Source organism: Algoriphagus sp. (assembly GCF_024305035.1).
In the GTDB taxonomy this organism is placed as follows: domain Bacteria; phylum Bacteroidota; class Bacteroidia; order Cytophagales; family Cyclobacteriaceae; genus Algoriphagus.
This window is the reverse complement of record NZ_JAMWZB010000031.1, coordinates 1-57,671: the sequence shown is the minus strand read 5'-3', so window position 1 is coordinate 57,671 and position 57,671 is coordinate 1. Positions and strand designations below refer to the sequence as shown.

At 40.8% G+C, this 57,671-nt stretch carries 47 protein-coding genes and 1 pseudogene; 10 read left to right on the top strand and 38 right to left on the bottom strand.

Annotation, left to right across the window (positions count from 1 at the left end; genetic code table 11):
• Positions 1-23: 23 nt before the first annotated feature.
• Positions 24-3,176: a DEAD/DEAH box helicase gene (locus Q0L00_RS16280; protein ID WP_297337949.1), complete on the top strand. Its 3,153-nt coding sequence runs from the start codon at positions 24-26 to the stop codon at positions 3,174-3,176.
• 77 nt (positions 3,177-3,253) lie between these two features.
• On the top strand, positions 3,254-3,823 hold the full coding sequence (locus tag Q0L00_RS16275; RefSeq protein WP_297337948.1) for an NUMOD1 domain-containing DNA-binding protein: 570 nt from the start codon (positions 3,254-3,256) through the stop codon (positions 3,821-3,823).
• A gap of 609 nt (positions 3,824-4,432) precedes the next feature.
• Here Q0L00_RS16275 and Q0L00_RS16270 read toward each other — a convergent pair.
• The 5 genes from Q0L00_RS16270 to Q0L00_RS16250 all read right to left on the bottom strand — a co-directional run bounded on the left by Q0L00_RS16270 (position 4,433) and on the right by Q0L00_RS16250 (position 10,474).
• The gene (locus Q0L00_RS16270; protein ID WP_297337947.1) at positions 4,433-4,963 is read right to left on the bottom strand and encodes a hypothetical protein; all 531 of its coding nucleotides are present in this window, start codon (positions 4,961-4,963) and stop codon (positions 4,433-4,435) included.
• The gene (locus Q0L00_RS16265) at positions 4,960-5,535 is read right to left on the bottom strand and encodes a hypothetical protein (RefSeq protein WP_297337946.1); all 576 of its coding nucleotides are present in this window, start codon (positions 5,533-5,535) and stop codon (positions 4,960-4,962) included. The genes Q0L00_RS16270 and Q0L00_RS16265 overlap by 4 nt, the downstream gene beginning before the upstream one ends.
• Before the next feature lie 101 nt (positions 5,536-5,636).
• Complete coding sequence (locus tag Q0L00_RS16260; protein WP_297337945.1) at positions 5,637-6,053, bottom strand: hypothetical protein; 417 nt, start codon at positions 6,051-6,053, stop codon at positions 5,637-5,639.
• A 683-nt stretch (positions 6,054-6,736) separates the two neighbouring features.
• Positions 6,737-8,044, bottom strand: coding sequence for an ATP-binding protein (locus Q0L00_RS16255; RefSeq protein ID WP_297337944.1), 1,308 nt, complete (start codon positions 8,042-8,044; stop codon positions 6,737-6,739).
• A 633-nt stretch (positions 8,045-8,677) separates the two neighbouring features.
• Positions 8,678-10,474: a DUF4157 domain-containing protein gene (locus tag Q0L00_RS16250; protein WP_297337943.1), complete on the bottom strand. Its 1,797-nt coding sequence runs from the start codon at positions 10,472-10,474 to the stop codon at positions 8,678-8,680.
• Positions 10,475-10,991: 517 nt separating this feature from the next.
• Between Q0L00_RS16250 and Q0L00_RS16245 the strand changes: the two genes are divergently transcribed.
• The 3 genes and pseudogenes from Q0L00_RS16245 to Q0L00_RS16235 all read left to right on the top strand — a co-directional run.
• Positions 10,992-11,312, top strand: a complete 321-nt coding sequence (locus Q0L00_RS16245) for a transposase (RefSeq protein ID WP_297337942.1) — start codon at positions 10,992-10,994, stop codon at positions 11,310-11,312.
• Positions 11,309-11,587 (top strand): IS3 family transposase, encoded by a 279-nt coding sequence (locus Q0L00_RS16240; protein ID WP_297337941.1) that lies wholly within the window; start codon positions 11,309-11,311, stop codon positions 11,585-11,587. Before Q0L00_RS16245 ends, Q0L00_RS16240 begins: the two co-directional genes overlap by 4 nt.
• Positions 11,588-11,716: 129 nt before the next feature.
• Positions 11,717-12,172, top strand: a pseudogene (locus tag Q0L00_RS16235) (IS3 family transposase); the annotation flags it as partial.
• A 92-nt stretch (positions 12,173-12,264) separates the two neighbouring features.
• Here the strand turns inward: Q0L00_RS16235 and Q0L00_RS16230 are convergent.
• From Q0L00_RS16230 to Q0L00_RS16180, 11 genes are all read right to left on the bottom strand, one after another.
• Complete coding sequence (locus tag Q0L00_RS16230) at positions 12,265-12,792, bottom strand: hypothetical protein (protein WP_297337940.1); 528 nt, start codon at positions 12,790-12,792, stop codon at positions 12,265-12,267.
• 118 nt (positions 12,793-12,910) lie between these two features.
• Complete coding sequence (locus Q0L00_RS16225) at positions 12,911-13,555, bottom strand: DUF4276 family protein (protein WP_297337939.1); 645 nt, start codon at positions 13,553-13,555, stop codon at positions 12,911-12,913.
• Complete coding sequence (locus Q0L00_RS16220; RefSeq protein ID WP_297337938.1) at positions 13,555-14,643, bottom strand: AAA family ATPase; 1,089 nt, start codon at positions 14,641-14,643, stop codon at positions 13,555-13,557. Before Q0L00_RS16220 ends, Q0L00_RS16225 begins: the two co-directional genes overlap by 1 nt.
• A gap of 480 nt (positions 14,644-15,123) precedes the next feature.
• Positions 15,124-15,336 carry a hypothetical protein gene (locus tag Q0L00_RS16215; RefSeq protein ID WP_297337937.1) on the bottom strand — a complete coding sequence of 71 codons (213 nt, stop codon included), beginning with the start codon at positions 15,334-15,336 and terminating at the stop codon, positions 15,124-15,126.
• Between the two features lie 402 nt (positions 15,337-15,738).
• Positions 15,739-16,227, bottom strand: coding sequence for a pyridoxamine 5'-phosphate oxidase family protein (locus Q0L00_RS16210; RefSeq protein WP_297337936.1), 489 nt, complete (start codon positions 16,225-16,227; stop codon positions 15,739-15,741).
• Between the two features lie 52 nt (positions 16,228-16,279).
• Entirely contained in the window at positions 16,280-16,804 is a 525-nt protein-coding gene (locus Q0L00_RS16205; RefSeq protein WP_297337935.1) for a hypothetical protein, read from the bottom strand.
• A gap of 61 nt (positions 16,805-16,865) precedes the next feature.
• On the bottom strand, positions 16,866-17,609 hold the full coding sequence (locus Q0L00_RS16200; RefSeq protein ID WP_297337934.1) for an SDR family oxidoreductase: 744 nt from the start codon (positions 17,607-17,609) through the stop codon (positions 16,866-16,868).
• A gap of 147 nt (positions 17,610-17,756) precedes the next feature.
• Positions 17,757-18,731: a GNAT family N-acetyltransferase gene (locus Q0L00_RS16195; protein WP_297337933.1), complete on the bottom strand. Its 975-nt coding sequence runs from the start codon at positions 18,729-18,731 to the stop codon at positions 17,757-17,759.
• An 81-nt stretch (positions 18,732-18,812) separates the two neighbouring features.
• Positions 18,813-19,403: a TetR/AcrR family transcriptional regulator gene (locus Q0L00_RS16190; RefSeq protein ID WP_297337932.1), complete on the bottom strand. Its 591-nt coding sequence runs from the start codon at positions 19,401-19,403 to the stop codon at positions 18,813-18,815.
• Positions 19,404-19,500: 97 nt separating this feature from the next.
• Positions 19,501-20,418, bottom strand: a complete 918-nt coding sequence (locus Q0L00_RS16185) for an IS1595 family transposase (RefSeq protein ID WP_297337931.1) — start codon at positions 20,416-20,418, stop codon at positions 19,501-19,503.
• 122 nt (positions 20,419-20,540) lie between these two features.
• On the bottom strand, positions 20,541-22,988 hold the full coding sequence (locus Q0L00_RS16180) for a DUF4157 domain-containing protein (RefSeq protein WP_297337930.1): 2,448 nt from the start codon (positions 22,986-22,988) through the stop codon (positions 20,541-20,543).
• A gap of 176 nt (positions 22,989-23,164) precedes the next feature.
• Here Q0L00_RS16180 and Q0L00_RS16175 point away from each other — a divergent pair, with 176 nt between their 5' ends.
• The gene (locus Q0L00_RS16175; protein WP_297337929.1) at positions 23,165-23,863 is read left to right on the top strand and encodes an FtsX-like permease family protein; all 699 of its coding nucleotides are present in this window, start codon (positions 23,165-23,167) and stop codon (positions 23,861-23,863) included.
• Positions 23,864-24,427: 564 nt separating this feature from the next.
• Here the strand turns inward: Q0L00_RS16175 and Q0L00_RS16170 are convergent.
• Entirely contained in the window at positions 24,428-24,751 is a 324-nt protein-coding gene (locus Q0L00_RS16170) for a VOC family protein (protein ID WP_297337928.1), read from the bottom strand.
• Between the two features lie 140 nt (positions 24,752-24,891).
• Between Q0L00_RS16170 and Q0L00_RS19735 the strand changes: the two genes are divergently transcribed.
• The 4 genes from Q0L00_RS19735 to Q0L00_RS16155 all read left to right on the top strand — a co-directional run bounded on the left by Q0L00_RS19735 (position 24,892) and on the right by Q0L00_RS16155 (position 30,964).
• Positions 24,892-25,236: a DUF4372 domain-containing protein gene (locus Q0L00_RS19735; RefSeq protein WP_363318557.1), complete on the top strand. Its 345-nt coding sequence runs from the start codon at positions 24,892-24,894 to the stop codon at positions 25,234-25,236.
• Positions 25,237-26,541: 1,305 nt separating this feature from the next.
• The gene (locus Q0L00_RS16165; protein WP_297337927.1) at positions 26,542-28,860 is read left to right on the top strand and encodes a PAS domain S-box protein; all 2,319 of its coding nucleotides are present in this window, start codon (positions 26,542-26,544) and stop codon (positions 28,858-28,860) included.
• Positions 28,850-29,248, top strand: coding sequence for a response regulator (locus Q0L00_RS16160; RefSeq protein WP_297337926.1), 399 nt, complete (start codon positions 28,850-28,852; stop codon positions 29,246-29,248). The genes Q0L00_RS16165 and Q0L00_RS16160 overlap by 11 nt, the downstream gene beginning before the upstream one ends.
• Positions 29,249-30,283: 1,035 nt before the next feature.
• Complete coding sequence (locus Q0L00_RS16155; RefSeq protein ID WP_297337925.1) at positions 30,284-30,964, top strand: YiiX/YebB-like N1pC/P60 family cysteine hydrolase; 681 nt, start codon at positions 30,284-30,286, stop codon at positions 30,962-30,964.
• Positions 30,965-31,499: 535 nt separating this feature from the next.
• Here the strand turns inward: Q0L00_RS16155 and Q0L00_RS16150 are convergent.
• The 21 genes from Q0L00_RS16150 to Q0L00_RS16050 form a co-directional block, all read right to left on the bottom strand.
• Positions 31,500-32,345, bottom strand: coding sequence for an endonuclease/exonuclease/phosphatase family protein (locus Q0L00_RS16150; RefSeq protein WP_297337924.1), 846 nt, complete (start codon positions 32,343-32,345; stop codon positions 31,500-31,502).
• A gap of 781 nt (positions 32,346-33,126) precedes the next feature.
• On the bottom strand, positions 33,127-37,329 hold the full coding sequence (locus Q0L00_RS16145; RefSeq protein ID WP_297337923.1) for a DUF6443 domain-containing protein: 4,203 nt from the start codon (positions 37,327-37,329) through the stop codon (positions 33,127-33,129).
• Positions 37,326-37,787, bottom strand: coding sequence for a hypothetical protein (locus Q0L00_RS16140; RefSeq protein WP_297337922.1), 462 nt, complete (start codon positions 37,785-37,787; stop codon positions 37,326-37,328). The genes Q0L00_RS16145 and Q0L00_RS16140 overlap by 4 nt, the downstream gene beginning before the upstream one ends.
• Before the next feature lie 142 nt (positions 37,788-37,929).
• The gene (locus Q0L00_RS16135) at positions 37,930-41,148 is read right to left on the bottom strand and encodes a hypothetical protein (protein WP_297337921.1); all 3,219 of its coding nucleotides are present in this window, start codon (positions 41,146-41,148) and stop codon (positions 37,930-37,932) included.
• Positions 41,149-41,643: 495 nt separating this feature from the next.
• Positions 41,644-42,474, bottom strand: a complete 831-nt coding sequence (locus Q0L00_RS16130) for a hypothetical protein (RefSeq protein ID WP_297337920.1) — start codon at positions 42,472-42,474, stop codon at positions 41,644-41,646.
• 2 nt (positions 42,475-42,476) lie between these two features.
• Positions 42,477-43,313 (bottom strand): DUF4138 domain-containing protein, encoded by an 837-nt coding sequence (locus tag Q0L00_RS16125; protein ID WP_297337919.1) that lies wholly within the window; start codon positions 43,311-43,313, stop codon positions 42,477-42,479.
• Positions 43,314-43,316: 3 nt separating this feature from the next.
• Positions 43,317-44,639: a conjugative transposon protein TraM gene (gene traM / locus Q0L00_RS16120; RefSeq protein ID WP_297337918.1), complete on the bottom strand. Its 1,323-nt coding sequence runs from the start codon at positions 44,637-44,639 to the stop codon at positions 43,317-43,319.
• On the bottom strand, positions 44,629-45,012 hold the full coding sequence (locus Q0L00_RS16115; RefSeq protein ID WP_297337917.1) for a hypothetical protein: 384 nt from the start codon (positions 45,010-45,012) through the stop codon (positions 44,629-44,631). Before Q0L00_RS16115 ends, traM begins: the two co-directional genes overlap by 11 nt.
• A complete protein-coding gene (gene traK, locus Q0L00_RS16110; protein WP_297337916.1) occupies positions 45,009-45,626 on the bottom strand; it encodes a conjugative transposon protein TraK in 618 nt (205 codons plus the stop codon). Before traK ends, Q0L00_RS16115 begins: the two co-directional genes overlap by 4 nt.
• Before the next feature lie 28 nt (positions 45,627-45,654).
• Complete coding sequence (locus Q0L00_RS16105; protein WP_297337915.1) at positions 45,655-46,707, bottom strand: conjugative transposon protein TraJ; 1,053 nt, start codon at positions 46,705-46,707, stop codon at positions 45,655-45,657.
• Complete coding sequence (locus Q0L00_RS16100; protein ID WP_297337914.1) at positions 46,700-47,356, bottom strand: TerB family tellurite resistance protein; 657 nt, start codon at positions 47,354-47,356, stop codon at positions 46,700-46,702. Before Q0L00_RS16100 ends, Q0L00_RS16105 begins: the two co-directional genes overlap by 8 nt.
• Positions 47,353-47,994 (bottom strand): hypothetical protein, encoded by a 642-nt coding sequence (locus tag Q0L00_RS16095; protein WP_297337913.1) that lies wholly within the window; start codon positions 47,992-47,994, stop codon positions 47,353-47,355. The genes Q0L00_RS16100 and Q0L00_RS16095 overlap by 4 nt, the downstream gene beginning before the upstream one ends.
• A gap of 52 nt (positions 47,995-48,046) precedes the next feature.
• The gene (locus Q0L00_RS16090) at positions 48,047-48,739 is read right to left on the bottom strand and encodes a conjugal transfer protein TraI (RefSeq protein WP_297337912.1); all 693 of its coding nucleotides are present in this window, start codon (positions 48,737-48,739) and stop codon (positions 48,047-48,049) included.
• Entirely contained in the window at positions 48,732-51,206 is a 2,475-nt protein-coding gene (locus tag Q0L00_RS16085; RefSeq protein ID WP_297337911.1) for a TraG family conjugative transposon ATPase, read from the bottom strand. Before Q0L00_RS16085 ends, Q0L00_RS16090 begins: the two co-directional genes overlap by 8 nt.
• 62 nt (positions 51,207-51,268) lie before the next feature.
• Entirely contained in the window at positions 51,269-51,652 is a 384-nt protein-coding gene (locus tag Q0L00_RS16080) for a DUF4133 domain-containing protein (RefSeq protein WP_297337910.1), read from the bottom strand.
• Between the two features lie 6 nt (positions 51,653-51,658).
• Positions 51,659-51,982, bottom strand: a complete 324-nt coding sequence (locus tag Q0L00_RS16075; RefSeq protein WP_297337909.1) for a DUF4134 domain-containing protein — start codon at positions 51,980-51,982, stop codon at positions 51,659-51,661.
• Positions 51,983-52,045: 63 nt separating this feature from the next.
• Positions 52,046-52,357 carry a hypothetical protein gene (locus Q0L00_RS16070; RefSeq protein WP_297337908.1) on the bottom strand — a complete coding sequence of 104 codons (312 nt, stop codon included), beginning with the start codon at positions 52,355-52,357 and terminating at the stop codon, positions 52,046-52,048.
• Between the two features lie 1,657 nt (positions 52,358-54,014).
• Positions 54,015-54,533 carry a hypothetical protein gene (locus Q0L00_RS16065; RefSeq protein WP_297337907.1) on the bottom strand — a complete coding sequence of 173 codons (519 nt, stop codon included), beginning with the start codon at positions 54,531-54,533 and terminating at the stop codon, positions 54,015-54,017.
• The gene (locus Q0L00_RS16060) at positions 54,523-55,671 is read right to left on the bottom strand and encodes a 6-bladed beta-propeller (RefSeq protein WP_297337906.1); all 1,149 of its coding nucleotides are present in this window, start codon (positions 55,669-55,671) and stop codon (positions 54,523-54,525) included. Before Q0L00_RS16060 ends, Q0L00_RS16065 begins: the two co-directional genes overlap by 11 nt.
• Before the next feature lie 88 nt (positions 55,672-55,759).
• Positions 55,760-56,011: a hypothetical protein gene (locus tag Q0L00_RS16055; RefSeq protein ID WP_297337905.1), complete on the bottom strand. Its 252-nt coding sequence runs from the start codon at positions 56,009-56,011 to the stop codon at positions 55,760-55,762.
• Between the two features lie 871 nt (positions 56,012-56,882).
• Positions 56,883-57,194, bottom strand: coding sequence for a hypothetical protein (locus Q0L00_RS16050; RefSeq protein ID WP_297337904.1), 312 nt, complete (start codon positions 57,192-57,194; stop codon positions 56,883-56,885).
• Positions 57,195-57,671: the final 477 nt, after the last annotated feature.

Genomic DNA, 57,671 nt, shown 5'->3' with positions numbered 1-57,671 from the left:
TACCTCCTTTTTTAAAATCACCTATGCAGCAAGGCATTTACGAATCATTGATCTCCAAGCTGATCCAAACCAAACTCGATGACCTGGATCAAGAGGTATTCTTTGTGGATCAAAAACCGATCGATAAAACCGAGGCAAAAGATGTTTTATCTCAGTATTTCACCATCATCCTTAAAAGAGCTCTAGCCTACTTTGCAAAAGAAGATCAAATCATCCAGCAAATTCAACTCGTGAATCAATTAATTCTTCTTTTGAAAGAAGAGCTAAAGGATGAAGATTTTGAACAGGATCTATTAGCGCTTAATACCACTTTCCTGACTGCTATTTTCTCCAAAACAGATCTCGGTGTGGCTGATGTCCACTCTTTTCTCAAAAGCATTACACCCGAATCACGATTGATATTCAGTTCCCTGATCACCGGAGGCGGAGGAAATAAAAAAATCCAACTTGAAGGGGAACTTCAAAAGGAAATTAGTTCCTCTGATCGAATTGATTTCTTAGTCTCCTTTATCAAATGGGCAGGTCTTCGACTCTTGATGCCTCAGTTGGAATCCTTTACTCAAAAAGGTGGAAAACTCCGATTAATCACGACCACTTATGTAGGTGCCACCGATGCTAAATGCATTGAATACCTCGCCAAGCTGCCCAATACGGAAGTAAAAGTTTCCTACAATACCAAAAATGAACGAGTACATGTCAAAGCCTACCTTTTTCATAGAAATACTGGTTTTCATACGGCCTATATTGGATCCTCCAATATTTCAAAAACTGCCTTAACGAAAGGCCTAGAATGGAATGTAAAGCTTAACAATACGGAGATTCCTCATGTGATTCATACCGCTCAGCAAACTTTCGAAACCTACTGGAATAGCCGGGATTTTGAAAGTTATGATCCGGAAAAGCATTCAGAGAAGCTCAGAATCGCGCTCAAGGAGGGGCGTTTTGGAGCAGGGGATGAAAAGGAACTTAACTTGGGGTATTTTGATCTTAAACCCTATAATTTCCAAGAGGAAATTCTGGAAAAGCTTGAAGTGGAAAGATCTGTTCATGGTCGATATAGAAACTTAATCGTGGCTGCCACTGGAACTGGAAAAACGGTGATCTCTGCTTTTGATTTTCGGAGATTTTACGAGAAAAACCCAGGTACGAAGTTACTTTTTGTGGCCCATCGAAAAGAAATATTACAGCAGTCTTTAGGCACTTTCAGAGGAATATTAAAAGATCATAATTTTGGCGAACTCTGGGTAGATGGAGAAGAACCAAGCGAGTATCATCATCTTTTCGCTTCTGTTCAGACCCTCAATAATCGATTGGAGAGATTGGACCTATCTGCCAATTATTTTGATTTTATAATCATCGATGAGGTTCACCATATTGCAGCCGATAGTTACCGCCCGATTATCCATCGATTTTCTCCCCAAATCCTAATAGGACTTACAGCAACTCCAGAGCGGATGGATGGGTCTGATATACTTGTTGATTTTTGTGAGCATATTGCTGCCGAAATTAGACTTCCTGAGGCGCTAAATCAAAAGCTACTTTGTCCCTTTAATTATTTTGGGGTTTCTGATTCGGTTGATATTTCTCAGGTTTCTTGGTCCAGAGGAAGATATCTACCGTCTGAATTGAGTAAAGTCTACACGGGCAATGATCAGCGTGTAGGAACGGTCATCGCTTCCCTTGAAAAGTATGTTACCGATATCCAAGATGTTCGGGCGCTCGGTTTCTGTGTCACTCAGGATCATGCCCAATATATGGCAGAGAAATTCATATTAGCGGGATTGAAGGCTGACTATTTGGTCAGTGGCCGAAATGAAAACCGAAAAGAAATCCGCAAGCGACTTCGAAATAAAGAGATTAATTACCTCTTTGTTGTTGATATTTTTAATGAAGGGGTGGATATTCCAGAAATCGATACCGTACTTTTTTTACGGCCTACCGAAAGCTTGACGGTATTTTTGCAACAATTGGGTCGTGGACTTCGATTGGCAGATGGTAAAGAATGTCTGACGGTCTTAGATTTTGTCGGAAATGCCCGATCGGAATATGATTTTGAGGGAAAATTTCGCGCCATGATCGGAAAAACCAATACCTCTATCACAAGCGAATTAGAAAGTAATTTTCAGCATGTTCCTTTGGGATGTGCAATTATCTTAGAAAAACAAGCAAGAGAAACTATCCTTAAAAATATTAAGGCATCGATTAGCCCGAATAGAAATCAACTGATTCAGAAGATTCGGAATTTCAGGCATCAAAGCGATTTACCTTTAACGCTTAAAAATTTTGTTACCCTGTACCATTATCCTTTGGAGGTCATTTATAAGCGAAGCACTTGGTCTAGATTGACTTTTGAGGCGGGGGTATCGAAAGAACCTGATTCCACTTATGAAAAGGAATTGCTCAGCTGCATTTCTAAAAAATGGCTTTCCACAGAATCCTATCCTTATTTCTCCTTTATACTCCAGTTGGCAAAGGAAAATTTTCAAGTTCCAATTGAATCACTGACAAGAAAGGAACAGCAAATGTGCCTCATGCTACACTATGACTTTTGGCAAAATGCAGGAGGGTTTAAGTCCTTAGAAGCAAGTATCAAAGCGATAGGAAAAAATCAGGATTTGGTACAAGAGATAATCGAGGTTTTGGAGTATCGAATGGATCAAATTGGCTTTAAGGAGTTAGAAATAGAATTGCCATACGATCAACCACTGAAAGTGCATGGTCGATATACGAGAGATCAGATTTTTGCTGCATTTGGATTTAGCGACTTTAAGACAAAATGGATAAATTTTGAGGGAGCTGCTGAAAATAAAAAGCTTAATACGGAGCTTCTTTTTATCGATTTAAACAAATCTGACGAACATTACTCCCCTACAACCATGTATGAGGATTATGCACTCAATGAAACCCTTTTCCACTGGCAATCTCAGAATTCTGCCCGCCCTGATACTGGCAAGGGCCTAAGTTATATCAACCATAAGGATAGCGGTAAGCGCATTCTTCTATTTGTCCGGGAAGAAAAGCAAAATCAGTTCAAGAATACTATGGGATATGTATTTATTGGAGAAGGTAAATTTAGAGAATATTATGGCTCCAAGCCCATGAGTATCAACTGGGAATTGAATGAACCCATTCCACCATTTTTGTATCAGGCATCAGCTAAACTTTCCATGGGATAAACGATTTTACCGACATGAGTTGACATTTTAAATTTTCAGGTTTAAAGGGAAACGGGCTGGATCGATTAATTTTAACCATGAACCAATTCATCACCCTTGCCACCGAATACCTTACCCCTTCGAGCACGCTCGAAATTTTGAGCGTGGGGCGGCTTGGGGAAAGTAAGCCGGTGTATGTGTACAATTATGAAGGAAAGCATTTCCGGGTTTTTGAAAGTTTGGTGGACTTAATCCGGTTTTTTGAACTGGGGAAAGAACCGCTTTATTCGTTTGATTCCGAAGCGGATTTGGATGCGTTTTTGGAGCAGTTGCCATTCAACGCGGGCAAGCGGCCTTTGAATCTAAAACTCAATTACATGTATCGGGACGGGACCAATTACAAGCAGTTTGGCTGGGTGATTTTTTCTAATCCCGGCTTCCTGTCCCCACGAAGAGCGGCCGAACAATTCAAGGAAAAGCTGATTTCCGGGGAATATTTTGTACCTCAGGATTGGGGATTAGCCCGGCTACAAAAGTATGCCTATGATCCTGAAATTGATCATGAGTGGCATGAGTTTGAGGATTTTGAGTGGACGGAGGAAGATGCGACCGATGAGCGGGAGATTTCCGAGTTTTTAAATGAGATCAAAAAAGGGTATGAGGTTTAGTCTGGATGGTTTCCCGCTGCTTTGAGCGGATTTTAATTTTCAATGATCTTGAATCGGCAGGGATCGGCGTTTTTTTCTGCGTGGATACTTTATGCTCTTTGGAAGCGGTCAGGGAAAAAGCTAGGAAATGGATGGAGGATTTAATGCAGGAAAGACCCCATGAATCATTCGATTACAAAACTCCTTTGGACTTATTAGAACAATTATAACATGAACTTATCTTTTGCTTTTCAACCGTTAAGCAGCGCAAAAGTGAATACAGAGAGCGGCTCAAAACCGGTTGGCCTAAGGCTACCGCTCGCCTTAGTCTTGAACCGAGTGGAGTATTCACTTCCCTTCGTCTATCGGGTGAAAAGTAAACTTTTGAATGGCCCAATTTTCAAGGAAGCTTACAATGGGATACTACCCTACGGACATCCGAAATCGAATTTTTGTAACCCTTCTAGTTAGCTATTCCAAATCTATTGGAGTGATTTCGGATTTCAACCCTCGAACAATTCGTACCGTGCGATATCTACGAGCCGTACGAGGTGTACGATTGAATAGTCCTATTTCAATCATTTCTATTTTGTCGTGCTACTGACATCAATAGGCTATTTCACAACAAACCTAATCAGCCCCTTCATCAAAGTCCTCTTTGACAATTGGGATAATAATTAGATTTTCTTTAAACTTATTTCCATTTCTTTTCATTAGTTCCTGCCAAGAAGGGTTATCATTTTCAAAATCATAACGGAACACTTTCTTGCCATTATAAAAAACGTCGAAATAATCAAGATTATCAAAGTTACTACTAGGGTCTACATTCGGACCCCATTGATAGCTTAAAGTATCAATATCACCATTTCCAAAATCCAGATATCTATCACCTTTTTTCCCTACACCAATTACTTTGAAGGCATCTTTTTCGGTATAATAAAGTGTATCTGAAGTTACTAGAGTACAAAATGGTTCACTTCGATTTGTACATAATTTCAAATCTGAAATTCTATAGTTTTCGTTTACGGTGAAATAATCTTTCCCTTCTGATGTTTCCAGTCTGATAAAATGACTCCATACCGGTGGTTCACCGGGTGATTCTTGCGGTTGGCATGAAAAGGAAAACAAAGTGCCTGCCAAAATTAACGGGAAATTTCTCATTGAATTATAAGTTTAGCGTTACGGATTTTTCCATCTAAAACATAATTTACGATGTAAACTCCTGACTTAAGCGTGCTGACATCAATTGGTTCTGATGATCTCCAGCACTCCAGAAACATCACAGGAATAGCATCAGCACTATTCATAATCGTCACATTTAAGATGTCAGTGTCTGCCGTTTCTGGGATTCGAAAATTCACCTGATTGGAAATCAACGGATTAAGATAAAATAATGCCTCTGCGCCCGATGACACCCTCGCAATTGGACCGCCGCCATCACCGGAAACTGTAATATATTTACTTGCATTGGCTGGAATACCGCAAAGATTAGGCGTTGAGACATTCAGATAAAATGAAGGAGCCCCACTACTGGCACTAACTGTTACCAAATGGGAGTTCTGACCAGAACATATGGTAATCCCGGAACCAGCCGGCGCAGAAGTATACCAATAATAGCTTAGACCAGGGAGATTGTCAACAAAAAATGATCTATAATATCCATCTTTTCTGCCGGCTTCATGCGATTGAATCGCTTTAACAATTTGGGTCACTGTAAATCGTGACTTCTTCATAATATCCATTTAAAGTTGATCATTTCATTCTCAACTTTCAAATGGCCGAAGTTTGGGGAAGCCGTCACTTCCTCAAGAATATACTCCTCATTTCTTTTTTCCTATTGGAGATAGCCGTACTTTTTTTCTACTAAAAATAGCTGAATCAAATAATCTTTGGTCTGCTCAAAAGTGGACTTTTCTGAAAGCGGAATTTCTTCGATCGCATCAAAGGTTAACCCCGCTGCATCCGAAAATAAAAGTTCTTTTGAAACAAATTTCCCCGAGTTTGATGAATCGACCTGATAGGTAAAATCCCCATTGACTTTTTTAATATTTCGCTCTAATACTCCAATATTGTTTTTGAGAAAATTCAACTGCAAATCCGGATAAGCGGCAGCAAGCCTCTTTAAATCCCCCCTCTCAAAGGAGAATTGCCGGCTCTTGGGATCAAGAAATAAAATACCAGCACTCAGCGTTTCACCCAGAATGAGCCCATGCCTATATCTTAAAATGGAATAAAAAAGTTGATTTTTCATTGCAGTGTTCTTTTCAATGCGGAATCAAAGGAAGAAGGATTACTTTAAATCTAAGGCTAATCATCAAACCTTAAGCTATTCCCATTAACTCAAAAAGCTGGTGCATTTCAGAAAATCCTCTAGCTGGATTCTCCAAATCAAACTCATTGAGTCTTTTTGAATTTTCGATAGCAACAGGCAGTTTTTCCCTCAACCGCAAGTAGATGTCATTCCCCCCCTTTGGTAAAATACTTTTGGGATTTTGAGTAATCCTTTAAATCTCTTCTAAGGCGATCCTCGGCCCCTCCACAATCTTCAAACGGAGGTTGGGTAAATTCAAAATGAAGCAAAAACCAATATCAATACAAGGCCGATTGATAATTATTTTCCCATTCGAGCTTGTAGCCAGCTGTCTTTTGTATTTCAGAAATTCATCAAGAGGTCTTGCTTGACCACTTTTTGCCTCTCTTGTTTCTTTTAAAATCACATCCATATCGACGATCCAAACCACTTGATCCTAATCGTCTGCAAGGCGATTTACTTGCTCAAATTGATTGACCAAAGATTTCCGTTGAGGGATCTCGGGTTTGATCTGAAACCTGGCATCAGACTCATTTCAATAAAGCATGGCGAAATACCAGGCCTCTGTTTCTCCATCTACGACAATGGCTATCTTGGGCTTCCCTCTTGAAAGTATGTTCTTTTTATTTCTCATTCTTCAGATCGATATAGAAGTCCCCTGTATTTGGAACACCTCCTAGCTTTCCGATTTTATAAGCATTGTACACATTACTGGTATTGCGGATCACAGACGAATCAAAATCAGCCAAAGAATAAAGTTCAGTGGCACTTTCTTTATTCTTGTCTGTAAACCAGATCGCATCATTCCTATAGAGATCTCTATTGTCCAAAATCTCCCGGTTATGGGTTGTGGCAATCAACTGGGAATTTTTGGAATTCATCAAAAATGATAGAATAAAATGACTATACAAGTCTGGATGCAGTGAACTTTCGAGTTCGTCTATGGGGAAAATCACAGGCCCTTTGATCATCATAATCAAAAGTCCGGCAAAGCCAAAATACCGCTGAGTCCCTTGAGATTCAGAAAAGAAAGGTAAAGAATACTTCGAGCCTTTTACAGTATGTTCAAATTCTAAATTTACAGCCTTTATTTTTCCTTTATTGATGAAATCATTAATTCTTTCTGGATGAGTTTCAAATCTAGCTTTCAAATAGTCCAAAAATCCTTCTGGCATATCTTGTTCATTCTCCTCCATGAAGATATCCGAAATATTGAAATCAGCTTTTCTGAGAATCCTGGATATATCCTGCTTCTCTATTTCACCAGAGCCAATTTTACCCAGCACATAAGTATCCAGCTCTGTTTTGGTTAAAACAAGTGGTTTAAGCTGCTTTTCAAACCAATCCCCTACCTGCTTTAACTCATCGATCTGAATATTCGTCTTGAGGTAACCACCCAGGACCGTATTGTTCCATAGGGTATTGGACTCCAAAGTCTTTTTGTAGACCTTATCTACCGAAATCTTACTTCCAAACTTGATCTCAGTAAAGCGGTTTTGCACATCAGTCGTCCTTCTGAAAATATTGGCCTTGTTCGGATGGAAGTAAGTTAATTCCTCGGATAAAATCGCATTCTTATTGAATTCGACCCTGTAGGCATACTTTGTCTCATCTTGGATAAATTCAATGGCAAGTAAGGAGGGTTGACTTGGCGTTTCCTGATCAAAAAGAAAAGGTGAAAAATTAAGCTGGCTTGTTTTCTTGTCCTCTGGCTCTAACACTAAATCCCGAAGGAAGTCAAGTGCTTGAAGAATAGTAGTTTTTCCGGATGCATTTGCTCCGTAAATGAGACCAAGCTTTAAAATTCGATGCCCACTTCCTGTAGAAATGAGGTACTTATCCTCTAAATGAGTGGAACTATCCGCCTCAAAGGAAAGGGTTTGCCTTTCTTTAACGGGTCCGAAATTCTGTACACTGAAGTTAAGAATCATTGGCGTAGTAAATTAGAGTAAATAGTAAACCTAAAATCATCAAAAAATACCCAGTACAGGGTATTTTGATAAGAAATGGGTGGTTTTTAAGAAGTTCTCGAAAAATTTTGAGAAGAATTCTCTAAAAATGGATCCAACTCAAACTTGGAGTTCCGATTCCCCATCCGAAACCCAGAGTTTTGTAAACAAATAATCCCAAGTATTGACCTGCTGCCAAAAGAAAAGCATTCGTAGCATCAAGGGACTTCTCAAACGTGACCTACATAAGGCAGTGTTTTCTACTAAACACACCCAATTTTGAATCCTGATTTTTATCGAGCAACCTTTCCTGCCGCTGGGGGGCGAAGCTATGTCCACCCTATAAAAAAGCCCCTCAAAAACAAGACTAGAGTGGCTGAAAAGACAATCGAAGGATTACTTTTTTGATCTGCTTAGCGATCTTAAGAAGATTCTTGAGTTGTCTGGCCCTACAAATTCACCTAAAATTCCGACTCAATCCCCTTAAGATCCATACCGGTCTCCTGGATCCCGATAAATCGAGACGGGGCAGGCACTACCTTTCATCGCTTCCCGAATATAATCGGATCAAGCTGTACTACGCAATAGACGAAATTATAGTTGTTATGGGTTTTATTACTTTTTCTTTGGTATTGGGATGGGCAGAGACTGGTCATGAAGTGTGATTATATATTTCAAAAAATCAACAGCAAATTTTTTCCATTGAGATAATGGAATTTTTTGAGCTTGGGCTCCTCTAAATTCAAAGATTCCTGCCTCTATCATTCCCTCTCCGGAAAACGATCCTGCCCCAACACCCTCTGTTTTATCTCCAAACTCGCCCATACTCTCACTGTCCTTCATTTTAGTTAAAGCATCAGATCCTTCTATAATACCCAATATCCATTCATCTCTTCTAGGCCCTACCTCTTTCACATTTAAATTTGAATCACCTAATTCATCTTCCTGTATTCCTCTTTCGATCACTGGCTTAAGTGGGTGGTATAATTTATAACCTCCAGCCGATTCAATCACTAAATCTAGCCATGCTTTCGGGTTTTTTTTATAGAAAATTTGTTCCCTTTCTGGAATCAAAGAAAATAGCTTTCCAAACTGCGTTCTTGATAAGAGTGGTTCTGCAATTCGTTTTGGGTAATTTAAAGCCATTCCATGCCGAGTAGGAGGATCGTCCATATACTCCTTAACATGAGCTTCGCCCATCTGTCCTCGACCAACCCTAAGGTAGTTTGTAATTAAGGTTAATAACCCTAATAGCTGAGGACTAACCTCTTTCCCTTTGTCAGTTTTTGCAATTTCGTCAGCAGAGTGTTCAATTGAATTAATAGAGCTTTTTAATTCTTTTGGAGCCAAGTCAATTGCATTTCTATGACTGGCCAATTTTGAAATTTTTGCAAGATCAATTCCTGAAGTAATTTGTGGACCTGCTTTAAGTTCAGAATCTCTGGGAGTTACAACATAGGCATAATCATAAACTTCTCCAGTAACTTTATCAAGAGTAAATTTACCAGCTGATTTTGAAATAAGGGCATTTCCGAGTTTTTCAACTTCGACCATAATTGAGGACAATACTTCAATATTTGAAGCATGTTCTTCAATTGGAGGGTAAGTAATAAACTCTATTTCAGATTGCCCGCCTTCAGCTTCATCAGCTTCTAGCTTAAACCCTTCGTAAGAACTTACGCCAATCTTTTCTTTCTTTTTTAGTGGTTCTAATTTTTGCGAAACCTCCACATCATCATGAGCTGCTTCCGTTCGACCTTTTTGAACCAACCATCCTGTCTCAAATTCGAAGCCAACTGCACGTTGTACCGTATTGGAGTTCGAAATGTTGGGGTCTGTTTTTCGAGATTCGCTATATGCCTGAAGAGGTTTCATTCCAATAGCCTTTGCCCCCATAAAATCAGCCTCTCTCTCCAGCCCCTCATCATCATTCACATTCACCCCACCTTTCATCTGCAAAGTTGGCTTTACCCTCCCCTGCTTTTGCTGCACCACATGCCAAGCTTCGTGGGGTAAATGTTTTTCCTCACCGGCAGCTAAATGAATATCCGTACCCTGAGCGAAGGCATGGGCTTGGAGTTGGGCTGGTATTCCTGAATTGTAATGCACTTTGACATCATCCATAGAATAGCCCGAAAGGTTTTCTATTCCCGTTTTGAGTTGATCAGGTAATCCGGTATCATTGGGCTCTTTTGGCAAATCAGATGATTCTACCTTCTCTCCTACTGACTTTTTGAACTGGGAAATGCTATCCCCTTCTTCGGTTTTTTGGACCGGGTTAAACAATTGACTATCCAATCCTCCCTGATTTTGATCAGCCAATTGCTGAATATTTTTTTGAATCAAGGTCTCAGGTCGGTTATCCGCAAATTGAAAAGGTGTGCTCGCCTGGGCTTGAGGGTTTGTATTCACTTGGGATTTTGAGGCACCTGTAACCTTCCCCTTTTTCTCGGTATGTGAATGCATAAAATTGGTAGTTGCGTCAAAACCTTATCATCGAAATTACCCTCATAAAAGCAAGTTCCTTCAGAAAAAGATTTGACCGTAAATAATTCAATGATTTTCAAAAACTTAGCTTAAATAAAACAAAAATCTGAAGAAATAAAAGGGACAATCATTCAATCCCATATTTGATAATGAAAAGAACCCGAAATACGTTCTATTCCAATCAGCCCAGACAACATCAAATCAATTCAAAAACAGTCTAAAAAAAGAAGAAGAGCGAGAAAATGAACTATTGCTTATTCAGGAAGCCGATGTCTCCAGCCGTGTTTTAACTCCCTAATTTACTAATATTTAGAATTACCCCCCCCTTGTCCTAGTTGGCTTTACTCATTCTCTAATTTCTGCCCACCATTGAGAAGCAATTCCCTACTGGACTGTATACACTCGATTGGACAGTAAGTTAAGCGTCCTTAACTTAGAATCAATGAAAGAGACAAGAACAAGAAGAAGCTATGACAAAGCTTTTAAACTTATGGTAGTTGAACTTCACAAAACTGGCAAAACCTTCACTGAGGTTGGTCGGGAGTTGGGTATTTCTGGCGACCTGGTTAGACGCTGGGTCCGAGAGTTTGAAGCCACAGGCGACCATAGTTTTACAGGCAATGGCAAGCCAGTACTCACACCCGAAGAACGAGAAATTACTGAATTAAAAAAGGCCTTAAAGGAAGCACAGATTGAACGGGACATCCTAAAAAAGGCTGTAAGCATCTTCTCCAAGAGCGACAACAACTATTCCGGTTCATGAAAGAGCACCAAGGAGAATTTGCGGTTGAGAAGATGTGCCGGGTTTTTGAGGTTTCCAGAAGTGGTTTCTATGCTTGGCTTATTAGAAAACCTTCAAAAAGAGCCTTAGAAAATCAAGCTTTTAAAGCAACAATTCTAGAATTGCATCAGCTGTCCAAGTTTCGATTGGACAGCCCAAAGCTTACCTCCGAACTCAGAGACCGGAGCATGTTTGTTTCCAGACCCCGAGTAGCCAGACTGATGAAGCAGCTAGGTATCCGGAGCATTTTCTGCTAGAAATTTAGGGTCGCCACCACTGACTCAAATCATAAACACCGTCCTTCTGAGAACCTATTAAACAGGGATTTTACAGCCCCTAAACCGGGTGAAAAGTGGGTGTCGGACGTCACTTAGGTAAAGACCAGCCAAGGCTGGCTTTACCTAACCCTTAATATGGATCTATTTGATAGAAAAATTATCGGATGGTCCATGAGTACGACCATGGAGGCAGAAAGAACCGTAATAGCGGCATTTAAGATGGCTATCCTCAATAGACCGGTTACCCCATTAGAGCTGATTTTTCACTCAGATCGGGGAGTACAGTTTGCCTGTGGGGAGTTTCGCAGCCAACTTAAAACCTACCAAATCCGGCAAAGTATGAGTAGAAAAGGAAATTGTTGGGATAATGCTGTGGCGGAAAGCTTCTTTAAAATCATCAAATCAGAATTGATTTATCATATACCTGAACTAACGATCGATCAAACGAGAGTAGAAATCTTCGAATTCATAGAAATCTGGTACAATAAAAAAAGAAAGCACTCCTTCTTGAAGTACCTCACCCCTGAACAATTCGGAAAAACAAAATCAAAAATTGCGGCATAACAGCAGTCAAACTCGAAATTATCTGGGGGATTTTTCCTTCAAAATCCACCAGGTAATTTGAGTAGCCCCGCGGCAGGCGGATTTAAATCAAATCAATTCACAACTGACCTTAAAATATTGTCCATCTTTTTGTAGCAAATCCAATCCGGGAGGTAGATAAAATTATGAATGATATCCAGCAAGCGGCGTTTATCCAGCATGCCTTTTACCAAGGTGTACATCGCATTGATTCCATGCACTTGGGTAGATTTTCCGGTTTTGGGGTCGATCTCTTTGTCAAAACCTTCGATCTTTCTCCAGGAATAAAAAAACTCATAGGGAGCAAAAAAACTTCCTGCCTTGGTATTCACCCCATCCGGAATTCGCTTCTTAAAGCCCTGAATCCCCAGCTTGAAGATATTGTTTTCAGGATGGACGTAATCGATTAGGGTGATGTAAAGATCCTTCTGCTTCCGGTTTTCCCGCTTGAGCAAAAAGCCATCACGAACCCCATGCATAATCGTCTTTTTCGTCTCATAGAGATCCGAGGCAGGCAACTTCTCCAAATCCCGGACAATCCCAAAGATCTCATTGGGCGTAATCCGTTCCTTGGCATAAGACTTTTTCAGAAATTCCTCCAAATCGGCCCAAATCAGTACTTCTTCCTTCCCACGCAGATCTCCTCTCCCTGCACATGGGGATAGCCCTGCGCTTGCAAAAGCGAGATAAAAGCCTGTTCGAGTTGGGATTCGGTGAATTTCATTCTGATAGTTTTTGAATCAGTTTTTCAATCCACTCTTTGAACCTTGGGCATTTTTCAAGCATTTGGTCGATCCCAATCATTTCCAGAATCAACTCTCCGTCACCTGTTTTATCGTATCCGAAAATCTTGATCAGCCGCTTTGACGGAGCAGTTTCAGGATTGTTATTGATATCCTCTGGATTAGGATAGGTTTTAAGAATTTCATCGATTTTAGCTAGCTGATCACTTTTATCTATCACCAACTCAAAACCATCTCTACCTGAGAACATCAATGCCTCCAATTCATGGCGTTGGATATATGGAATGAAATCCGGGTTTCTTCCAAAATCCTCGTGAATAGAATCCTCTATTTGATGGATGAGTAGAGAGTCTGTGGTGTATCCTGGGAAGTCGTTTGGCAATCTAAAAAAATCTATCAGGGTAGTTATGATCACATTTCCTTGGGCCAAAGTCCGGGTTACCTCACTTTTGAATTTGGCATAATCGGTAACCCCGCCTTTTTTGTATTGCTTTCGATTGGTGATGATTGTCTGAGCATGCATTGAAATGGTAAAGCCTAATCTAATCAGATATGGAACGATGTGCTTTTGGACCAAAATTATTTCCGTGTCCCCTTCAACTATGAAAACTAATCGCTTCATCAAATACTGTAGGGTTGTGCTCCAAGTTTATTCTGTCCCCATAGATCGCCAAGCGTGTAATCATTCATCCAAGTAGAAAGGTCTTCGCTCCTTAACCTCCTAAAAACAGATTCACTTCCTTCCCGATCAGTAACAATAACATCCTCTGGGCTAAAATTGTCAATTAGATTAGTAGATTGAGTAGATAAAATAATCTGGACATTTTCTGATGCTTTCCTAATCATTGCTGCCAATTTGTTGATTGCAACAGGGTGAAGTCCAAGCTCCGGTTCATCGACAATAATGGTTTCGGGAGGATTGGGCTGCATGAATAGGGTGGCAAGACAAATAAATCTCAAAGTACCATCAGAAAGGTGATAGGCATTAAAATAGCTATCAGGGTAACCTACTTCTTTCCATTCAAGCTCTATTTTATTTTCATTAAGGAAATTGGGTTCAAGATCGAATCGATCAAAAAATGGAGCTATAGACTTCACCATCATCTCAATCCGTTTGAAGTGTTTAGGTTCCTTTAATTTAAGGTAATAAAGAAATGCAGCTAGGTTGGATCCGTCTCGCTTTAAATAATGGTTGTCATTTAGATCCGCCAAGCCTTTGATCGGGGAAGTATCACTGGTATCATGAAAATGGTATACATCGAATTCCTGAAGCCTCCCATTTACCCAAAATGCTTGCCCAGTGTTATTCTCTGAAAACTCAGATTCATTTACATTTCTTTCGTATTCAACTTCTCTCCAGTTGTTATTCCATTTGAATGCTGTCCTGATTGATTTAATAAAAAGCCTGTTTTGACCCAATTCTAAATCAATCATGAATTTATTCTCGTAATCTTGAGAACTTTTGAAAAACACAGAAAAGGATATTTGATCGGTTTCCTTTCTACCAAAATGTAACAGACTATCTGGACCTCCCTTTTTCTGGATATAATTCTGAAGATTTTGATTGTAAATATTCCGTATCAGTCCAAAAATCGAAATTAAATTGCTTTTTCCGACCCCATTTCCCCCAAGAAGGATATTAATAGGGCGAAGATCGATTTCAAGCGATTTGATGCTTTTATAGCCCTTAATTTCAATTCGTGTGATCATAGAGACAAGATACGATACTTTGGGAAATGACGGTAAAAATGAGCTTTAAAACTTGGTTTTGGAAACCTTTTTCGTTCTGGCACCCTTTTTCTTAAGTAAGGATTCTTTCTCCTGAATAATCTCCTCTACTTGCAAAAGCGAGATAAAAGCCTGTTCGTTTGGGATTCGGTGAATTTCATTTACTTCAAAAACTTTATTTTCCAGCTTCCTTCCTTTTTTCCCCCTTCTCTATCAATCATTCCTTCAGATTTTAATTTCTGGATATACGTTTCCACTGATCGGTCTGATGCTCAGAGAATTTTCCCAATTTGACTAGCAGTAGCTTCAGGAAATATTGCGATAATAAACAGGGTATTTATCGGATTGGGTAGTTTCTTTTCCGAAGCTTTCCCGAAGATATTCCGAAGTTCTCCTCAAGGCAGTGTGATAAGGATTTATAATGACTTTGCAAAAATGCTTTGTTCTTAGATAGTTCAGATTCTATACGTCCAGAAATTGAACCGAATTCTTTCCGAAATCATTCCGAACTTCTGCCGAAGGAGTTTCATCTTTTCGCATGTAAAGTGAGACAACAATACCATTGTTGGTTTCTAGAATGTCAGGTTCTGGAAGACCTGCTTTTTTGCACGCATCTAGTATTTTTAATGTACCTCGTCCCCAGGCATTTATATACCCAGCCATAAAACTGAGCATCCCCCAATAGTTAGGACAGAATTCATTTGACTTCAAGTATATTGAGGCCGGTCGAGTTTCCATTTTCATTCTCAAGAAACCTAAAAAATACTCTGAAAGCACCCCACTCTCCTGCGTAAAAACTTCCGAAATTAATTGTGCCGTTATTTTCAATCTTATCTATTCCAAGAAATTTCTTTTTTTGTTGAAGACGTTGTCAAAAAAATTACCTAAAATCTAAGGTTCTTGTGTCATCTGTAAAAATTACCATATCCGTAAAATGACCGTACCATTCTTCGATGTTGTTGTCATGAAGTGATTGGATTGCACTTAGTACGTTTACATTTGGGATTGGAGATTAGTCAATCGAATTATTCTTAAAAGTCAAATCCGGCTGCTTGAAGGCAACCCAACTCCAACCTATTAGGAAAAATAATCTATTGCCTTAACACCATAGGCTAGATAAGCAGATTCTATTTGGTCTTGTTCTGTTATATGGGGAAATAATAAATAACTTGGCGCTTTTATCATTTCAATCCTATGTACTGTAACCTCTATTACTGATTTAATTGGAAAATCAGTAGTCAGTAAAGATTTAAGAAGATTTACTTTTCGGTCAAAACCGGAGTCCCCCCTTTTTATCAATCTTGCCGAACCATGAATCTTAAATCCTTTCTGCACAAAAACATCCACAAAACTTACACAAACTTTCGGATTTTCTCGAATATTTCTACTGCTTCCTAGAGAGGCAATATTGGCGATAAGCAGCGTACGCTCTCCTTCATGGGTAAAAATTTCTTTGGGTGAAACATTCGGTTCATTTGCACTATTTGATGTCGCTAGCCAGCATAAAACACATTTGTCAATGTATTGCATGACCATTTTATCCATCTTTTCCATAGTAAAACTCATCAGTTTTTTGATATCAAAGGTTCACCAGTTAATAAAATATCCCCTAAATAATTCATTCAGTTACCCTCTTGAAATTTCCCGAAAACGCAACTACCAGTTTGAAGGCCAACAGCAACAAAAGGGAAATTACAGGTATGGGAAGGCTAAAATACGAAGTGGATAGTAGGACCAAAACTCCATAAAAGAACCCAGCCCACTGCATCTGGAACGATGGTGTCCTTAGTAATACTATTAAACTGGAAGATAGTATTGACGCTCCAGAAATCACCAGGATCGGAATCAAACATTCCGGGTAAACCAAAATTAACCCCAGGGATTGAATCGAATGAAACCAAATAAAAATATGGGGAGACCTTCTTGACTCAGCATAAAACTTTCTTGTTCCTAGGGTGAAATTACTCACCACGCCTCCTCCGATGTCGAAAGATAAAAATACCATCAAGGCTGTTTTCCAATATGCTGAATCCAGAAGATAAACTACTTGAAAGGCGGTTAACACTCCAGCAAAAAAATAGGTCAACACCAAATCCCATATGTAGGCCTCTTTCCCATGCAACTTCCACAAAAATTGCGGCATTGCTACTCTATTTTCACTTAGGTTCATTACAAATTTATTTTGAAAATTAATTTTGATAAGCTCACCTTCCCCCGGTTACGTCGAGAAAAATTCCCGTGGAATAAGCTGATTTTTCGGAAGCAAGCCAAAGCACTGCCTCTGCCACTTCGCTTGCCAGCCCTCCTCTTTTAAGAGGAATTGAATCCTTAATCCGGTTTATTCTGTTCGGCTCTCCTCCCGATGTATGGATCTGGGTATGGATAAATGCAGGGCGGACGGCATTAACTCTTATGTTTTCCTCGGCAAGTTCTTTGGCCAGCCCAATGGTAAGGGTATCCAATGCTCCTTTTGAAACCGCGTAATCAATGTACTCGAAGGGTGCACCCGTCCTGGAAGCAATAGAGGAAACATTGACTATCGTACCTCCCTTCCCACCGTATTTGGGAGACATCAATTTGATTGCTTCTCTGCAACAAAGTATTGGACCAATCGTATTGGTTTCCAATACATGCCGAACCCTGCCTAATTCCAAATTTTCAAGCTTACACTGGTTTTCCAAAATACCGGCATTGTTGACCAGAGAATCCAGTGTACCGAATTCGGAGCTAACATTCCTAAACAGTTGGATAATTTCCTTTTCCTTGGAGATATCCGCTTGAAAAAGCTTCGCTGATCCACCCAAGGACCTGATTTTTTCCACCGTTTTTTGTGCAGCTTCTCGATTGCTTTTAAAATTCACCCCAACTACAAAGTCGGATTTTGCAGCCAATAAGGCAGTTGCAGCACCGATTCCCCGGCTTGCCCCAGTAATTAAAATGGTCTTCATTTTAGGCTTCTATTTATGGTCTGAATAGTATGTGCAAAGGAATTATGCACTAGCTCCTTGGAAAATTTGAGAAGAGTCAGCTCCACTGATCCATCTCTGGGAAAGAATACCCTTTTCTTAGCCATTTTGATATGAATAAACAACTTTCTAACCATGGGTGCTGTTTCTTATTTTCAGGATAGAAGCCAGATGGTGTGCATCATGTTCAGCTACAAAAAACATCAGGTCAAAAACCCCCATGGGTCTTTTCAATCTGGGATGTTGAATGCGCGCTTGAAAATCACTGCCGCTAAAGCCTTTTAACAGCTTCAATGTTTTGATTCTTTCTTCCCTAAAAGCCGATAAAATTTTTCCAAACTGCTGAAGGTTAAAAAAAGATTTGTCTGTGGCCGAATTGGAAAGATCAGCAGGGGACATGGCAGACTTGGCTTCACTTATTTCAAAAAAACGTTTCTGCCAGAGGGGTTCAAGAAGGAATAAATGACCCGTATGCTCTTTTATAGACCACTTGCCATTTTGCCTAATTGACAAAACAGACTCTGCTAATTCCGAGGTTGCCGTCTCAATCTGCGAAAAAAAACTTTCAAGGCGCATCAACAATCCCTCAAAATCGTTTTCCCCCAAATTCATGTCAAATGTTCTATCAAACCATTTTATTCCTGTTTTAGAATTAAGGATCAATTCCATTTTGATATCTGCACGCTTATATTGCTGACCTTCTAAAGGTACCTTCTGAAAGCCATGTTTTTCATAAATACCTATTGCGGGTTTCAGGTTGGAGTTGGTATAAAGAACCATTTTTTCTGCCTTCATTCGTTTGGCTTCCTCTATTGCGGAATGGCAAAGGAATTTCCCAGCTCCCAATCCTTGAAATGCTTCATCAACTGCCATTTTTGACAATTCGATTGCTCCCTGACCTGGAGGCTTTAGTGCAACAGTACCGATAATCTGGCCCTGATATTCCACAAAAAGAATCTGCCCTCCTTTGCTGAGAATTGTTCCTTCAGGGTTTTGTAAGAGTGCTTCATCCATGGGCTCTATGTCAAAGTATTTTACAACCCAAGCGTGGTTTAATTGGCTAAAATATTTTTCTAGCCCCTTTTTATACCGTATTAGTTTCATAGCATTCTATTTTTTTAAACATATGGTTCCAGTTCTCCAATCAGTTAAAAAACCGATCGGTCTTTTTTTATTTAAAAAAAATCACATAGCTAATTTCAATATCATTTTTTCAAGGTAATCCATTGCCAAGGTCAGCTCTTTAGTTCGTTTCAGAACTTTGGCCTGCATAAAGGCTCCTTCAATCATTGAAATCATCACCACAGCTGTTTCGGTGGGATCAGTATCTGGACCGATTTCTTTTCTTGCTATACCGCGTTTAATTTGATTTTCGATTGATGTTCTCCAAAAGTCCAATGCACTTTCTGCCTTTTTCCTCAGTGCGGGATGGGTATCATCGGCTTCTGTAGCCGTATTCAAAATTGGACAGCCTGCCTGTAAATAGGGATACCTGAAAAAATTCCTGTAAGTATGTGGGTAAACTAGCAGTCTTTCAATGGAATTCTCTGTGGCCAAAATTCTTGACTTCATGTGTTCATTCACTTTGTTGTGATTATAGTCAAACGCAGCAAGCGCCACTTCGTCCTTGTTCTCAAAATTCCCATAAATACAACCCTTTGAGAATCCGGTTACCCCCATAATATCCTGTATGGAAGTACCCGCATAGCCTTTCGTGTTAAAAATCGGTGAAGTTTTTTCTATGATTAATCTTCTTGTGTTTTCTGCCTTTGACATTCTTTGTAGGATTTCACTTGTAACAAAGATATTTTTATTTTTAAACCAATCGGTCTTTTTTTAAAAAAATCCAAAAAATAATTTATGTGTATCCGGTCTATTGCACGTATGGGTAAATCGAGGCGAGAACTAATCGGTCGAAGAGTTTTTCGCCAAAGTATCTTCTGTTAAGCTTATAGACAAACTCGTTGAGATAGTTCTGCAGGTACTTATATGTAATCATATGATTGATTCCCAGGAGTTTTCGCTTTAGGTTGCTGATCGCTTTGTGAACCCATCTGAGCGTATCGTTGGTACTTTCTTTTCCTGAAACTACTGTGAAATGTGCCGACACAATGTCTTTCAAGTCTACATAGGCGGTATTTCTATCGGTGAATAAGACGATATCGCCTTCGGTGTTTTTCTTGATAAACCCATTTACGTGCTCCCGGTCGACACTTTCGATCACTTCCATTTTGAAATATCCACACACTTTACTCTGATGGCCGCTTTCTGGATTTTCTACGGGTACCGATTCGGCAGCCACAGCAACCGAGGCCTTGCGCTGGCTCCCTTTCCCTCTTTTTAGCGGGCCAACCTCCGATTTATTCGTTGCCACCGTGACATAGCAATCATCATATTCGATCATGTCGGTCAAGTTATACAGTGCATCTCTCTTTCCCATAAATACCCTGATCTTATGCATCAGATTAAAAGCTGTTTCATACCTACTCAAACCCAATTGACGCTGAAACTCAAGACAGGAAAATCCCTTCTTGGTAGCCGAAAAAAGCATAAATGCCGTCAGCCAGGTGTGCAGCGACAATTTGCTCTTTTCCATGACGGTCCCGCTTTTCAAGGAAGTTCTTCTCCTGCAAATGCTACACTCAAAGAATTTCCTCCCACTGAACCAATAATGTTTGGTGGTATCCTTACAGGTTTTACACCGGACTCCGGTTTTCTCTCGGAAGGATTTGATAAATGTTTCGCAGCTTTCTTCATCGGGGAAATGTTGGATAAAATCGATTAGATTCATGATTTTGAGTATTTTCCAGAAAGAAAACCTATCTTTAACTATCCTACAAGTTATTGACACAAATTGTCTTTATTTGGCTACGTGCAGTTAAACGGATACACATAAAAAATTTTTAAATCGCCTCACCACACTCCCTTTCTCCATAAGAATTTAAACGTCTGAGGAAATGTTTTTTCAACTAACTCTTTATGCACCTCTCGATAGATGTTTTTATTTTTCAGACCTTTCAGATCAAGTAAGCCCTCAATAGCTATCCCTACCTCATTAGTTTTATTTTCTTCCTGAATTGCTTCAAACTTCTCGTCTCTTCTGCTTTCATAGGGATCTGTTAGATACGACTTCTTTTTCTTCTTCCTTTTAGACTTTAAAGAACTTCCTCCTCGGTTTCTTCTTGATTCCTCTTTTCGCTCTTTTTCTTTTCTTGTAGCGTACTCCTCAAATTCCCTAAGCACTTTAATATAGGTTCCTTCTCCATGACCAGTGGTGTCTACAGCGTCTCTTGTCACTCCGGGTATGAAATTAACATAGCTTAAAAAATCATTGATAAATTGTTGTAATTGAAAAGCCAGATCAGCCGGTGAAGAAAAATCTCCAATATTCTTTTGAGATTGATTTTCAACGACACGTAAGGCCTCCTCCTTTAAATCATCTTGTCCCTCAGTTTTGGGAGGATTGGCCTTATTTAAATTTCTTTCCATATTTTTTGCCTCTGGAAGTAATTCGGCACCGATTATCCCCCAAGCCTCAATCAGACTTTTTTGCATTAGCGCTTTTTTTACCCGTTCTACATGTAAAATCCACGCAGAACTGTGAGCCCCCATGCTATTTAAAATTGGAGAAATTGGCCTTCCCGCTATCTCTAATGATCTTATTATAAAAGTTGAGTCCTTTTCCATGACTTTGATCTGGGTGGCAATGGGAGATTTCTTGAGCTCCTCATTTACCAATTCTTCTTCTCTTTCTTTCGCTTTAGCTTGTTCTTGATAACCATTAGGTTCCTCAGAAACCTCCTCCATACTGTCAGGTAGTTCAAGTTTTTCTTCTAATAGTTCATCTATTTGACGAAGACGGGCCACATAATCTTTAACCTCCTTTTTTACTTTATAATAATTTTTTTCATCGCTCTTTAAAAAACGTTCACCAGACCTTTTGTTAGCCCGTAAGCGAGTAAACTCTTCTTTCCTTTGGGTATATTGCTTTAATAGAATCAATCGGATTTTCTTCATTTCCTCTTTGGCCCGATTTCTTATGAGGTTTCCCAAATATTCTCTTGAAATAGTTGATTTGGCGTAACTATTCGGAAACCCGGTACGAATACTTCCTAGATGCTGCTCTATATATAGACCAATTCGATCAATAGGCTTCGTCTCTGGAGCAATTCCCGGAGCAATTCTTTGGAGTACAGCTGGATCAGTTTCAGCTACCACGATCGCAGCGGCATCTACATCCATTAACCCTAGGATTGCTTTTTGTAATTCTTCTGCTGAGGCAGTATCTTTTTTTTCATTGGTTGCCAAAACAGCCGCATGTTTTGACTCACCCTTTCCTTTCCCTGCCAATCCAGGAGCCACTTCCATCACATTAACCGCTGAAAGTGGAATCAATTCTCTAAACTCAAGATAAGCGTTTACACATTCTTGAAGTTTGAGTGCCAAAGCCGTTTGATTGAGCTTGCTAAACGATTCTTCATTATCTGGGATTTCTGAAAAAAGATCATTGAGCTCCTTCTCAGCCTTGGTTAATCGATCCCCTTGGGTTTGCAAAGAAAAAATAGAGTCAGAAGGAGTCAACGCTAGATTACCTTTCAGTTTATAGCCTGGTAAACTTTTCGTCGACTGGAATAGTCCCCAGAGCCCATTAAATCCACTCCAAAGGCTTTTATTTTCCATTTTAAGCTTTACTGCTTCCACATGTGAAGCAAATGCTGTCGTATGATCTCCCATGCTGCTTCCAAACAACTTTTCAGGTCTTCCTACTATATTTATCCTTCCTATTGTATCGGAAGGCCCTGGCAATATTTGGGTAACCATTCTCTGAACGGGATCATCTGTAAAATTTTGCTTTTCAAAATGATCCGGTTTTAATTGGAGATCAGAATTTAAGGAGAGAGAATGGTTAGCATTCTGCACTATTTGCCCCGTGGGCTTTACCTTCCCTTGCCTTTGCTGAACCACATGCCAAGCCTCATGCGGCAAATGCTTTTCCTGACCCGGAGCAAGGTGAATCTGATTTCCTTGAGCAAAAGCATGGGCTTGAAGCTGGGCAGGTTTAGTTGAATTGTAATGTACTTTTACCTCATTGAGACCATACCCGGAAAGATGTTCTATTCCGGCTTTGAGATCATCAGGAAGACCCGTTTTATTTTCTTTCTTCTTTGGCTGAATACTTCCAAGCGATTGCCCAGAACTGAAAGACTGGGCCAAAAATCCAAACTGTTTTTGAACCGCAGTCTCTGCTCTGTTATCCTCAAACACCAAAGACTGTTTCTTATTTTCTTGACTAGATTTCCCCGATTGGGGTTCCACTTTTCTTGATTCTGATAAAAAAGATTTGGAGAATCCTGATGTCATTTCACTAAAGGAATTAATCTGAGAAAAAATACTTAGGATCGGATTCGGTAACCTAATACCCAGCCCAGAGTCTAACTCACAGATCCAACCCTATCTAATCCTGGCAATAAAGTAAAAAATCTTTTTTATTCTTCCTAAATAAATAGCAATGGATAACTCAGACTCATCCTGAGCCATTGGGTGTAGACCTAAGGGTCTATACCGAAGAAAATGGTCAGTTATTTTCGGATTATTCTGGCCAGATCATCGGTGTAGTCAAGGACTATCATGCTCAGGATCTGAGAAACCCGATTAAACCCACCATTTTTCTACCGGCAAAAAATGCAGCTGCCGATGCCAGTAATGTACTTTTGGTTAGGCTTAACAAGGATTTTGGCCAAGAAGAAATTCTACAACTGAAAACAGCCTGGAATAAAGGTGTTCCCGGGCTACCCTTTGACTACGATATCCTGGAAAGTAGTCTGGCTTTGAGCTACGCCCGAGAAGCCAGAACAGGAAATCTACTGGGGATCTTTGCCTGGATTACGCTGCTGATTTCTTGCATGAGATTATTGGGGTTGTCCATTTTTACAGCAGAGAGCAAGCGCAAGGAAATTGGAGTGAGAAAGGTCTTGGGAGCTTCAATAAAAGGGATCGTTCTTCAACTTTCCAAAGAATTTCTCTCCCCAATTTTGATAGCATTGATCCTTGCCCTTCCCATCGGTTTTTACTTGATGAATCAATGGCTGGAACAATTTGCCAATAAGCTCAACATTTCGATTTGGTATTTTATATCAACCGCCTTGATTAGCCTAACCTTTGCCTGGATTACGGTCAGTTGGCAATCCTGGCGATCGGCGGTAGCCAATCCAGTAGAATCAATCAAAACCGAATAGTTACCTTACATCAAACCGAAAATGGCGCGAACTCTTCAAAAAGAAAGGGGATAAAGGGAAATAGGTAAATACACTTGGAAAAGGATTGAAACCTTCAAATTATTTAAATCAGGAAAATGAAATCCTAAAAGGAAAGCCATTCTTTTTCTTCCTGCAATTCCCCCTTAGCTCTTGCCAAAATCCTTCTTGACTGCTTTGAAAAATTAATTCAGCATCTTCTAATCAATGCTCAAACCAAAGAGACTAAGGTACGTTCATCAACTGCTTGGGCAAAGCCCATACTAGTTGCCTAACAATTAACAACGATACCAGCACTATACCTAAAATTATATTTTTATTCGATAAAGAGGAAAACCCTTACGGGAAAAGGAAATATCAAACTGCATAAAAAGTGATAAAATAAATCTTCACCTTCTAGAATGGTACTGATCCGAAACCGATGATCGGAATTCGATTGAATCAGTTCAGGCTCATTTCCTGTATCTATAATTAATTTTCAGAGGTCAGATGGATTCTTCGCATGGATTAGAATCATCCCTTTGTGTGTCGCTTTTGTGCTAGATTTCATAAATGAACTGGCGCCCCAAAAGTCAATAAATTATTATCCGGATCAAGAAGGGAAAATTCCCGCTGACCCCAAGGTTTATCCTGTAGAGATCCATTGGGATGAATTGCAATCGCTCGCTCCAAGTATTCTTGGTAAAGCTGGTCAATGGAATTGATTCGAATATAAATTTGGCCGTAATTTTCATCAGGGTTCAAGTCTTTGAACTCAAAAAAATGAATTTCCAACCCCGCTCGTTGAAAAATCAGATAATTTCCATAATCAGACATCAACTCAAACCCCAAGCTTTGATAATAGGTCTTGGTTTTGAAGCCATCTCTCATGGGTAATTTGGGTATAATAGTAGTAAAGGTCATCGCCTCAGTAGACTAGAGAGGAATGTTTGAATAGAATCTTAATTTAGCTACTTTTCTTTATTTTGGTTCAATACCGTCTTAAATAATAAAATGAGAGGCCCTACTTTTTGCCTAAAGTAGTTACTTTGGGTTTTCACCAAAACATCAGAACTCTCACGGGTAATATTACACTGTTTTCGCAGATTATTAAAAAGATTGACCGGTCAATTTTCAAGAAGCTGGTTCTGGAAAAGCAACCCGTCAAAGCCTGTAAAGGATTTGACAGTTGGACCCACCTAGTCTCCATGTTGTTCTGTCATTTCGTCAAGAGTACTTCGGTAGGGGATACCTCCAACAGACTCCGGTCAGCCACCGGCAGTCTCCACCACTTGGGTATTCCCAAGATCCCTTCCAAGTCAAGTATCAGCTCACAGAACAAGCGAAGGGACTCAAATCTGTTCAAAGAATTCTAGTATTCACTGTTGGGTAGTTTAGGACAGCAGGGTTCTTTGAAGCAGACAAAACTCAAAGTAAATGTCCCCGTCTACCTGCTGGACTCCACGTTGGTCGGTCTTTGACTGGGCTACCTCTCCTACCAAAAAAGGGAGCTATCAAGATGCATACCCTCCTCGATTATGACGGAAAACGCCCTGTTTATCTGAATATTACCGAAGGAAGTGTTGGAGACAATAAAAATACCTATGACATTGCTCTAGAGAAAGTGGCGGTGATCGTAGCCAACAGGTATCACAATGACTTCCCCCTACTCAACTCAATGGTTGAGACGGCAACGTTGTGTTTTTTTTTCGGCACAAAGACAACCTGGCATTACTTACCGTTAAAGAGTGGGAACTGCCTGAAGACAAAGCCCAACATATACTTATAGACGAAGAGCTCGAACTGACCAACCCCCCAATCCAAGGCCAAGTATCCAAGAAGGATAAGAAGGGTCGCTGTATGGGATGAGGAAAACAAGCAGACCACAGCGTTGATCACCAACAACTTCACTAGGGTTGCACAGACCATAGGGGATCTTTACAAATCCAGGTGAGAGACCGAAGTGTTTTTCCGAGACATCAAACCGTTGTTTCACATCAAAACGTTTATCGGCACCTCAAAAAATGCGGTAATGATCCAGATTTGAACTGCATTGATCACCAATTGTTGAAAGTCATGAAAGCCACTGCAAAATTCGGATGGCATCTATTCAATCCAGTCGCCTTTATCCGATTAAACCTATTCGTCAAAATTGAACTTCAAAATAACTTGACAGGCCCTTTGAGGACCAGGATAACCCACCGAAAAAAAGCTCAAAGGGGAATCTATTTCCAGATTACTCCTAAAATATCCCTTGAATTGGTAGAAATGGGTAAATTAATACTCATCAAAGATTAGTTAGGACAGCATTGAGATTTACTCGTAAAAAAGCCTACCAAAAACTTGTTTTGAAACAAGAAAAAATAGAAGATCCATGGAAAAGATGGTCATTGAATCTCTACCCCCATTTTTCAATCTCAAATCATTTGTGACAACCCTTCAATTTGGAAATTGAACCTATTCAGTATTCAAGGAAAGCTTAATTTAGCCTATCAAATCATCAACTAGTAAGCCACTGTAAATCAATGATCTAAACCCTCAACAAGTTGAATGAAGCATTAAAGTTCAATGAAACAATGCTGTAAAAAAAATCAAACAAAATCTATATTTTTTATTTTATTTGTAATGGATAAGTTAAAAAGAATAACGTTCACTTTTTTTTGTATTTTAAATAGTATTAAATGGATTTTGGTAATCATGGATTAGCATCCTATCAGATCATCGGAACTCCTGCCGAGGAATTGTACGATCAGATCACAGCCATGGCCGCAGAGATGTGCCAGTGTCCGGTTGGGCTCATCGTATTTTTAGAAAAGGATAGGCAATGGTTTAAATCTGTCTATGGCTTTGACCTAAAAGAAACACCCATAGAATATTCCATCTGCAATAGGTTTCAGGAACAGCAAATGGATCATCTCATTGTCAGCGACTTAACAAGATCCCCTTATTATGCTAAGCATCCTGCAAGGCAAGCGTTTGGAATACAGTTTTATGCTGGAGTCCCGCTTCACGATGAAGAAGGAAAAGTAATTGGATCCTGTTGTGTCTTAGACTATAAACCCAATGAGCTGAGCGAATTCCAACTTCGGAATCTCAAATTGCTCAGCCGGCAAGTCATGCAGCTTTTAGCCCAACATAAGGCCTACAAGCGACTGGAAAGGGAAAAACAAGAATTGAAATCTTGGCAGGAAATTGTTCATCAATCGGCTGAGTTAAGTAAAATCGGAGGAGTTTATGTTGATTTTAAAAATCAAAGCCTTGTGCTTGGCGAGCACACCAAAAGACTTTTTAATTTACCGGATACCTACACGCTTAGCTATCCCTCCTTTATCAACAAAAGGTTTGACCTTAAAGGAAACCCGCTGGGAATCATTCTTGATAAAATAAGCCAGCTCGATCCCGCTTCCCCTACTCCACCCAGTTCCTGTATCCTTACTTTGGAGGACTTTGATCAAGTATTCCAAATCAATTACAGGATTCACGAAAGCAGGTTGATTTGTACTTTTTTGGATATCACTGAAAATAAAAATTTGGAAACCAAACTGTTGAGCTACAAGGTAATGATGGAGGAAGTAGAGCGCCAACGAGAAATCGGAGCTTGGGAGGTAAACCTTATCTCCAATCAACTGACTTGGACTGAAAACACCTATAAAATTTACGGAATTGCTCCAAATAGCCCTTTGGATATCGATTACATTAAAACTTTTTATTTGCAGAATAGCTACTCGAGCATGGAACAGGATTTACATTCCTGTATTGCCAATCAGGAGCCTTATGACAGCACTTATCAATTTAAGTCCCAAGACGGGAAACATAAATGGGTTAGAGTAACCGCCCGGCCCTTGATTCAGGCCAATAAGGTCACTAAGGTAATCGGGAGCATCCAGGATATTACAAAGGATTACCATCTTAACGTGGAATTGACCCATAACCTAAGCTTGTTAAAGGAAAAAAATGCCTTCTTGAAAAACCTGGTGAACAACACCAGCTTCTTTATCTACAAAATGAACAGGGAGGGCAGGATTACCTTTGTAAACGAATATTACAGGAAATCCTTCCAAAAGAAAAATGAGCTGGATATAGGAGAAAAAATCAATGAGGAGGTCCTTGTAGGAGATTCTAAAATAAAAGCCATCAAAGCAGCAGAGTCTGCTTTTAAAAATAAGGGAGAGGTCTTTCGGGTAAAATTAAAGCAAGTAAACAACCGGGGAAAAGAACTGACTTGTCAATGGGATATTTCAGTGTATGAAGGAAAAAATGAACCAGAACTCTTGTGTATCGGATACGATATTTCAGAATTGGAGGCAAAGACCAAGCAATTACTTCAAATTTCCAAACTAACTTCCTTTTTTAACGGTAAACTCATAGAGTTCAACAATTTAGTCTCCCATAATTTTCGTTCCCACGTGGCTAGTATTAAAGGTTTATTTAGCCTGATCGAGCTATCCAAAAGCACCGAAGAAAAGTTGGAGTTCCTTAATCTGGCGAAAGGGTCCATCGATTCATTGGATCAAACAATTTTAAAACTTAACTCCATCACGGATTTAAACCTCCCCAATGAAACAGAAATAGATCCCATCAATCTAAAGGTCTTTTTACATCAAATCATCAAAAATTCCTTTCCATTTCTTTTGACCAAGGATCATCGTTTCCGATTTGAAGTAGCCGAAGACTTGATCATCCTCAATTTTCCTGATTATTTAAAAATCATCATAATTCAGGTTCTATCCTTTGGGTTCAAATCAAGGCCCGAAAATGAGCCCTATTGGCTTTGGATTAAAGCTTATCAAAAGGATGAGGATTTCGTACATATTGATATCATCAATAATACCAGACAAGCCCTTACACTCCAGGAGCAAGAGTCAGCTCATTTTAGAGACGACAACTGGAAAATCAGCTCAGCCCAGAACCTGATGAAATTCCTTGGAGGCCGACTTAGCATAACCAACCAAGAAAAGAACACCGTAATCTATAAACTATCCCTTCCGAATGGCAATTAAACGAATCCTTCTCCTGGATGATGATCCTATCAGCATTTTAATTACCAAAAAAAGATTGGAAGCGGAGGGTATTTTAACTCAAAACGTCGCATATAAGTCCTTTACTGACCCAAAGGAGGCCATCCACTTTTTCAATGAGCGAGATGAAGAAAACTATTTCGACTTTTTACTCCTTGACATCAATATGCCAGAAATTGATGGATTCCAATTCCTAAACAAGATTGAACCCTTAAAACCCAAAAATCTCAAAGTATTCCTTTTATCTTCCTCCATTTCCCAAATGCACAAAGAAATTGCAGCCCAATACAAGCTGATCAAATACCAATTCACAAAACCTTTGGATAAAACCAACCTCAACCTATTCAAAAGCCACTTTCACATCGATTAGGAAAGGATTAAGGACGTTTTCTGCAGAATAATCCAAATACAAAAAAAGGATGATTTTGATGTTTGGAAACCCTAAAGAAATCAAACTTAGTCCTTTCCAACTTCCCACACCGCTACAATTTAATTTTTGATAAGCCAAAATCAGGGTATATCAAGCAAACTGCCCATAGCTATCGCTTAAAAATTACAATTGGAAGAATTTTTTATAAAGATTTACTTAACCACGTTAACAAAATCAATAGTTAAAGTAAACTACTCAAGTCAACGACTGAGCGTTCACTCTACCACCGTATCGGGTCCAACTGAGCGAGGGTACAGGAAGTAGCGTATTTTAAAAAACACATCGCTTTCAAATCCCCATACCCATTTCAGATTGGGCCTTGAACCTGATTTCCCTGTAAAGTGCCAAATAGGAGTTCCGATAAGAATGACTACGTGAACTTTAGAAACCGCCAAAGAGGAAAAATCCGGTAAATGCCTATTTTATCTGTGAATTGGAATAGGCTGAGAATTAGTAATTCCCGGGAAATTTAGAATTACCCGCTATCCTCAGCCCATCGCTCAATCAATTTTAAAAAGCACTGTTCTTTTTTTACAGCAAATCTCCTATCCTGTTAGCCTCCTGAAATTTCCTGCTTTTAAACCCTAAGGCCCAAAAGCTTTCGAAAGGACTGGTCCATGATAAAGCGTTTTCCTAGAATTGCCTTTAAATAATGGGGGAGAAGGCACTTAAAAAAGGGGGTAATCCACCTAAATCAATCTCCTATTCGACTAGCCAAAAGCACCTTTGGGTTGAACACCATCCAAAACGCTCCGTTGGATCTCCTGCTCGAGGTGAACTGGAGCAGATATACCTGAGACCTATAGGACTGCATTCTTTCCAGAAGGATTCGACCCTTTTCCATTCCCGATTGCAAAGACTTGATTCAAGATTCTCGTTCCATTCCTTTCAAGAGCTTATCTTTGAGCAAAAAACAACCGGTTGACAAAGCGTCTACTAATCCTGGTCTTTTAAACTCGGTACTGAACTTGCCCCATGAAAAACTCGCTCAAACGGCTAGCAATCCTCATTTATCTTCATTTCAGTTTCTTTTTACCCGCGACTGCACAGCAAGAAGCCCCCTATTTCAATCTCCAGCTCCAGACCGGTGATCTTATATTTGTGGGGGCAAAACCAGACCAACTCTCCGGGGCCATCAACAGGGTCACCCAACAGCAGGAAAATGTTTCATTTGACCATGTCGGTATTCTTGAAGTCTCCGAGTCGGGCATTTACATCCTACACGCCAGTCCGAAAAAAGGTTCTGTCCGTGAACCATTGGATAGTTTGGTCAACCAAACCCTAACCACCAATAAAAAATTAGCCGTATACCGACTCTCCGACCAAATCCAGCCTTTTATCCCCCAAGCAGTACTTACCGCAAAATCGCTGTTGGGTAAGCCATACAATTGGAGCTATGTACTCAATGATTCTACGCTTTACTGTTCAGACTTTGTGGAACGGGCATTCAGAGAAGCGGCTGTATTTCAGCTGGAGCCCATGACGTTCAAAGATCCCAAATCGGGTCTAACCGATTCCTATTGGGCTGAATTTTATCACAAGCTCGGCATCGAAGTACCTGAAGGAAAAATGGGATGTAATCCAAATGGAATGGCTGCTAATACCCACTTATACAAAGTAGGGGAATTGAATACGGACCGATCCCACAGCAAATGATCGAATGGATTTGAAACAAGCAGATAATAAGCTGGAATCTTTGAATTTTCTAGCCATTAGGTTCACTACTTCGTTTTGGTTTTTCAGTACCAAGCTTCAGGAAGAGCCCAAAGACAAATCCCTTGGCTCAAATTTGAACCTATTTTTCCACATTCGCCAAGATGCTCAAATTCCGGCCCCTAAGATCTCCCCAAATCCTTTGCTTTAGAGAGGCTAGGTGAACCTAAATGATCACGCTAATATTTTACCCAGCAGGAAAAGTGTTTCAAAGATTTGGCTGATGTAGTGACAGTTAAAAGAAATTCAAATCATTGGTTTAACGAACGACCAAGTGAACTACCCTATTTATCTTTAGCAAATGGGTAGTTCACAACCTGCTCCATTCAGGGATCACCTCATGATAAATACCCTTGTCTTAAACCAGCAGTTGACCACTCCCTCACAATGGATAGTCACCACTTGAATGATTTCAATTCATGGCACAAAAAAACCATTGAAGTCTCCCCCAATGGCTTTTAAGCGTATTCAAAACCAACTAATTTAACATTTGTAATTCGGCTACCACGGGTAAATGATCGGAAGGGTAACGCTGATTTAAGGCATCGGTTAGTACTGCATACTTGATCACCTCAAAATGCTTACTGACAAACACATAATCAATTCTTTTTTTCATCGGCGCTGTGAACTGAAAGGCATTCGTGGTTCCCACCGGACCATAGGGAGGCATCTGACTTACCTCATAGGCATCATTTAAGAGTGCAGAAATACCCATAATCTGCTCAGTATCCGGTGTGGAGTTAAAATCACCGGTACAAATCACCGCTTTATCCCCGGCTATTTCTTTGATTTTTTGCACCATCAATTTGCCTGACTCTCTTCTGGCTACTACCCCTTGATGATCGAAGTGCGCATTGAACACGTAAAATTCCTGTCCTGAATTTTTATCCTTAAATAATCCCCAAGATGCGATTCGGTTACAACAGGTAGCATCCCAACCCAGTCCTGGTTTTTCAGGGGTCTCACTCAACCAAAAATTACCAGAATCCAGTAATTCATACAAACCTGTCTTATATAGAATCGCTGAATGTTCTCCTGCCGACTTCCCATCATCTCGTCCGGCTCCCACGTAGCTAAAACCCGGCATTTCTAATAAATCGTTGAGTTGGTGCTCAAAGCCTTCCTGAGTCCCAACAATATCAAAGTCATGGTACTGGATCAGTGCCTTCACATTTTCCTTTCTGTTTGGCCAGGCATTCACCCCGTCGTTTGGAGTATCCATACGCAGGTTAAAACTCGCAACCTTAATTTGGATCTCTTCTTGCCCATAGGCCACTGTCGAAGACAGAACGAATACGAATAAAGCAATCAAGTAATTTTTCATGGGTCAACTTGGTTAAAAAGAGACTGTTTCAACTTATCCAGGCTACAAAATGGCAAAATTACCATTTTCAGGGTGAACCAATTGTTTTCCTCAGGTTAGGCAACTCACCCTAATTGAAACAGTCTCTTTGTTTGAATTTATTTAATTTATCAATCCTAAAACCTACTAATTCAGCCTGAACAATCCTCGCTCCGATTTCGCTCGACATGGATAAAAATCCAAATCTTGTCAAATACAGAACCGAGTAAAGCTGGCAAAATTGCCGTTAGTCTGTTCATCTTTTTTACCAACCCGGGTTTTGGCCCAAGGCGGGATTTCTGATCACACCCTATCCCCCTCCTGCACTTCCTGGCTTCGGGATGGGCCCAAGATTCTTCCCCACCCCGGCATCGTATTCATCAGCACCTGTGAAGTTTAAGTAGGCGCTGGGTGATTTTGTCTGCCCAACAATCTAGCCTAAGGCTAATTCCGGTCATTATCGGAATTCTTAACACCTTGTCCTTCCCTCATACAAATTTGTATTGATACGAATGCGTAATTACAAATTACCCCTAGGCAATGTCTATTTTAAATTCAACTTAAAATTACACTCAGCAGGGGTATGCTCAACCAAATTCAATACTTTAAATTGATTTTTTATTTAAATCCAAAAGGATATTTACCTGTATAGGATTATAAGTAGTATTAAAATCAACAAGAAAACCAAGGATAAACTTATCATTGTTTTCCAACTAATTTTATTCCAGGGCATTAAAGGCATGACTTTTTCTTATAAAATTATTTATTCTTGATTGAATTTCTGAGGTTCGCCGTTATTTATAAATTCTCGCGGAACATAAATCGGTAGTGGGAACGGCCAACGAATCAACTTTTCAAGATAAAACGTTTCAAAAATACTTACTCCAACATTACTTATTGAACTTCTATTTTGAGGATTTTGAAGAATTGGAAAATATTTTTGCAAATCTTCCCCCATATATGTTTTCCAGAAATTAAATGATGTACTTGGAAGAGAATTCCAAGCATTGTCGACCCAAAAAAATTGTCCTCCTCTTGTTGACATTTTATAGTATGTTTTTCCATTTATTTCTCTAGAATTTCCAGCATATCCATAACCATCGTTTTCTGCTCTTGAAATCTCATTTGGAGATCTCCTTTGATTGGATTTGTTTTCATCCCTACAACAATCTTTATTTTTAGATTTTTCACCACCTTCAGTTTGAAAATTACCCATAAAATCAATCCCTGTGGTAATCATATCAGAACTAATCTCCCCGTAACCAATATTGACCATAACAGGTTCATCACCCTCTGACTCCTCCCTATCCATCACACTTTTCTCAGTCTCATCTTCCGAGCTCATACTCTCCCCGGAAGTCTTTACCCCCCCAAGCGCAGCGTAAGGCTCCATCCCATCCGGATCGATAAATCTGATCGGGTTGTCAAAGGCATAGTTGAACGGAGAGTGGCGGGTCATTTTTTCTGCCAGAGGATCGATCACAAACCACCTGCCAATCGCAGGATCGTAAAGCCGTGCCCCGTAATCATACAAGTTTACTCCCAAGTGGCCGTTTGCCTCCTTGCCGTTATAAAGATAGGGGTTTACTTTAATTCCTCCATATTGGTATCCAAGTCCTCCAAGCTCTACTCCCCATGGATCGTAGTGCGTTTCTTGGACAATAAGCGGACCTGTGCTCATAATCCGGAACTGATCGAACCAGACGTTTTCGCTTGTCTCGTTCACCAAGAATGTTTCGATGTAGCCATCCTTCCTCACTGCGATCTTCTCAATCAGTTCCTCATGCCTGTTTCTGGCTCTTTTGCTTAAAACTACTTTTCCTTGTTCGTACAGATTACTATCGGCATCATACAAAGCGTAACCCATGTAAGCTTCAGGGGCAGGTTTCTGTTGAAGTTCGGTAATCACCAGCGCAATGACGTTGGCTATCGCAAGTTCATTGGGGGAGGCGGCCAGGTTTTGCCCGTACTCCCCGAGTTTGCGGATGATCTTGCGGTCCATCCCGGTGCGGGCAAAGGTCGCCGGACTTAGTCTGAACTTCTTGGGGTCTACGTATTTTCCAAAAACACCAAGTTCCACACTATCCCCCTCCTGCACTTCTTGGCTTCGGGATGGGCCAAGGATCCTTCCGCGGTCAGCATTGAGCCATGCTGTGGCATATCCTCCCGGAGTCTTGTTGTGTTCTCCGGCCCCCTGTCGGGTTTCTTTGATGTTTTGGAACAGTTCTTCTTCTTCGGCTGCATTCTCCGGCTCCATGGTGGCGATTCTGGCTCCTGACAACGGAGCCCGAACCACCTGACGCACATTGCCCAGATGATCCTTAATAAAGAACTCATGGTGGTAGGTTCCCCCTTCATAAGCCGCCCTTCCCTCATCGTGAAGGATATAGCTCATGGCAGATCCTTCCAGCACAAATTCCCCAAGATAGTTTAGGGTGGTAACTGTGGAACCATTCGTATTGACCTGCCGTACCTTTATGCCTTCGGCATTGTATTGATACTCAATTTTCCGATTGGTTCCCGTAAAGGTGATCACCTGAGGAAGGTTTAAATGATTATAGGTAATACTGTTGATTTCCTTATCCAGATTTTTGGTCAGGTTGCCGTTTTTGTCATAGGTATAGCTGCTAATGCTGCGCTCCTTAAAGTCCTTGGACAGGTAGCCTGTGGAGCTTAGGGCATCAGCCACTTGGGTTAATTTGTTTCCATTTCCTGGGTAGGTGTAAGTCAGCTGATCCACCAGTCCAAAAGTAGTACTCGTCAATTGGTTGGAGCGGTTCATGGAGGTGATATTCCCGTTGTAGTCGTAATTGATATTACTCAAATTATATCGCCCATTTTGGCTTGTCGCAGAAGGAACGGAATAGTTCGCTGTCTTCAGCCGATTTACCGGATCATAGGTGTAATTATAGATTCGCTTGATATCGTCTTTTCCCTTCCATTCAATTTTGGAAACATTCCCATTGAACTGCGGACTCGTCCCCCCGGATTCGTAAAAGAGTTCTTGGGCAAATACCGCCCCTATTCCATTCACCGTTTGCGGGTTATTGATTTTTTTCAACCAGCCACGGATATTATAGGTGAACGAAGTGGAGGCATTTGCCGCAACCGGAAAAACCTTGTTGGTCAGTTTACCCAGCTCATCATAGCTAAATTCCGCCAAGGTAACTGTGGTGCCTGAATTGATTTTATGGGTGATTTTTTTAATCATTCCCACATTGTTGTAATGATAGTCTTTGATGATGGTCTGAGAGGAAGGACCGGTCAGTTGGCTGGTGGTTTGTACGGGTTTATTCTCAAAGTCAAATTTGGTCGAAGCCCTCAAAGTACCTGACAGATGATGTTCTTCAAGGGATTGAATCAAGCGGCCTTGAGCGTCATAAAAGTATACAGATTCATACCGCAATCCTGAACTCAGATTTCGGACCAGCTTGCCGGTCACCAGTCCATGGGTTTGAGAACTGGAGGCGGAATATCCGGGTATTTGGGAGAAATTCAGGGTACTTTTTTTGAAATTATAATGATCGTAATAGGTAACTGTCAGTACATCACCTTCACTGCTGCTTGGAAAACCTCCCGCATTGGTTGATCCGGTTTTTCCAGAGGTAGCATTGATCACCGCATTGTTTGGTCCCATCCCATCCAAATCCGTCTGTAAAGATGATCTGGATTGAGTATTGGCAACCAGTCCTGTCATCACTTCCCTTCCCAATGCATCATATTTACGATAATGCCATTTGCCCTGTGCAATCAATAGACTGTCCCGAGAAGCCACAAGCCTATCCTGCAGATCATACACATATTCCTCCGGAGCCTTTCCTGGTAACCTTTTGGTAATCAGCCTTCCTCTCGCATCATAGGAATACATGTAGTATTGGTTGAATTTTAATGAATTCCAGGTGGAACCGTACCATTTATTGGAAGCTCTTAAGGTTCGGATTGATTCCGGGGGCATGACCACTCTTAATCGGCCAAAAGAATCATAGACATAATAGGTACAAAGCCAGCCGTCATGATGTAAGGTGGGGGTATCAGAAAATTGTACTTTTTTTAAAATCAACCTTCCCAGCCTATCCTTATATTCGATCACTCGACGGCCATCTTCATCCCTTGTTTCGTTTTTCGAAAGCGTACCGGCCGGGAAAATTGCAGTGGATTCTGGCGGCCCTGTTCCTACAGTCCAAACCCTCACACTGTCGCCCGCTGAATTGGTCCCTTCGATGAACTCCAGTTCATGACCCACCCAAGCAGTGCCGGGTACACCCTGCTTCAACACTCGATTTAACGGAGAAGCCTCATAGGTTTTGTCTGCATATCCCCTGCTGTCACTGAAGGTGGAATTATAGTAGCTATTGTGAAGACTGGTAGCAGTAGGTCTGAACAACCCTAATGAAGTAGAATTATTTGGGACCGGTAAATAATCCCGGTAAGGTCGCCCATAAGAATCATAGGTTATCGGTGTGATGATATCACTACCCATATTTCCTGCCTTGATGGCTACTTGCTGGATTTCTCTACCCAATCCATCATGGTATGTGGTAGATTTAAAGGATTGGGTTTGTGAGGAGTTTCGGAGTCCAAAGTCCGCAACAACCGTATCTCTGGCAACATATTCCCTGACCCAGTTTCTGTCCTCCTGATATAAATCAACGCGGATCGGCACCTTTACGGTAAGGCATCCTGTGGAATTGTGGTAATAGGCTAGAAAATAGGTTTTGCTTGCATAAAGTACTGGAGTTGCGAAAAATTGACTGGTTGATACTTGGGTTGAACCATTGGAGTCAAACCAACGATAGGAGAAGCCGGAAGGCGCATTGTTGGCAGACATGATAGTTTGGGTATTACTATAAATCACCTTTGAAGGAGCAGAGGGAATGACATCCGTGCAGGAAGAACTTCCCACAATCTGGGCAGTAAGCAATTGGCAAAAACCCATCAATAGGAGAAAAAGAATATAGTTTTTCATTGGCCCAGTTTTTTAAGTAAAAGCATGTTAAAATCTTCCCTTGAGTTGGGTTCCGGAATCCATATCATCCCCACTTCGGCAAAAGTCACCCGATACTCTTTGATACTTTTCTCGCCGGAAAGTGAGATCATCATTTTTTCGAGATCAAACTCCCAAGTACCAAATTCCTGAAACAAACTCCCATTTTCCACCCAGGAGAGCGTATATCTTCTTTCTTCATCAAGAAAGCAAGACCATGAATCAATCTTTTTCCATAGTTTTTCCTGGGCTGAATTATCCTTGCTTTTTTCTTTATCCAGTAATTCGGCTTGTTGCTTTTGGTGGACCAAATCATATCTCCAAATACCAATCAGTTTTTGATCTGCTTCGGACAGTGTATCCAACTGGGCTGAAACTTGGGATTGGCATACTTGTAAAAGAGAAAAGTAAAGTATAATGAGTGTCAGGATTAGTTTCATAGGATTGTATTTCATCAAAATTGTTCTCAGCTTTTTATTCAGTTATGGATTCGGTTTTTCATTAAAAGGATGATTTCACCTTACTTTCGTTTAGCATCCATCCAACTTATCTTCATTCCGGTTTAACTCCTTATAATTAACCTCAGGGATCGATGTAGGTGTATTCGTAGTGCTTTAGAATATGTCCATCATCATTTTTGACAGTGGAAAGTCTTCCGAATGGATCATAGTGATAATGCAAACCTTGATTTCTGGGATCCATTTGGGAAGATATTCCTGTGAGCGGTTTGTGGGTATAGGTGATCATTTGGCTCATTTTCGGGTGAAACCTCAATTCATCCACCAGAGTATTTGATCCGCTTATTGTGACATTTCCCGATCCATTTATTTCCACCAGCCTCCATGTATTATCAATTGTTCCTGAGTAGGAGCTGCCGTTTATTATCAAACTGGAAGAGGCTGAAGAATTTTTTCTTATCCAAAAACTCACTTTATATTCACCTGAATTTGACTTTGTAATCGAACCGTTGTTCAGCAGATAAACTTTCCTTCCTGTTTTGGCCTCGCCGAGCATTACAGGAGATTCGGTGCCTGAATAAGTCCATCCTCCTTTTTCATTAGTTTCAAAGGATGTGTAGGCAATTTTTCCTACCGTAGCATTAGTAGCTTCTGCAACAACATAATTTCCCTCATAGCCATATAAAAAAGAGTTTGTTGTCCCATCACTTAGTGAATATTGAATCAAGTTACCCCTGGAATCATATCCATTCATGATCATCCTTACCTTGTATCCACCGTCAAGACTCAAGTTGTTTGTCCCCGAAGTTTGGACATTCGCGTAACTAGTTACTGGAAAAGGGGTGGCTGATTCAAAGAAATAAACATCCTTGGGAAGGTACCATGAGGTTCCACTTAATTTTGCATATTCTGTTACTTTTCCCGCGATGACCCTGACGTATCTGCTGGGTTCTCTAATCAGCGTGTATTCTTCAACAGGGATTAAAATATTTTTGAGTAATAGTTGCCTAAGGGCCTCCGGTTTGCCGCTGTAAGTTGTACTGGGATTAATAATGTCATAATTGTAGCGGATAACATTTCGAGTCATACTCGGATTCGGAGAAGTATTATACTCCTCTTGACTCAGCTGTAAATAAATGGGATGGAATTCCCGGGTTATTCTCTTTTCAATGGATTCAGCGCCATAATACAAGGTCTGTTTGCTACTGGTCTCCAAATAGACCCCTACATCCTGGGTAATATTGGCAATCATATATCGAAAACCGTCGAAGGGATAGCCCCCACCTGAACAATAGGAGAAAAAGTTACCAACCTCTTCCCCCAAAATGACTTGGGTAGCTGCCTGACCCACCAGTAAAGATTGGCTTTTGAATTTGCTATAGGTTTTTTCCGTTAATTCTTTTAGATTATTCTGACTGTCGTACTTACTTATTTTGGTAAGCTTACCTCTCTCCCAACTTTTCTTGTTTCTCCATGTCTTATTGGAAAACTGAACCGAATACACCCCATCTCCGATATAGACATTGTTATCAAATTCATAGATCGTTTTTCCATTCCCATTGGTTCCGTTGGCATATTCGGTAACTTTGGTATAAACTACCGGGCTGTCATCAAATCCAGCACCGACTACTGAATTGGTTACCCAAGATCTAACCCGATATTGCCTTTGATTCGGAGTATTTGGTACGATGTCCCGCTTATACTGGGTAGATAGAAAATGGAAGTTCCTTACATCATGATTTTTGTGACCTAGCCCATCTTCATTATTACCATATTTGTATAAGGTAAAATAATTGGTTTGCCCATCATTTTTAGTGATTTTTTTTATCCTAAGACCGGATCCATATTTTGTGGTTCCCAGATCCGAATATTTATGCGGTTCAAACTCAAACTCGGTATAACCTCCTGTGGGGAATGTAATCCGTTTCAATAGGCCTTGTTTATAAAAAGTCGTATCCGTTGTTCGGTTTGCTCCTCCAATAGAAATTGTTGTAGGCGGTTGACTTGTAACAGGGTGGTATTGAACTGTCTCCTGGGGAATTAAATTGGTATTTGTGCTTTTTCCGTTGTAAAACCCAAATAAATCCCGACGGTAAGATCCTGTGACTTGGTCCCAAGAAAATGAGGTGGTCTGATAGGTGAAATTATATTTTTGAATCAGTGTATTTGAACCGTCCCAAACTTCAAGTCCATCCAGTTTTAATCTGGCATCGCTGTTATTGGAAGCAAGCTTGAAATTTCCGCTGTTACGAAAAACAAATGATTTCTCAAGGGTATAATTCCCGTTTAGTTTGGAATAAACTTCAATTTTCTGCAACCTTTCAATATCCGAATTCCCTGGTAAGTCAGTTCGATCTGCCCCTAAAATAAATTTTACCTTTCCATTTTTAAACAGTATTTCATGGATTCCCAACTGAGTAATCGAACTAAATGTACTGACCAAAGTTGTGACAGGATTGTAAGTTTGGCAGGGTAAAAGGACTGCATCTGAGGTATTACATTGGTCCATCAATGTGATGTTTGTTTCAATCTCCGAACTAGCAATCGTACCGACATTTTGGTAGGTAAATGTTACATAATCGTCGGAATTTGGAGCTTTGATTTCCTGTAAGTACCAAGTCACAACCCCAGACAGATTTGTGGAGCCTGTTTGGCTACTAAGCAGTTCCTTCGCATTTTGAGAATTACTCCAATTACTTCCAAATCTATATTGATGACCTCTCGTATCGGTGATATCAAAAAAATTAGTCCCCCCGCTGACTTTAATTGCACTCTCGGGAAATAACAAAGGAGCCTGACCATTCTGTCTCAACAAAAACCTCCCCGATCCTCCCGGGAAAGAATATGAGAACAAGTCTGGTTCACGGTCATTGTTTCCTTCAGCTGTGTAACGTTTGTAGTACATATTTTCACAGTAAGCAAAGGGGTCAACCGTGTAATCATTGTTTAATGTTAAGAAACTGGATTCATCGGGTTTGCCAACAATATTCCGGGTCACCTGTCCTCCTACCTGTACAGTCCATCCCAACCCGGCCCATGAAGCCCGGTCGATATACCGGATTCCACTTGCATGGTAGCTCAGCGTAATTGGGACTTTGATTGGACCGGATTCAATTTCAAAAAGTGGAATGGAAATTTCAGGGGTTCCTGTGAAAAGATTGACATTAAAATCCCCATACTTTTGTATGGAAGCTGCATTAGGTGAGTTCTGGGCCGATTTTGGCGTGATTTTGTTAATCTGGGAACTTACATCAGAAGGCAAGCTCTGCGCAAATCCCAAAGTAACAAAAAAGAAGATCGGTAAAGCTAAAAAGCCAATTGAAAAGCAAAAATTTTTTTTCATCTGACAGGAATTTATTTTCAACAAATAAAAACTCTTTTATAAATCCTTGTCAATACCCATTTCTGGGTATTTTATTTTTAATAAAAATTGATTAACAAAATTTTATTCTGTTATCAACTGCATTTTACTTATTTTGAATGATCTTTTTAATAAAAACGCTACTGAAATAGTATAATTTCTAATTTGAAATCTTATATTTTAAGTTTTCTATTTTTAAAAATCGATTTTTACTTTTAAAAAGTAAATGAAAACGGCAAAACACTAAAAATTTGAGCCAAATTTTATTGGGTGACTTTGCCTTTTCTTCCCAAATAAAAATTAAAAAAAACGTAAATTATTTTTCTTGAAAACTATTTTAAACAAAATTCCTCGGTTTATTCCTTAAGACAACCTCTTATTTACCAGCCTATTTACACAAAACCCGACCAGAATCCGGCCGGGCTTTCCCAAAAATTTAAGGGCTCATAGGTCCATTGAAGAACGAAGTTCCGCCCTCTAAATTGCTTTCCCCCTTGATTTCCGGGGTTTAGCTGCTTTCTGAGCCGACACATCCTCTTGTTCATCCGTTGTCTTCTGCGCTTTGGAGTTCTCCTTTTTCAGATCTTTTTTCTTTTCCGAATCTACTACCTCCTTTTGATTCTTGACAGTACTATTTTTGATTTCCAATACCTCTGCCTGCTTGACAGAGTTCATACTTACATCGTACAGGTTGATGGATTTGAACTTAGGATTGGCCTCAACGTACATGATCTCCTCCCTTCCGCTTTGCACCATTACCACCGGAAAGGTATTTCCCTTTTGTAGGGATTTGAGCATCCAACCCAGCTTGGTTTCCTCCCCAAGCTCCTTGATGGGGAATTTTGCCAAAGCCGCTTTCAGATCAAATCCGTAATTCTCAAAATACTTATTGATAACAAAGTTGTTCTTTTCATCCTTTTTACTCAAATCCAGTTGAAGCCAAGCCTTATAGGTTTCCTTATCGGATCCCAACAAAGATTTATATACTGCTCTTCCCTCCAATAAATTGAAGGCTTCCTTTAATGTAATCCCCTGATTCTGGTAGAAAGTATGGGTTCTAGGTTCCTGCCCGGATTCAGGGTGTTGAAGCTTGGCCTCATACTTATTGAAGAAGTAGCGATCCGAGATTTGTGATTTTTTAAAATACAAATCCACATCCAGTTGCTTTGATTCTATATTGGCCCGATGGGTCAGGATAAAATCTTCTTTGCCTGCTTCGATTGCCTCTTTCAATTTGGCATTCAGCTTATCCTCAAAGCCGCTATACATCAGTTTTTCAGTGAGGAATTCATAATTTTCCATGTCCATGATTAAATTGGTTTTTTTGTTTCAATTGGTAATGATTGGGCCTGAAGAAGGTGTTTCCCTTTCAGACGGAGATGAAGTTCCCGGTCTCCCCGCCGTTCCCGCAGGCGAAAGACCAGGTGTTTTTGATTGGCCACCGTAAAAACCGGATAGGCCAAGACCAGTGATTTGAGCTGTTGATCATCCTTCTGATTCAGAGACTGAACAGCAGAAAACGCCGGTTCCAGATCCACTACCCGCCTGGAGGATCGTTTTGAGGATCGGCTGTCCACCACCCGCAGATCAGGCCCCAATGGCTCAAAGGGGATCCTGGAAGTATTGCGCATCATCAAATCAAAAAAGAGCAGGCCCTGTTGATAATAGATTCCCTTCAGCCAAAAGTGCACCTCGTAGCGGAATTGCTTTTTGATGGGGTTGGAATGAAGCAAAGCCAAGCCTTCTGCTACTTTCTCAAATTCCCCGGAATTCATCCCCAAGGAGGACTCCAACTCAGGACCACTGTCTTGTTCCTCCCTAAAATCCCAAGTGGTATTTACTGGGTTCACCGCATAGCGAACTTCAAAGGCATGGATCCTCCCATCGCTGGTCAATACGTGCAGGTTAGTGTTGGGCATCTCCTTACTCCCTGCCTTTAGCTTGAGCAGATTGAGCGCTCTTTCATCCTTTTGTCCCAAAAGCCAGGGGCTTCCACGGTCAATAGACTGAATGGGAGCATCGAAAATCAAGACTGTGGTTTTATCCCAAGAGACTTCCAATTCGGCTTGTTGGGCCCAACAAGCCCCTCCTCCAAGCAAGCCAAAAAGCAAGAACAAAATCCGGGTTTGTACTTGAAATTTTCGCATAGCTCAAGGGGTTTTGGCTTGGGAAAAGTCAATCAAAAGTACCGGATGTCCCCCTTTAACCTGCAATTTCTTAGGCCTGCTCTTGGATCGGATTAGCGATCGGGAAGCATCCACTCCGGTGGTTGCCAATTGGCTTTGCCAATCCATTCCAAGGGTATTGAAGCGCATGCCCTGAGCCCCTTGAACCGATTGATTCAACCATTGGGAGGCCCCCTTCTGATCAGCGATTTCCACACCAGGCAAGCCATCCAGACCATAGGCTTTCAAATCCACCGGAATCAACTGATCCTTCCAAACTATACCCGAGACCCGCAGCTGCAATCTGGCTCCCGACATGCTACTACCTGCGTGCAACAGCGTACCGGCAGGGATTTGAAGTTCTTCTAAGATCAGGTCCTGATCCAAGATTAATTCGACGGCTTCCCCCGGAAGAATTTGCTGGCTTTCGGCCACATGGGCTTTGATGGTGGATGGAAAGGAATTTGGAAATTCTTGCGGTTCTTCCTGATTTACGAAACCAAAAAATCCATTTCCCCCTTCTTCCTGAATGGAAAAAGATCGCTTCGCAACTCCAGCCGAGGACTCTTTTTCGGAATTGGTGGAAATGGCCACCGGTTTAATCCCGTTTAACCGGGAAAACTCCTCAGTAGACTCCACCTGATCAGCACCTTGCTGAAGAAAGACCAGCTTATCGAGTAGGCCTTCCAACTGCTCCAACTCCGGATCAGGACCTGATCCTCCCTGCAGTTCGCCCATCGGGTTTTCCCATTCCTTTCGGGCTTGAAGCAGTTCAGCGGAAAGCTTCTGCGAAAAAGAGTCAGCAGAAGATTCGGCCGTCATCAGATCCTTTGGTTCGGAATTTAACAGCTTCTCCAATTCCTTTAATTGATCCGCCATAGCCTTTTCGGGATCAAGTATTTCCTTGGACTGATCTAAAGCAGGAGAAGAATGGGTAGAAAAACCCGTTTGGGGGCTTGAGGAGGAAAAGCTTAAGCCGATCAGGCTTTCTTTTTGCTCCTCTTTTGGATTCCCTTCCTTGGGTTGCTGATCAACTAGCGATTGTTGAAGGAAGGCAGGCAATTCCAAATCCGGGGATTCCTTTTTCCATTTCTCCTCCAGGGTATAGGCCTCCGGTTTGGAAGTCCTCTTTTCCTTGATCAGAACCTGAGGCAGTTCCTGATTTAATCCTTTAGGGATTTCTTCCAAGACCGGAATTTCTCCGCCGGTGCTTCCCAGAAGAAAAACCAGCGGAACAATCAATACCGGAAGGCAAAGCAGAAAAACTCCTTTTCTCCGCTCTGCCAGTTGGGTTTGCTTATTCATCATCGCATATGGGTTTTGGTGAAAGATAAATTAAGAGGGTATCGGCTGCGATCAGGGGATCCATTTCTGGCAAGGGTGCGACCATTACCCCTGGGCTTGATTTTTCCAACGGAGCTGACCGGTTAATCCAAGAAGGAAGGTAGATGAAAAGGGAAAAGAGGAGCAAAAACAGGCCATAAACCGGCTTCTTGCGCCTGAAAGGCAATTCCCTATCCCAGGACTGGAGTTGGGCTGCAAAACTCCTCAGTATAGGATCCAGCCCACCTTCTACCAGGGCATTTCCCCAAAGAGTCAAGAGCTCAGCAAAAGGTGGCAAGCCCGGCGTTTTGACCTGCTGCCCTTGCGAATTTTTCTTCAGCGCTATCAATTGTGTCATCGAGTCAGTTGTTTGAGGTTCTTGTTTTCCAGGATTTCCCAGTTTTCAATCAAAAAGCCATGGGGATTGGCCGGACTGCGTTGAATCTGGCGAAGAGTACCGGCTGTAATCAAGGAGCGGATTAATTTGGAGCTGGAGCGGATGATTTCCTGCCGGGCATATACCCGAAAGGGATAATCTGCACGGCTTTCATCCACCACCATGCTGTCGATCTGAATGCGCTGGCTGACATTGGCAGCCATCAACCGCTTGAAATAGCCATCCTCCCGTAAATTATCCAGGTAAAACCGCACACTTTGATCCCCCAGGTATAAGGCCTCTTCCAATTGCTTTTCAATCAATTGCTCATCAGGAGAAAGCGTGAACAATAACCGGTGAAATTGCCGAAGATGCCCCTGAGCTTCCACGGCAATCACCGCATCCCGGGGATGGGCAAATGCTTTTAAAACCTGATCCTGGGAAATCACATACACTTCCTGACGGGCCCTGCGAACGGTCTCCCAGCTCAAGTAGGACATGCCGATTGCCCCGAGAACAGATACTGAAACCAAAATCAGGGTCCAGAATTTCAGATGGACAAATGCCCGATCCAGCTCTTTAAGTTGTGTTAGCATTTTCTGATCATTTTATGGGTTACTAGCCTTAGCGAAGCATTTTTTGAAATTGCCTGGGATACTGGGAAATCACCTGGCTACTTTTGCGCAACAGAGAATCCCTTCCGCCTGCATAAATGATGTAATTGGAAACCGAGGGCACGGTGGTATAGCCCAAAATGGCCACCACCATAAAAATCAAAAAGGCCGTATCGGTAGAGGAGAAGAAGGTTCTTCCCCCTGACTCAATCTGATCCAGATCGATTTCCAACATGCGCTGCTGCACCTCATTGATGATGAAGCTGAATATATTGGTTACCGGAAGCCATAAAAACACATTGATGTAGCGGGCAATCCACTGGATCAGCGTATGTTGAAAGCCTTCAAATACGGCCAATCCAAAGCTAATCGGGCCCAGGATCCCCAAGACCACCAGATAAAACAGCCGGATGACATTGATCCCCAATCCTGTGGCCTGATAAAGCACCTGCAACACCTCAGACATCCAAGTCTTGATATTCAGCTGCATGTGAAAAGAAGCCTTTTCCATGGCAAATTGGATTCCGTTCCCAATGCTTTCCATCCAGCCTTCTTCCCCTGCTTCGGGATTGGAATACTCATACCAGAGGTCTCGGTCCCCATTTCCGGAATTCCCCACGTACATATTCCAGAACTGCCCTTCCTTCATGGCCTTCTTTTTGGCTTCAATCAACTGATTGATTCCCTCTTGGGAAGAATTTCTCAATTTTTCCGTTGCCAGCAGGACCGGGGTCATGATCAGTTCGATGGCTCCTGTCACCCAGGAAAAATTCACCACCAAAATCCCCAAAACAAAGGGCCGGAACAGGGGGTAAAAATCCACCGCTTCGGCTTCGGCAATATGTTTCCAAACCCGGTTACCGATATAAAAAATGGCTCCGATACCCGCAATGGATTTAGCTGCATACTGTAGGACATAGGTATCATTTCCTATGGTCTGACTTACCGATGCGATCACCTCGTTAAAATCATCAAGGTACAGGGCCAAGTCATTGGCCAGGAGCAGGCGGGGAAAGAGTAAGGTTCCCAGTAGTACCATCAGCCGAATCGCATGCTTAGCCATTGCTCACTCTGTTTTCCAACCTAGTCAAATCCGCTTGCTTGCCTTTTCTTAAATCCAGCAATTCCCGGTAGGACCAATTCCATCGACTCAAGCCTGTCAACAGCTCCTGCATGGAGTCATGAATCCGGTCTATACTTCGAATCCGTTCCCCGTCATCCAGCTGAAGCTGCCCATCGGCCAGGATCAAAAGCAGCGTTTCCATATTTTCCATCCCGGCCCTTGAAAAAGCCGTAAAACTTTGGATCACCTTTTCCTGCTCTTCCCAATTATCCCATCCCAACTCATTCAGTTCAGCTCGAATCCGGGAAACCGCCTGAATTAAACGGAGCTGATAGTGAACAATTTCAGCGACTTTGTAATAGGATTTAACTTCAGGGCTGACTTGCTTTAGCCGATTCAAAAAAGCCTCATGCAATCGGAAATTACCCTCGGTGATTCCCTTGACCTGATTAAATCCGGATTCTAGGATCCGGTATTTTTCTTTCATGCCTTCCAGCATTTCCCGGAGCTGCTCCAGCTTTTCCACGTTGAGCAGCAATTGCCTCACCTCCGCTGTTTGAGCTTGGGCAAAGGCCCCTGTCCCTAAAAAGCCGATGCTCAAAAAACAGAGTTGAATCACGCAGTGTCTACCTTTAAGTGTCATCATCATAAGCTGTTGATTTTTCCATCTATGGTTTTGAGAATACCCTCCTCAAATTCCTGCTGCTTTAAGTGAGTATCAGCTGCAAGCTGAAGCCGGTTCAGGTCAGTAGAGAGGGTAAAAAGTTTCCGCTCCAAATCCATCAGCAGTTCGGCACGCTGTGCATCCCTTAGTTCCAGTTTACCGGAGTTCAAAAGGGCAAAAGCTTCTCCCAAGCGCATCGAGCGCTTTTCCAATTTTCGATGAAGAGAAAAAAAGGCTTCCCCAAATTCAGCTTCAAGCTCCGAGCTTTGCCAATGGTTTTGGGAATACTGGATTCGTTCCCCAATCTGATTGGGAAGAAGCCCGTCACCGGCCATCCGGATCACCACCTGCTCGGATTGGGGTCCGACTTTTCTCCAGCGTTCAACAAAATCTTGATGGGCTAAAAACTCCCCATCCTTCCAGGCCCCGATAAGCCCCAGTCCGGACTGAAAAATCTGTGCTGCCTCTTCCAGCAATCCGGATTGCACCTTCAATGCTCCCAGTTGAAGTAAGAGGTATTTTTCCTGAGTCTTTTTTTGTTCGAAGAGCTCAGAAAAAGTTTGGCCCTTCAAGGAGACTGAAAACAGCATCCCCAGAATAAGCATACCTATGATTTTTTTCATTCCTGTGTTTCGTTTTAATTGATGCTTTAATTCAGCATGTTTTAGGTTCCATTTAGTTTAGAAGCATTTCCAAGGTCCTGCCCTCCTTTGCCAAAAGCCTGCGCTGAGCCTGGAGCGATTCCACCTGAAGATTCAGTTGGATTAGATTTCTGAAATTCCCAGACATCCGCTGTTCTAAATCCAGGATTTGTTCCAGCCGCTCCCCATCACTGAGTTGGAAACTGTAGGATTTGAGCAACTGAGTCAGCTCCTGGATATTCCGGGCACTTTGCCGGAGAATCTCCCCATAGCGTTGTTCGAGCAAGATCATCTCCTGGGGACTGAACAGCTCCCCTTCCACAATCAAATCCCAGCTTTTCTGATAGGCACGAAGCAATTCTCCCTGAGAAGCTGAAATTGCCTTCACCTTTTGAAACTGACTGATCATGGATTTTACCTTCCAGAGACTTTCGTAATAATCCCCGTACAATTGCTGCTGCTTTTGGGACCAGGAGGCAATCTCAGCCAACTGGTTTTCAGTCAATACATTCTCCAGCTTTTGCTGGGCCTGTTGGAGCCAGATGGTTTCATTTTGCATGCGTTGGATTTTCAAATCCACCGCCACAATGATTTTCTTTACCCCCTGACGGATGATTTCCGCAATGGGAATAGCAGCCCAAACGGTCTGAGTATTCAGCATCATTGCGAACCAAAGCAGACCCGTGACCAGTACTTTTTTCGATCCTTTGTTGAGTGATTTATCCATGGGATTGCGCGTTTTTTTCCCGTAGTTCAGCTGCCAAAGCCGTGATGGCCAATTTCAGATCTCCCAAGTGGGCTTTCAATTCCTCCAATCGCATCTTCTCCTTTTCCTCTGTGGTATAGGTCAGGTATTCCTCCAAACTCACCTCGGTTCTGTACACCTGACTCTGGCTTCCCAAGCCGATAAAAACCTCCTTGTATTTGCGGCGGGGGTCATTGGCCCGGTTGATGGAAAGGACCAAGGCTTTCTCCTTTTGGGTCAAGCCCAGAAGGCGTTGGATTTCTTCAAACTTATTTTGATATTTGCTTTGATCCAGTAGAATCTTGCAATCCGAGTTGTTGATGATGGCATCCTTGATCAGTGGGCTCTGGATGATATCATCCACTTCCTGGGTGACCACGATGGCCTCCCCAAAAAACTTCCGCACCGTTTTAAACAGGTATTTGATGTACTCGGCCATTCCTTCCTTGGCAATGGCCTTCCAGGCCTCTTCGATCAGAATCATTTTTCGAACCCCTTTGAGCTTGCGCATCTTGCTGATAAAAATCTCCATGATGATCAAGGTGACGACCGGAAAAAGAATGGGATGATCTTTGATTTTATCCAGTTCAAAAACAATAAATCGCTGATCGAGCAGCTGAATATTCGCTTTGGCATTGAGCAGGTAATCAAACTCCCCTCCCCGGTAAAAGGGACGCAACACATAAAGCAAGTTCTTCAGATCAAAATCCCGAACCTGTACTCCTTCGGCTTCAACCTGTAGCGCATAGTCTTCCCGCAGGAACTCATAAAAGGTATCAAAACAGGGGAAGCAATCCGGATGGACCTCCAAATAGGCATAGTATTCTTGTAGCGCATTGGAAACGGCCACATACTCTGATCTGCGAAAACTCTCATTCTCTTTTTTCCAAAGTGCCAATAAAAGGGTCTTCAAACTCTCTTTCTTTTCGGTATCCAAAGCTTTCCCCTCCAGATAAAAGGGATTAAAGCAAATAGGCTCCTCCTCCGAATAGGTGAAGTAGTAGCCTTGTACCAAGTCACAAAGGCCTTGATAGGAATGCCCCACATCGATCAAAACCACATGGGCGCCCTGTTCATAGTAACTGCGGACCATGTGATTGGTAAAAAAGGATTTCCCCGAGCCCGAAGGGCCCAGAATAAACTTGTTTCGATTGGTGATCCAGCCTTTTTCCATGGGCCGATCCGATAAGTCTACCCAAATGGGTTTTCCATAGCTTCGCTCACCCAGGCGAATCCCTGAACCTGGTTTTCCTGTTTCCTGTACTCCTTCCAGCGTATAAAGACAAAGAAATTGATCGAGGGTACAGGGAAAGCATTCGTTGGTTGGGATGGCAGCGGCATTTCCTGGAATTCCTGCCCAATAAAGTTGGGGAGCTCCAAAGGTTTCTGTTTTGGCAAGCAACCCCATTTTACTGGCAGCTGCTCCGGCTTGACGGAGCTGATGGTGCAATTCCGCTCTGCTTTCAGCCCAAAGCAGGATATGGGCATGGGCTCTTACCGGAATTCCTCCCAGCTGAATGGATTCATCCAGAAATTCAGCAATCGAAGAAGCGGCCAATTCATTGGCTCTGGAATAGCGGGACAAGGCATGGAGGCGAAGTCGCTTGCCTTCCAGGCCTGCGTAAAACTTCTCTTTTTCCTGAATCTCAAAAACCTGGGAGTAGATGTGATTGCATTCCAAATTTGAACCCAAAGCACTGGCATTCCCCCAGTAAAACTTACTTTGATCGGTAGAATAGGCCTCGTACACCTGAGTAGGTCCTAGCCTATTGGGCAGTTGATTCAATTCGGCAAAAGAAATCAATCCCAGATGCTTTTGACCCGATTTCCAATCCGGTTTAAACTCCAAATCAAAAAGCTGGGGAAAATCCTCCCTTGCTGCCGGCATCAAATACTGCTCAATCAGTCCCAATTCGCTTTTATTACCCAAAAGCTCAGACTCGCTCAGGGCTTGCATCGGAATCCCTTCTGCCTCCAACAAAAACGCCATTTGAGCAAGGGCATCGGAAAAAACCGTCAAATGGCGGGGTTCCTGAGTAAACGCTTCCACCCAATGCCGCCGAAATAAATTGGATAAACTCGAAGGGCTCAGCTTTTTGTCCCGATTGGGCAACGTCACAAACAGGTAGGAGCGTTGATCCATAAAAGGCCTATTCTGAAAAAACGCTGAATTTTTCTGGTCCAAAAAACCCAAAGGCAGGCTGCCTTTTTCCTGCCACCTTTTTTGAATACACCAATCCTGTTTCCAGACCAAAGTCCGGGCAGGAAGTAATTGAAAGCCTTTAATCAGGCTTCTGTGGATGGCTTCCAGCTCCGATTTACTTTGGGTAAATAGGGCTGGAAATTTCATGGAAAAGCAGGCTGTCAAGTCCCCCTGTTTGGAAACCAAAAAGCCATCTTCATAGGAAAGTAAAGGCAATACCTCATCGAGTTCCCTGCTAGTCTTCATGGAATTAGGTAATTAGGAAAATAGATTAGTGGATTTTTTTAACTCACGATCACAGTTAAACTTCAAAGGAAAGCGGAAGAAGAAGGCAGGTGGAAGCAAGCTGCCCTCATCCCCGTCAACTTCCCCTTTTTTGTTTTACTCAAGCTTCGAAATGGACTCCTGCCCCGAACTCGAATGCAAAAGGGTACCCGCTTGAAAGCCGATCGCTTCATCAGTCCATGGGGTCCCATTTCCCGGTTCCAGACCAGGATCTTCCCGGATAGAAACAAGACCGGGCACAGCGTGAAAAATGCCGCCAGAATTGGCGCCAAGCCTATTCCTGAGAGGAGTAAAAAGAGCAGAATAGTCCCTATTCCAACCCCTATCATATAGTAGAGAAAAGGAGGCTTCAGCCCTTTAAACTCCATTTCATGATCCAATCCTTTATGAATTCGTGACGGGTTCATGGAGGATCAAGGGGTAGGTGCACCAAAGAAACTCTGCAACACAATGGATACAATGACCAAAAAAACGCAGGAACCAAACCAGGCCGCCGCCACTTTTCCGGTATCCGGATCCCCCGAATTCCATTTGTTAAACACCTTGACTGCACCTACCAGCCCCACAATAGCCCCAATGGCATACATCAGGGTAACTCCACTGCTGAAAAACCCGGAAACCTGATTGGAAGCTGCCTCAATCCCGGCAACTCCATTCTGAGCACTTGCTGAATTGATCAGCAGTAACAAACAAGCTGCACTCAGCCTGAAATAGAGCGTTTGGATACTTCTTTTCATCGTCTTACTTGGTTAAGTTGAAACATTTCTAATCGAATACATTTTTGATCAAAAGCAGAAGAATCATCTTTTGGGTGCTTCTGCCAATAGTTCCCGAAAGGGGAATTGATTCAACAAGGCCATTTCTTCCGGCTGCAAGTCCGAAGTAGGTTGTTGATTCAGTTTGCGCTGTAGGGCAAAAGCAAGAACCAGATCATCCCAACTTACTTTTAGAATGCCCTCTTTGGTTTTCCTTTGATTAGCCGAACCCAGATTTTGAAAGAACACCCTCAGGGGTTTCCGGAAATAGCAATAGATCACCCAGCCATAATATCCGGCAACCGTTATCAGAAGCAGGGGCCAAAACCCATCGGATTGTAATAAATGGTAAATCATAGCATTCGCTCTTTTTGAAAGAAGGGTTTCAAACATCCCCAGAAAAACTGAATGTTATTCAGTAGCTAATCCCAACTCGGGTAATTTTTTTTTAGGTTTTTCACCTATTGAGCTTATTTTGGTGAAAAAATTAAGCGCTACCTAAGCTTTTTCGACTGGGATTGAGGTGATTCCCGTCTTCCGGAAAGGCAAAACTGAGCTAGAAAAATCCAGAAAAAAGGAGAATCCCTATTCCAACAAATAGTTGTTCGAGTCTCGGGCTCTACCGAATTTGAAAAACAGAGGATGATCTTTTATTCTAACCGACTTGTCGGGCTGGATAGGTTTGATTTGTATTCTGTGGGAATACCGGAGGATTAAAAACCTTCAAACCTTCTTTTTATGGAAAATCTTTCGTTAAGAAGAGGTTAAAAAAGCCATAAATCAATCCTTATGGTCAGTGGACTTAATTATTTTGTATATTACAATTCGAAATCTTAATCGTCATTTTAAACCTAGTGAGGGTGTTAAGGAAGTAGCCTCCTAAAGATTGAAGTAAACTACATGAATCTTGAGCAAACTTTCATTAAAGTTCTTTGAAAACAAGTGAGTTTTCCTAAGCACTTTCAATTGATTCAATTAGGAGATCAATGTGAGAAATTCTGGAAACTAGAAAAGGGAATAAATAGGTATATCTATTATCAAAAAGACCCAGAACTTACCAGCTGTTTTGATAGGTAGGAGGATATTGTGGGATCAATTTATAGCCCCCTAAATAAGATGGATTCTGGGGAGAAAATTCAATGAGTGGAGGACGTAGGGTTAAACGAACTAAACCTATTGTACCTCCAAATAGATGGTTATTATTTGCAAAATTTCAGAATAGGTTATAATTCTCATTATTTTATCGAAATGGAAAATACATTAAATTTCTTTCAGTCACTAGATAGCAAAGGCCGCTATTTGTTCTTATTGAAAACAAGCACCGACGTTTCCAACGAACTCCTTTCCACATGATTGACAGATTTTTAGAGTTAAAGTCGGAATCCCCAATCAGGATTCGAAGTCCGATTTCTTAACAAATTTCAATCCTACAATGACTCAATGATAAGCAGAACAATTAAAAATTCAATGGACCCACAATTTGTTCGGGGAAGCATAAAGTACAACCGCTAAGTATTGTCATACTTTAGTTATCTACCCGGCAATTTCATTTTGTATAGGAGAAAGAAAAACTATTTCTTACTTCCACAGATTGTTTCAAAATAGCCTCAGTAAGGAAAACTGGAAACTACTGTTTGAGAAGAAAGAATATACTTTTTATGTACTTTCCTCACCATTCCCCAATGGAGAAACCTAAATTTTCCAACATGAGGTTGGCCAGTGTGAAGTGGTTACTAATTTTATAAAAAATGGACCGAAAAAAGACTAAAAAATGAATTAATCTTATAGTTTTTGAAAATTCCTTTCCAGTACCTCTGATTTGAATTTCATGCTAAAAATACCTATCAACAAACATTAATCAGAACCAAGGCACCCAAGTAAAAATTGATACAACTTTTATTAAGTTCCATCAAATTATCTTAAAGGAGTTTTTCTCCCTTGCTTAAAGCTCTGCTTTATTTACTAATGTTAGAAATAAATAATAACAATTTAGTAATATTGAAAATTAGATGGTTTATTGAATCATGAGTTCAATAAACTTGAAATAATTCCGAACCTTATTATCATTCCCTTGTTCGAAAACAGCTATACAAGATAAATTACCATTTTTAACATAGCCAAGTTTAGGATAAAATTCATGCGGTTTAATATAATCAAATTCAGTATTTTTAAAAATTTGAACACTATCTATATTTACAATTCTCCTCAAAGCATATTTTATCTCCCTATCCTTAATATTTTCACTTTTAATGACCATAACTTTATTCATATCACTATTTGAAATAAACTCGGCTAAATGATTTGTTAAATAGTCAAAACAATTAAAGCAAGAAGAGCTTGGCAGAACAAATAAAAAACCATTTGTCTTTGTTGAAAATTTCTTTTCATATGGCAAAAAAAAGTCTTCATCATAAAACCTATCGGCAACTATTTCGGAAAGGGTATCAACCTTTTGAGCAGAAAATTCCACCGAATCAACATTTTTGGAACACGATAAGATAATAAAAATAAGAAATATAAAACTATTTTTCATGAAAAATAAAAATTAGAGGGTTATCACTTCTATTCAAATGATCATACTCCTTAATATCAGTAAAAAAACCGCTTTCTAATGGAATAGAGATATATCCCTTCCCATCGCCAAGTGAACCAATCCGCATCTCCTCTTCAAAATCAAGGATGAATTCTTTATCATTTAAATTAAACTTAATTCTCCTCCCTGATGAAAGACTATTATTATCTTTATTATAGATTGATAAATACGGTTTACCAGAGTTAAAAAAACGAAATGTAAGAAATGAATTACTTTGAAAAACATTACCTACATTAAAAGATTTATCAGTTGAATTGATGTAAGAAAATACATCTACAATAGTAGAATACCCTTTATTAATCAAATCCTCTTTCAACACTTTCTTGTCCTGAAAATCAATATAGTACTCAATAGTTGGCACACCATAACTATTTATAGAATAAATAGTATCGTTAAAGGAATTAACAAAATTAAATTCATTTTGACTCTTCAAAGAAAAGTAATCGTCTCTGTTTATGTGCAAATATTTAGATTTTTCTATTTCAAACGGAAGAAAAGAGTTTTCCAAAGAATACCCTGTGGCCAGGTTCTCACCAAAAAAATTGATTAAGGCATTTGGCTTATCTATAGACAACATATATCCAGGAGTACCCAGTAAGCGATCATCACTTTTCTCTATACCAAAAAGAGGAAAACCTAATTTGAAGCTTATCTCAAAATTAAAATCATAATCAAATTGCAGTAAATTCCTTTGATTAGAATCATAAACCCAAATTCGATTTTGATCAGGCAATAAAATAACGTCCGTCAAGTTGATAAAATCATTAGGACCGTCATTACCCTTTTCAACTTTCGAAATAAATTCTCCATTTCGACCAAACTTATATAAAGCACCTCCACCTTTTATGAATAAGTATTCATCGATTAGGACTTTGTGAATAAAATCTACAATAGATGAATCATTAGTTTCTAGTGGAATTATTTCACTAATTTCGAAAAAATCATCAAAATCGATTACATCATCAGCACTAGGTAAATTTTGTGAAACTGTAGTAAAGGTAATATCTTCTTTTTGTACAGTAGGTTTACAAAAAACAAGAAAAATTACAGGGATAAATATTAGGTTTTTTAATTTCATGAAATTTAAGTGTAGTGTGATTTTTATTTAGTTTCAGAAATACAAGCTGTCTCAGATGGATGTATGAGACAGCTTGTTACTTGTAAACCTAACATTTAGCCGCAGCGCAGGCATCGCTATTGGTATCAGCGCAACAATAACGTGTACCAGATGCATTTCCCATCAATGGCCCACAAGGAGGACATCCTTCTCCTCCTATAACCACAACAACTTGGGCTAATGAATTAGAAGTGAGATCACCTAAAATTGTACCATGATTGGAAGAACCAGATAAATCAATTCCTAGGATTCCAAAAAAACCAAGGCAAAAGATTACCAATAAAATTTTTAACTTTTTCATAGTTGTTAACAGTTAAAGTTTAAAATAATTAAATGAATGTTTGATTTTAAGTATTCTAGTTCACAATTCCAAACCCATCATGATCAGAGACTTGTGATTCTCATAAAAGTACAATTTGGAAACCGGATTTTACCGAAATTATCTTTTAAGAATTTAATCCTCTACTCTTCTGAACCTTAATTTATTTGGCAGTATTTTAAACTAACGAAATAAACGATTGAATTCCAACTATATTTAAATTATTTTCAATTCTTGGAAAAATATAAAGAATTTTTAGAATACATAGTATTATAAAGTCTAGGTTTAGACCAGGAGCTTAATTACTTAAACCTTTCACCTTTTCAGAATATACATCGGTCATGCCTGCCTGATCGGACAAACAGTCTTACGGCATTTTCTGAAATCTATAGATTCCAATTTCCAGTCAATAAAATGGATGGGTATTCAATAATTTTAATCTTTTCGATAGTCAAAGTGAAATGATTAAGAACGCCTTTTTTGGAGAAGAGGTAGTCCTTAAGGTGTAAAACATCGACTAGGATATTGTTTCACTTGGTTACCGAGGACGTCAAAAAATCGGTTCCTGCTGACTCAGGCGATGAAAACGTCTCAAGTCTCAAATAATATCTGAACTGACGAATCCGATCACTCGACATCCCGTAAAGCATTCCGACAAGATATTAAGTTTTTTTTCTGATCGTTTTGTCCCGGAAGGTTGCCACAACAACAACTTACTCTTCAATTTAGAAATTGGCGCAGTATGCTGGAAGCCTCTCATCTTCCCAATTCACCGGACCTGGCATACGTGGCTATATGATTTTAGGTTGCTTGACATTTCGGAGTCTCATTTTCTATATCAAAAGCAGGAGAATCATCTTTTGGGTGCTTCTGCCAATAGTTCCCGAAAGGGGAATTGATTCAACAAGGCCATTTCTTCCGGCTGCAAGTCCGAAGTAGGTTGTTGATTCAGTTTGCGCTGTAGGGCAAAAGCAAGCACCAGATCATCCCAACTTACTTTTAGAATGCCCTCTTTGGTTTTCCTTTGATTAGCCGAACCCAGATTTTGAAAGAACACCCTCAGGGGTTTCCGGAAATAGCAATAGATCACCCAGCCATAACATCCGGCAACCGTTATCAGAAGCAGGGGCCAAAACCCATCGGATTGTAATAAATGGTAAATCATAGCATTCGCTCTTTTTGAAAGAAGGGTTTCAAACATCCCCAGAAAAACTGAATGTTATTCAGTAGCTAATCCCAACTCGGGTAATTTTTTTTCAGGTTTTTCACCTATTGAGCTTATTTTGGTGAAAAAATTAAGCGCTACCTAAGCTTTTTCGACTGGGATTGAGGTGATTCCCGCCTTCCGGAAAGGCAAAACTGAGCTAGAAAAATCCAGAAAAAAGGAGAATCCCTATTCCAACAAATGGTTGTTCGAGTCTCGGACTCTACCAAATTTTGAAAAACAAAGGATGATCTTTTATTCTAACCGACCTGTCGGGCTGGATAGGTTTGATTTGTATTCTGTGGGAATACCGAAGGATTAAAAAACTTCAAACCTTCTTTTTATGGAAAATCTTTCGTTACCAAGAAATTGAGAAAAAGTAATATGTGTATCCGTTTAACTGCACGTAGCCAAATAAAGACAATTTGTGTCAATAAC

Bases quoted from the DNA above. Each gene is read 5' to 3' on its own strand.
- Q0L00_RS16260 (WP_297337945.1), bottom strand. From the start codon at position 6,053: ATGAAAAATCAACTTTTTTATTCCATTTTAAGATATAGGCATGGGCTC.
- Q0L00_RS16080 (WP_297337910.1), bottom strand. From the start codon at position 51,652: ATGAACCCGTCACGAATTCATAAAGGATTGGATCATGAAATGGAGTTT.
- Q0L00_RS16245 (WP_297337942.1), top strand. From the start codon at position 10,992: ATGAAAGAGACAAGAACAAGAAGAAGCTATGACAAAGCTTTTAAACTT.
- Q0L00_RS16050 (WP_297337904.1), bottom strand. From the start codon at position 57,194: ATGATTTACCATTTATTACAATCCGATGGGTTTTGGCCCCTGCTTCTG.
- Q0L00_RS16215 (WP_297337937.1), bottom strand. From the start codon at position 15,336: ATGCTCAGTTTTATGGCTGGGTATATAAATGCCTGGGGACGAGGTACA.
- Q0L00_RS16240 (WP_297337941.1), top strand. From the start codon at position 11,309: ATGAAAGAGCACCAAGGAGAATTTGCGGTTGAGAAGATGTGCCGGGTT.
- Q0L00_RS16190 (WP_297337932.1), bottom strand. From the start codon at position 19,403: ATGTCAAAGGCAGAAAACACAAGAAGATTAATCATAGAAAAAACTTCA.
- Q0L00_RS16195 (WP_297337933.1), bottom strand. From the start codon at position 18,731: ATGAAACTAATACGGTATAAAAAGGGGCTAGAAAAATATTTTAGCCAA.
- Q0L00_RS16265 (WP_297337946.1), bottom strand. From the start codon at position 5,535: ATGAAGAAGTCACGATTTACAGTGACCCAAATTGTTAAAGCGATTCAA.
- Q0L00_RS16185 (WP_297337931.1), bottom strand. From the start codon at position 20,418: ATGAATCTAATCGATTTTATCCAACATTTCCCCGATGAAGAAAGCTGC.
- Q0L00_RS16275 (WP_297337948.1), top strand. From the start codon at position 3,254: ATGAACCAATTCATCACCCTTGCCACCGAATACCTTACCCCTTCGAGC.
- Q0L00_RS16085 (WP_297337911.1), bottom strand. From the start codon at position 51,206: ATGAAGACTAGCAGGGAACTCGATGAGGTATTGCCTTTACTTTCCTAT.
- Q0L00_RS16155 (WP_297337925.1), top strand. From the start codon at position 30,284: ATGAAAAACTCGCTCAAACGGCTAGCAATCCTCATTTATCTTCATTTC.
- Q0L00_RS16145 (WP_297337923.1), bottom strand. From the start codon at position 37,329: ATGAAAAACTATATTCTTTTTCTCCTATTGATGGGTTTTTGCCAATTG.
- Q0L00_RS16160 (WP_297337926.1), top strand. From the start codon at position 28,850: ATGGCAATTAAACGAATCCTTCTCCTGGATGATGATCCTATCAGCATT.
- Q0L00_RS16270 (WP_297337947.1), bottom strand. From the start codon at position 4,963: ATGAGAAATTTCCCGTTAATTTTGGCAGGCACTTTGTTTTCCTTTTCA.
- Q0L00_RS16060 (WP_297337906.1), bottom strand. From the start codon at position 55,671: ATGAAATTAAAAAACCTAATATTTATCCCTGTAATTTTTCTTGTTTTT.
- traM (WP_297337918.1), bottom strand. From the start codon at position 44,639: ATGATGAATAAGCAAACCCAACTGGCAGAGCGGAGAAAAGGAGTTTTT.
- Q0L00_RS16205 (WP_297337935.1), bottom strand. From the start codon at position 16,804: ATGCCGCAATTTTTGTGGAAGTTGCATGGGAAAGAGGCCTACATATGG.
- traK (WP_297337916.1), bottom strand. From the start codon at position 45,626: ATGCTAACACAACTTAAAGAGCTGGATCGGGCATTTGTCCATCTGAAA.
- Q0L00_RS16135 (WP_297337921.1), bottom strand. From the start codon at position 41,148: ATGAAAAAAAATTTTTGCTTTTCAATTGGCTTTTTAGCTTTACCGATC.
- Q0L00_RS16280 (WP_297337949.1), top strand. From the start codon at position 24: ATGCAGCAAGGCATTTACGAATCATTGATCTCCAAGCTGATCCAAACC.
- Q0L00_RS16200 (WP_297337934.1), bottom strand. From the start codon at position 17,609: ATGAAGACCATTTTAATTACTGGGGCAAGCCGGGGAATCGGTGCTGCA.
- Q0L00_RS16165 (WP_297337927.1), top strand. From the start codon at position 26,542: ATGGATTTTGGTAATCATGGATTAGCATCCTATCAGATCATCGGAACT.
- Q0L00_RS16130 (WP_297337920.1), bottom strand. From the start codon at position 42,474: ATGGACATGGAAAATTATGAATTCCTCACTGAAAAACTGATGTATAGC.
- Q0L00_RS16100 (WP_297337914.1), bottom strand. From the start codon at position 47,356: ATGATGATGACACTTAAAGGTAGACACTGCGTGATTCAACTCTGTTTT.
- Q0L00_RS16105 (WP_297337915.1), bottom strand. From the start codon at position 46,707: ATGGCTAAGCATGCGATTCGGCTGATGGTACTACTGGGAACCTTACTC.
- Q0L00_RS16095 (WP_297337913.1), bottom strand. From the start codon at position 47,994: ATGAAAAAAATCATAGGTATGCTTATTCTGGGGATGCTGTTTTCAGTC.
- Q0L00_RS16150 (WP_297337924.1), bottom strand. From the start codon at position 32,345: ATGAAAAATTACTTGATTGCTTTATTCGTATTCGTTCTGTCTTCGACA.
- Q0L00_RS16210 (WP_297337936.1), bottom strand. From the start codon at position 16,227: ATGAGTTTTACTATGGAAAAGATGGATAAAATGGTCATGCAATACATT.
- Q0L00_RS16090 (WP_297337912.1), bottom strand. From the start codon at position 48,739: ATGGATAAATCACTCAACAAAGGATCGAAAAAAGTACTGGTCACGGGT.
- Q0L00_RS16180 (WP_297337930.1), bottom strand. From the start codon at position 22,988: ATGACATCAGGATTCTCCAAATCTTTTTTATCAGAATCAAGAAAAGTG.
- Q0L00_RS16140 (WP_297337922.1), bottom strand. From the start codon at position 37,787: ATGAAACTAATCCTGACACTCATTATACTTTACTTTTCTCTTTTACAA.
- Q0L00_RS16225 (WP_297337939.1), bottom strand. From the start codon at position 13,555: ATGAAGCGATTAGTTTTCATAGTTGAAGGGGACACGGAAATAATTTTG.
- Q0L00_RS16055 (WP_297337905.1), bottom strand. From the start codon at position 56,011: ATGAAAAAGTTAAAAATTTTATTGGTAATCTTTTGCCTTGGTTTTTTT.
- Q0L00_RS16255 (WP_297337944.1), bottom strand. From the start codon at position 8,044: ATGATTCTTAACTTCAGTGTACAGAATTTCGGACCCGTTAAAGAAAGG.
- Q0L00_RS16115 (WP_297337917.1), bottom strand. From the start codon at position 45,012: ATGACACAATTGATAGCGCTGAAGAAAAATTCGCAAGGGCAGCAGGTC.
- Q0L00_RS16065 (WP_297337907.1), bottom strand. From the start codon at position 54,533: ATGAAAAATAGTTTTATATTTCTTATTTTTATTATCTTATCGTGTTCC.
- Q0L00_RS16125 (WP_297337919.1), bottom strand. From the start codon at position 43,313: ATGCGAAAATTTCAAGTACAAACCCGGATTTTGTTCTTGCTTTTTGGC.
- Q0L00_RS16075 (WP_297337909.1), bottom strand. From the start codon at position 51,982: ATGAAAAGAAGTATCCAAACGCTCTATTTCAGGCTGAGTGCAGCTTGT.
- Q0L00_RS16220 (WP_297337938.1), bottom strand. From the start codon at position 14,643: ATGATCACACGAATTGAAATTAAGGGCTATAAAAGCATCAAATCGCTT.
- Q0L00_RS16170 (WP_297337928.1), bottom strand. From the start codon at position 24,751: ATGAGAGATGGCTTCAAAACCAAGACCTATTATCAAAGCTTGGGGTTT.
- Q0L00_RS16070 (WP_297337908.1), bottom strand. From the start codon at position 52,357: ATGATTTACCATTTATTACAATCCGATGGGTTTTGGCCCCTGCTTCTG.